The organism is Nonomuraea phyllanthi (assembly GCF_006334985.2).
Taxonomy (GTDB): Bacteria; Actinomycetota; Actinomycetes; order Streptosporangiales; family Streptosporangiaceae; genus Nonomuraea; species Nonomuraea phyllanthi.
On sequence record NZ_VDLX02000017.1, the window covers coordinates 1 to 57,208 of the forward strand.

The 57,208-nt window shown below is 71.0% G+C and carries 52 protein-coding genes and 1 tRNA gene (1 of these 53 cut by a window edge); 26 read left to right on the top strand and 27 right to left on the bottom strand.

Annotated elements, in window-relative coordinates; translation table 11 throughout:
• Positions 1 to 119: 119 nt before the first annotated feature.
• Together FH608_RS36325 and FH608_RS36330 are read right to left on the bottom strand one after the other, a co-directional pair.
• Positions 120 to 542, bottom strand: a complete 423-nt coding sequence (locus FH608_RS36325) for a pyridoxamine 5'-phosphate oxidase family protein (protein WP_139634926.1) — start codon at positions 540 to 542, stop codon at positions 120 to 122.
• A gap of 286 nt (positions 543 to 828) precedes the next feature.
• A tRNA-Leu gene (locus tag FH608_RS36330) sits at positions 829 to 911 on the bottom strand.
• A gap of 109 nt (positions 912 to 1,020) precedes the next feature.
• Between FH608_RS36330 and FH608_RS36335 the strand changes: the two genes are divergently transcribed.
• Together FH608_RS36335 and FH608_RS36340 are read left to right on the top strand one after the other, a co-directional pair.
• The gene (locus FH608_RS36335; RefSeq protein WP_226900216.1) at positions 1,021 to 1,611 is read left to right on the top strand and encodes an ANTAR domain-containing response regulator; all 591 of its coding nucleotides are present in this window, start codon (positions 1,021 to 1,023) and stop codon (positions 1,609 to 1,611) included.
• 142 nt (positions 1,612 to 1,753) lie between these two features.
• A complete protein-coding gene (locus FH608_RS36340; protein ID WP_139634927.1) occupies positions 1,754 to 3,049 on the top strand; it encodes an ABC transporter substrate-binding protein in 1,296 nt (431 codons plus the stop codon).
• Between the two features lie 61 nt (positions 3,050 to 3,110).
• Here the strand turns inward: FH608_RS36340 and FH608_RS36345 are convergent, their stop codons facing one another.
• Complete coding sequence (locus FH608_RS36345; RefSeq protein WP_139634928.1) at positions 3,111 to 3,968, bottom strand: hypothetical protein; 858 nt, start codon at positions 3,966 to 3,968, stop codon at positions 3,111 to 3,113.
• 189 nt (positions 3,969 to 4,157) lie between these two features.
• On the opposite strand from FH608_RS36345, the gene FH608_RS36350 reads away from it, so the two are divergent.
• On the top strand, positions 4,158 to 5,456 hold the full coding sequence (locus FH608_RS36350) for an ABC transporter substrate-binding protein (protein ID WP_139634929.1): 1,299 nt from the start codon (positions 4,158 to 4,160) through the stop codon (positions 5,454 to 5,456).
• 84 nt (positions 5,457 to 5,540) lie between these two features.
• Here the strand turns inward: FH608_RS36350 and FH608_RS36355 are convergent, their stop codons facing one another.
• The 6 genes from FH608_RS36355 to FH608_RS36380 all read right to left on the bottom strand — a co-directional run bounded on the left by FH608_RS36355 (position 5,541) and on the right by FH608_RS36380 (position 10,821).
• Positions 5,541 to 5,915 carry a hypothetical protein gene (locus FH608_RS36355; protein ID WP_139634930.1) on the bottom strand — a complete coding sequence of 125 codons (375 nt, stop codon included), beginning with the start codon at positions 5,913 to 5,915 and terminating at the stop codon, positions 5,541 to 5,543.
• 89 nt (positions 5,916 to 6,004) lie between these two features.
• Positions 6,005 to 6,787 (bottom strand): ABC transporter ATP-binding protein, encoded by a 783-nt coding sequence (locus tag FH608_RS36360; RefSeq protein ID WP_139634931.1) that lies wholly within the window; start codon positions 6,785 to 6,787, stop codon positions 6,005 to 6,007.
• Positions 6,784 to 7,734 (bottom strand): ABC transporter ATP-binding protein, encoded by a 951-nt coding sequence (locus tag FH608_RS36365; RefSeq protein WP_139634932.1) that lies wholly within the window; start codon positions 7,732 to 7,734, stop codon positions 6,784 to 6,786. Before FH608_RS36365 ends, FH608_RS36360 begins: the two co-directional genes overlap by 4 nt.
• On the bottom strand, positions 7,724 to 8,734 hold the full coding sequence (locus FH608_RS36370; protein ID WP_139634933.1) for a branched-chain amino acid ABC transporter permease: 1,011 nt from the start codon (positions 8,732 to 8,734) through the stop codon (positions 7,724 to 7,726). The genes FH608_RS36365 and FH608_RS36370 overlap by 11 nt, the downstream gene beginning before the upstream one ends.
• Positions 8,735 to 8,750: 16 nt before the next feature.
• Complete coding sequence (locus tag FH608_RS36375; protein ID WP_226900217.1) at positions 8,751 to 9,761, bottom strand: branched-chain amino acid ABC transporter permease; 1,011 nt, start codon at positions 9,759 to 9,761, stop codon at positions 8,751 to 8,753.
• Between the two features lie 664 nt (positions 9,762 to 10,425).
• Complete coding sequence (locus FH608_RS36380; protein ID WP_139635124.1) at positions 10,426 to 10,821, bottom strand: PaaI family thioesterase; 396 nt, start codon at positions 10,819 to 10,821, stop codon at positions 10,426 to 10,428.
• Positions 10,822 to 10,901: 80 nt separating this feature from the next.
• On the opposite strand from FH608_RS36380, the gene polA reads away from it, so the two are divergent.
• The 7 genes from polA to coaE all read left to right on the top strand — a co-directional run bounded on the left by polA (position 10,902) and on the right by coaE (position 20,571).
• A complete protein-coding gene (polA, locus tag FH608_RS36385; RefSeq protein WP_139634934.1) occupies positions 10,902 to 13,592 on the top strand; it encodes a DNA polymerase I in 2,691 nt (896 codons plus the stop codon).
• A 66-nt stretch (positions 13,593 to 13,658) separates the two neighbouring features.
• Entirely contained in the window at positions 13,659 to 14,807 is a 1,149-nt protein-coding gene (locus FH608_RS36390; RefSeq protein WP_193318827.1) for a polysaccharide deacetylase family protein, read from the top strand.
• A gap of 192 nt (positions 14,808 to 14,999) precedes the next feature.
• Positions 15,000 to 16,481, top strand: a complete 1,482-nt coding sequence (gene rpsA, locus FH608_RS36395; RefSeq protein ID WP_139634935.1) for a 30S ribosomal protein S1 — start codon at positions 15,000 to 15,002, stop codon at positions 16,479 to 16,481.
• A 131-nt stretch (positions 16,482 to 16,612) separates the two neighbouring features.
• Positions 16,613 to 17,746, top strand: a complete 1,134-nt coding sequence (locus FH608_RS36400) for an epoxide hydrolase family protein (RefSeq protein WP_139634936.1) — start codon at positions 16,613 to 16,615, stop codon at positions 17,744 to 17,746.
• Positions 17,747 to 17,854: 108 nt separating this feature from the next.
• Complete coding sequence (locus FH608_RS36405) at positions 17,855 to 19,471, top strand: alpha/beta fold hydrolase (RefSeq protein ID WP_139634937.1); 1,617 nt, start codon at positions 17,855 to 17,857, stop codon at positions 19,469 to 19,471.
• A gap of 14 nt (positions 19,472 to 19,485) precedes the next feature.
• Entirely contained in the window at positions 19,486 to 19,959 is a 474-nt protein-coding gene (locus FH608_RS36410) for a GNAT family N-acetyltransferase (RefSeq protein WP_394367723.1), read from the top strand.
• A 9-nt stretch (positions 19,960 to 19,968) separates the two neighbouring features.
• Positions 19,969 to 20,571: a dephospho-CoA kinase gene (gene coaE / locus FH608_RS36415; protein WP_139634938.1), complete on the top strand. Its 603-nt coding sequence runs from the start codon at positions 19,969 to 19,971 to the stop codon at positions 20,569 to 20,571.
• 355 nt (positions 20,572 to 20,926) lie between these two features.
• Here coaE and FH608_RS36420 read toward each other — a convergent pair whose 3' ends face one another.
• The gene (locus tag FH608_RS36420; RefSeq protein WP_139634939.1) at positions 20,927 to 21,757 is read right to left on the bottom strand and encodes an SDR family NAD(P)-dependent oxidoreductase; all 831 of its coding nucleotides are present in this window, start codon (positions 21,755 to 21,757) and stop codon (positions 20,927 to 20,929) included.
• 98 nt (positions 21,758 to 21,855) lie between these two features.
• Here FH608_RS36420 and FH608_RS36425 point away from each other — a divergent pair, with 98 nt between their 5' ends.
• Positions 21,856 to 22,476, top strand: coding sequence for a TetR/AcrR family transcriptional regulator (locus FH608_RS36425; RefSeq protein WP_139634940.1), 621 nt, complete (start codon positions 21,856 to 21,858; stop codon positions 22,474 to 22,476).
• Here the strand turns inward: FH608_RS36425 and FH608_RS36430 are convergent.
• Positions 22,465 to 28,143 carry a WD40 domain-containing protein gene (locus FH608_RS36430; RefSeq protein WP_139634941.1) on the bottom strand — a complete coding sequence of 1,893 codons (5,679 nt, stop codon included), beginning with the start codon at positions 28,141 to 28,143 and terminating at the stop codon, positions 22,465 to 22,467. The two genes, FH608_RS36425 and FH608_RS36430, sit on opposite strands and share 12 nt — an antisense overlap.
• A 55-nt stretch (positions 28,144 to 28,198) precedes the next feature.
• Here FH608_RS36430 and FH608_RS36435 point away from each other — a divergent pair, with 55 nt between their 5' ends.
• Positions 28,199 to 29,371, top strand: a complete 1,173-nt coding sequence (locus FH608_RS36435) for an ArsB/NhaD family transporter (RefSeq protein ID WP_139634942.1) — start codon at positions 28,199 to 28,201, stop codon at positions 29,369 to 29,371.
• Between the two features lie 6 nt (positions 29,372 to 29,377).
• Here the strand turns inward: FH608_RS36435 and FH608_RS36440 are convergent, their stop codons facing one another.
• From FH608_RS36440 to FH608_RS36465, 6 genes are all read right to left on the bottom strand, one after another.
• On the bottom strand, positions 29,378 to 30,193 hold the full coding sequence (locus tag FH608_RS36440) for an inositol monophosphatase family protein (RefSeq protein ID WP_139634943.1): 816 nt from the start codon (positions 30,191 to 30,193) through the stop codon (positions 29,378 to 29,380).
• 10 nt (positions 30,194 to 30,203) lie between these two features.
• The gene (locus tag FH608_RS36445; protein ID WP_226900218.1) at positions 30,204 to 30,806 is read right to left on the bottom strand and encodes a hypothetical protein; all 603 of its coding nucleotides are present in this window, start codon (positions 30,804 to 30,806) and stop codon (positions 30,204 to 30,206) included.
• 11 nt (positions 30,807 to 30,817) lie between these two features.
• Entirely contained in the window at positions 30,818 to 31,846 is a 1,029-nt protein-coding gene (locus FH608_RS36450; protein WP_226900219.1) for a hypothetical protein, read from the bottom strand.
• 133 nt (positions 31,847 to 31,979) lie between these two features.
• Positions 31,980 to 32,753 (bottom strand): sporulation protein, encoded by a 774-nt coding sequence (locus tag FH608_RS36455; protein ID WP_139634945.1) that lies wholly within the window; start codon positions 32,751 to 32,753, stop codon positions 31,980 to 31,982.
• A 9-nt stretch (positions 32,754 to 32,762) separates the two neighbouring features.
• A complete protein-coding gene (locus FH608_RS36460) occupies positions 32,763 to 34,004 on the bottom strand; it encodes an SPFH domain-containing protein (protein ID WP_139634946.1) in 1,242 nt (413 codons plus the stop codon).
• Positions 34,004 to 35,575: an SPFH domain-containing protein gene (locus tag FH608_RS36465; protein ID WP_139634947.1), complete on the bottom strand. Its 1,572-nt coding sequence runs from the start codon at positions 35,573 to 35,575 to the stop codon at positions 34,004 to 34,006. The genes FH608_RS36460 and FH608_RS36465 overlap by 1 nt, the downstream gene beginning before the upstream one ends.
• A 201-nt stretch (positions 35,576 to 35,776) precedes the next feature.
• Here FH608_RS36465 and FH608_RS36470 point away from each other — a divergent pair, with 201 nt between their 5' ends.
• From FH608_RS36470 to FH608_RS36480, 3 genes are all read left to right on the top strand, one after another.
• Complete coding sequence (locus FH608_RS36470) at positions 35,777 to 36,010, top strand: helix-turn-helix transcriptional regulator (protein ID WP_139634948.1); 234 nt, start codon at positions 35,777 to 35,779, stop codon at positions 36,008 to 36,010.
• Positions 36,011 to 36,086: 76 nt separating this feature from the next.
• On the top strand, positions 36,087 to 38,195 hold the full coding sequence (uvrB, locus tag FH608_RS36475; RefSeq protein WP_139634949.1) for an excinuclease ABC subunit UvrB: 2,109 nt from the start codon (positions 36,087 to 36,089) through the stop codon (positions 38,193 to 38,195).
• A 53-nt stretch (positions 38,196 to 38,248) separates the two neighbouring features.
• A complete protein-coding gene (locus FH608_RS36480; RefSeq protein ID WP_139634950.1) occupies positions 38,249 to 38,857 on the top strand; it encodes a PepSY domain-containing protein in 609 nt (202 codons plus the stop codon).
• A 2-nt stretch (positions 38,858 to 38,859) separates the two neighbouring features.
• Here the strand turns inward: FH608_RS36480 and FH608_RS36485 are convergent, their stop codons facing one another.
• Entirely contained in the window at positions 38,860 to 39,735 is an 876-nt protein-coding gene (locus tag FH608_RS36485) for a serine protein kinase RIO (RefSeq protein WP_139634951.1), read from the bottom strand.
• Between the two features lie 248 nt (positions 39,736 to 39,983).
• Here FH608_RS36485 and FH608_RS36490 point away from each other — a divergent pair, with 248 nt between their 5' ends.
• Positions 39,984 to 40,547 carry a hypothetical protein gene (locus FH608_RS36490; protein ID WP_226900220.1) on the top strand — a complete coding sequence of 188 codons (564 nt, stop codon included), beginning with the start codon at positions 39,984 to 39,986 and terminating at the stop codon, positions 40,545 to 40,547.
• On the opposite strand, the gene FH608_RS36495 is transcribed toward FH608_RS36490, so the two are convergent.
• The 6 genes from FH608_RS36495 to FH608_RS36520 form a co-directional block, all read right to left on the bottom strand.
• Entirely contained in the window at positions 40,541 to 41,119 is a 579-nt protein-coding gene (locus FH608_RS36495; RefSeq protein WP_317135600.1) for a Uma2 family endonuclease, read from the bottom strand. The two genes, FH608_RS36490 and FH608_RS36495, sit on opposite strands and share 7 nt — an antisense overlap.
• Before the next feature lie 64 nt (positions 41,120 to 41,183).
• Positions 41,184 to 41,789: a hypothetical protein gene (locus tag FH608_RS36500; RefSeq protein WP_139634953.1), complete on the bottom strand. Its 606-nt coding sequence runs from the start codon at positions 41,787 to 41,789 to the stop codon at positions 41,184 to 41,186.
• A 91-nt stretch (positions 41,790 to 41,880) separates the two neighbouring features.
• A complete protein-coding gene (locus tag FH608_RS36505; protein ID WP_139634954.1) occupies positions 41,881 to 42,480 on the bottom strand; it encodes a DUF4126 domain-containing protein in 600 nt (199 codons plus the stop codon).
• Between the two features lie 4 nt (positions 42,481 to 42,484).
• A complete protein-coding gene (locus tag FH608_RS36510) occupies positions 42,485 to 43,390 on the bottom strand; it encodes a choline/ethanolamine kinase family protein (protein ID WP_139634955.1) in 906 nt (301 codons plus the stop codon).
• An 81-nt stretch (positions 43,391 to 43,471) separates the two neighbouring features.
• Positions 43,472 to 44,602 carry an NAD(P)H-dependent flavin oxidoreductase gene (locus tag FH608_RS36515; protein WP_139634956.1) on the bottom strand — a complete coding sequence of 377 codons (1,131 nt, stop codon included), beginning with the start codon at positions 44,600 to 44,602 and terminating at the stop codon, positions 43,472 to 43,474.
• Positions 44,603 to 44,736: 134 nt separating this feature from the next.
• Positions 44,737 to 45,378 (bottom strand): acyltransferase, encoded by a 642-nt coding sequence (locus FH608_RS36520; RefSeq protein WP_317135601.1) that lies wholly within the window; start codon positions 45,376 to 45,378, stop codon positions 44,737 to 44,739.
• Between the two features lie 131 nt (positions 45,379 to 45,509).
• Between FH608_RS36520 and FH608_RS36525 the strand changes: the two genes are divergently transcribed.
• From FH608_RS36525 to scpB, 6 genes are all read left to right on the top strand, one after another.
• Positions 45,510 to 47,174, top strand: a complete 1,665-nt coding sequence (locus FH608_RS36525; RefSeq protein ID WP_139634958.1) for a CTP synthase — start codon at positions 45,510 to 45,512, stop codon at positions 47,172 to 47,174.
• Positions 47,171 to 47,773 (top strand): NUDIX domain-containing protein, encoded by a 603-nt coding sequence (locus FH608_RS36530; RefSeq protein WP_139634959.1) that lies wholly within the window; start codon positions 47,171 to 47,173, stop codon positions 47,771 to 47,773. The genes FH608_RS36525 and FH608_RS36530 overlap by 4 nt, the downstream gene beginning before the upstream one ends.
• Before the next feature lie 16 nt (positions 47,774 to 47,789).
• Positions 47,790 to 48,695 carry a site-specific tyrosine recombinase XerD gene (locus tag FH608_RS36535; protein WP_139634960.1) on the top strand — a complete coding sequence of 302 codons (906 nt, stop codon included), beginning with the start codon at positions 47,790 to 47,792 and terminating at the stop codon, positions 48,693 to 48,695.
• A 122-nt stretch (positions 48,696 to 48,817) separates the two neighbouring features.
• On the top strand, positions 48,818 to 49,753 hold the full coding sequence (locus FH608_RS36540) for a ParA family protein (protein ID WP_394367724.1): 936 nt from the start codon (positions 48,818 to 48,820) through the stop codon (positions 49,751 to 49,753).
• Entirely contained in the window at positions 49,750 to 50,577 is an 828-nt protein-coding gene (locus FH608_RS36545) for a segregation and condensation protein A (protein WP_139634962.1), read from the top strand. Before FH608_RS36540 ends, FH608_RS36545 begins: the two co-directional genes overlap by 4 nt.
• A 433-nt stretch (positions 50,578 to 51,010) precedes the next feature.
• Positions 51,011 to 51,544 (top strand): SMC-Scp complex subunit ScpB, encoded by a 534-nt coding sequence (gene scpB / locus FH608_RS36550; protein ID WP_139635129.1) that lies wholly within the window; start codon positions 51,011 to 51,013, stop codon positions 51,542 to 51,544.
• A 125-nt stretch (positions 51,545 to 51,669) separates the two neighbouring features.
• On the opposite strand, the gene FH608_RS53190 is transcribed toward scpB, so the two are convergent.
• On the bottom strand, positions 51,670 to 52,371 hold the full coding sequence (locus FH608_RS53190) for a hypothetical protein (protein WP_226900221.1): 702 nt from the start codon (positions 52,369 to 52,371) through the stop codon (positions 51,670 to 51,672).
• A gap of 165 nt (positions 52,372 to 52,536) precedes the next feature.
• Between FH608_RS53190 and FH608_RS53195 the strand changes: the two genes are divergently transcribed.
• The 4 genes from FH608_RS53195 to FH608_RS36575 all read left to right on the top strand — a co-directional run bounded on the left by FH608_RS53195 (position 52,537) and on the right by FH608_RS36575 (position 56,417).
• Entirely contained in the window at positions 52,537 to 53,382 is an 846-nt protein-coding gene (locus tag FH608_RS53195) for a pseudouridine synthase (RefSeq protein WP_226900222.1), read from the top strand.
• Between the two features lie 68 nt (positions 53,383 to 53,450).
• Complete coding sequence (gene aroH, locus FH608_RS36560) at positions 53,451 to 53,810, top strand: chorismate mutase (RefSeq protein ID WP_139634963.1); 360 nt, start codon at positions 53,451 to 53,453, stop codon at positions 53,808 to 53,810.
• 74 nt (positions 53,811 to 53,884) lie between these two features.
• Complete coding sequence (locus FH608_RS36570) at positions 53,885 to 55,141, top strand: prephenate dehydrogenase (protein ID WP_226900223.1); 1,257 nt, start codon at positions 53,885 to 53,887, stop codon at positions 55,139 to 55,141.
• A gap of 64 nt (positions 55,142 to 55,205) precedes the next feature.
• On the top strand, positions 55,206 to 56,417 hold the full coding sequence (locus FH608_RS36575) for an NAD(P)/FAD-dependent oxidoreductase (RefSeq protein WP_139634964.1): 1,212 nt from the start codon (positions 55,206 to 55,208) through the stop codon (positions 56,415 to 56,417).
• A gap of 78 nt (positions 56,418 to 56,495) precedes the next feature.
• On the opposite strand, the gene FH608_RS36580 is transcribed toward FH608_RS36575, so the two are convergent.
• Together FH608_RS36580 and FH608_RS36585 are read right to left on the bottom strand one after the other, a co-directional pair.
• Positions 56,496 to 56,702 (bottom strand): DUF2795 domain-containing protein, encoded by a 207-nt coding sequence (locus FH608_RS36580; protein ID WP_139634965.1) that lies wholly within the window; start codon positions 56,700 to 56,702, stop codon positions 56,496 to 56,498.
• Between the two features lie 20 nt (positions 56,703 to 56,722).
• On the bottom strand, positions 56,723 to 57,208 hold the 3' portion of the coding sequence (locus FH608_RS36585) for a glycosyltransferase family 2 protein (RefSeq protein WP_139634966.1). 411 nt of this gene lie beyond the right edge of the window; only the last 486 of its 897 coding nucleotides appear in the window; its start codon lies off the right edge, out of view — the gene reads right to left on this strand; it ends in the stop codon at positions 56,723 to 56,725.

Sequence of the window (57,208 nt, forward strand, 5' to 3'; positions counted from 1 at the left end):
GTCCGGTGAGTGCACATGAGCGCTTCCCGGCCAGGGCCGACAGATCCCGTTGAGGACCACAAGGTCAGTCAGCCGATGGGTCAGACCCTGCCGGGAAGCGCTCATCTACATCATCACTGTCAGCCGAGGGCGCCGAGGTCGGCCGAGAGCCAGTGCTGCGGGCGCATCCTGAACGTCATGAGCGCGTGGAGGTCGGAGCCCTGCACGTAGCCCTCCACCGCGTCGGGCGGCAGGTAGCGGGAGGAGATGAGGGTCAGGTCCTCGAGCGTCGTGGGCTCGGAGCGTACGACGGGGCCTTCCACCGACACGTATCGGTAGGTCGGGCTGACCCGCTGCACCAGCATCGAGAACCGGCCCGACTTCGCGATCAGCTGGGCCTTGCGCGAGTCGCCGTCCGTCAGGAAGCGGACCTCGCCGCCGGGGACGTAGTCGTACCAGACCGGCACGGCCAGCGGCGCGCGCCCGTCGCCCGCCTCCACGGCCAGGCTCCCGATGTGCGGCTCCGCCAGGAAGGCCTCCCGCGCCGCCACGCTCAACGGCATCCCACCCACCCCCGTCCTCATCGATCTTGAACAGGTCATTCCCGTTGGGAGCGATCCCGAAAAGCCCTCACCTGGGCCTTTGCGACCTTGTGAAGCCCGGGAGGCGCCGCCCGCGCCGGGCCCCGTGCGCCATTTCGGACCGCCTCAATCGGGACGCCGCACAACGCGGCACCTTCTCGGTGGGACATGCCTTGAGCTGAAAGCCGAAGTGCGCGATCCGCGGTCTTACGGGGGTGCATACGGCCAGTGTCGGGGGGTGTCACCGACACTTTCGCCGGGCTGCGAGTGCCGGAAGCGGGATTCGAACCCGCACGCTCTGTCGAGCAGACGCTTTTGAGGCGTCCATGTCTGCCATTCCATCATTCCGGCGGATATATCCGGATTTGTCCGGACGTACGCCATACCCTACCGCCGAAGTTGATCAGCTCTAGGGCGCCAGCGTGGCTCTAATGTACCGGACATCGGTACTCTTCTGCTCGTGAGTACGCAGCGGCGAGTAGTGATCGCGGAAGACGAGGCCCTGATCCGCCTCGACCTCAAGGAGATGCTCCAGGAGGACGGCTACGTCGTCGTGGGCGAGGCCGGTGACGGCGAGCAGGCGATCCGGTTGGCTGCCGAGCTGAAACCCGACCTCGTCATCCTCGACGTGAAGATGCCCGTGCTCGACGGCATCTCGGCGGCCGAGCGGATCGTGGCCGAGCGGATCGCCCCGTGCCTGATCCTGACCGCGTTCTCCCAGCGCGACCTGGTCGAGCGGGCCAGGGACGCGGGGGCGATGGCCTACCTGGTCAAGCCGTTCACGAAGGCGGATCTGGTGCCGGCGATCGAGATGGCGGTCAGCAGGCACGAGGAGATGGTCGCGCTGGCGGCCGAGGTGTCGAGCCTGTCGGAGCGGCTGGAGACGAGGAAGCTGGTCGAGCGGGCCAAGGGCCTGCTGATGACGCAGCACGGCTGGAGCGAGCCGCAGGCGTTCCGGTGGATCCAGAAGGCGTCGATGGACCGGCGGCTGAGCATGCGTGAGGTCGCTCAGATCGTCATCGACGACGCGACCGAGCGGGGCGGCAGCTAGGTTTCGGCCGGGGTTCCGGACATTACGAAACCGTATAAAAGCCGCTTAACAACTCCCGGCCTCTCCTCTGAGCAGGCATGCTGAGCTCGGAAAACAGTGAAGGTAGATCGTTCCTTCGCTGGAGATAGGGAGAGTCTCTTTTATGATCCGCATTGCTCCAACGGGGCGCGTGCTGGCCGTCGCGGCCGCGGCGAGCCTGGCTCTGACGGCCTGTGGTGGCGGTGGTGACACGGCCGCGAAGCAGACCGAATCGGCGGCCCCGGCCTCGTCGGCGCCCGCCGCGGCGAAGGGCGATGGCGTGCTGACCCTGGGCACGGTGCTGCCGCAGACCGGTTCGCTGGCCTTCCTCGGCCCGCCCGAGTTCGCCGGCGTGGACCAGGCCGTCAAGGAGATCAACGAGGCCGGCGGCGTGCTCGGCAAGCCGATCAACAAGGTCCACACAGACTCGGGCGACACGACCACGAACATCGCCTCGCAGTCGGTGGACAAGCTGATCGCGCAGAAGGCCGACGCGATCATCGGTGCCGCGTCGTCGTCGGTGTCGGAGTCGATCATCGACAAGGTGACGGGCGCGGGCGTGGTGCAGTTCTCCCCGGCGAACACCTCCGACGCGTTCACCACCATGAACGACCAGGGGCTGTACTTCCGCACCGCCCCGCCGGACAAGCTGCAGGGCCGCGTGCTGGGTGACCTGGTCGTGGCCGACGGCAACGACACGGTCGGCATCCTGGCGATGCAGGACTCGTACGGCTCGGGCCTGGCCGACCAGGTGACCAAGACGGCCGAGGCGGCCGGGGCGACCGTCGTGGAGCGGGTGGACTACGACCCGAAGGCGGCCGACTTCTCGGCGGACGTGGCCAAGATCAAGGCCAAGAACCCGAAGGGCATCGTGCTGATCGGGTTCGAGGAGGGCGCCAAGGTCGTGGCGGAGCTGGTCAAGCAGGGGCTCACGGCCGACAAGTACAAGTGGTACATGGTGGACGGCAACATGTCGAACACCAACTACCTGAAGATGCCCAAGGGCACGCTCACCGGCGTCAAGGGCACCATTCCCGGCGCCGAGGCTCCGGACGCGTTCAGGAAGAAGCTGAAGGAACTCGACCCCAAGCTGGAGGACTTCACCTACGCCGCCGAGTCGTACGACGCCGCGAACCTGATCGCGCTGGCCGCCGAGGCGGCCAAGGACGACACGGGCAAGGCCATCGCGGGCAAGCTGGCCGAGGTCAGCAAGGGCGGCGAGAAGTGCAAGAGCTTCAAGGAGTGCGCCGACCTGCTGAAGGCCGGCAAGGACATCGACTACGACGGCGTCAGTGGCCCGGTCGAGTTCGACGCCAACGGTGACCCGGCGGTGGCGACGATCGGCGTCTACCAGTACGGCGAGGACAACAAGTACGACACCACGGCGGTGGAGTACCGCACCGGCAACATCGCGGGCTGACGCGAGAGGCCGCCGGCGGGGCGCCGGTAGCAGCGCCCCGCCTCCCGGTGGTGGTGCGCGGTCAGCCGCCGTCCAGGCCGCACGTCTTCAGCGCGTACGCGGTGAGGCGATCCTGCAGCGGCTTGGGCGGCACCACGATGACCACGCGTTCCTGCCCCCCGTCGACGGCGGCCCGTACGGGGAACTGGAAGGCCTTCTTGGCCTCGGCGAAGGCGTGCGGGTCGCAGCGGCCGGGGGTCAGCGTGATCGGCACCTCCAGCCGCTGCCGCCCGGCCGCCAGCACGCCGAGCGGCCGGTGCCCGGGCGTGACGATGTAGTGGGTGGTCCCGCCCATGTCGTTCAGCGTGACCTCCCCGTCGCCGCGGCGGGTGATCACCAGGTTGCCGTGCATGGCCTTGCCCGACTCGGTCCAGCCGGGGCCGAAGGCTATGTCGGCCGCCTCCTTGATGAGGAACTCGGAGCACTCGTCCCGCAGCAGCCTGGCCAGCAGCGGGTCGGGGTGCGGCACGTCGAAGACGACCCGGCGCGGCGCCTGGCCACCGGTGCTCACGTGCGCCACGACGGTCGCGGGCCGCACCTCGGGCAGGCGCTCGGGGGTGCAGGCGGCGGGGCCGTACGGGATCTGCAGGTCGGTGCGCTCGGTCGTGGAGATGGTGGCGTCGACCCGCCGGGGCGGGAGCGTCCGGAAGGACGGCGTGACGAGTTGCACGTCGACGAAATGGACCGGCGTGCGAGTGGTGTTTCGGACGGCCACTTCGAGGGCGTGCGCGGTCTCGTCGGAACGCCATTGCGCCAATGAGACGGATACGCCGGCGGGCGGCCGGGAGGACGGTTCCGCGGACGGCTGGGCCGGCGGCCCGGAGGGGCCGCAGCCGGCCGCGAGCACCGCCGCGACGAGGGCGAGCGTAAAGCGCTTCACCCGCCGCACATTAAGCGTTCCTGCGCAGGTCTCGTAAGTTGAGGACTGATTACGACTCCGCATCCAAGTGCCGACAGTTCCTCAGTGCATCTGGTTGGAGCGCGCGACGGTTTTGTACGTTTCCTGCATTCGTACGGGAACGCTCGGCGGTGCTGACGGATCCCGGCCTGGAAATGAAGGAGACACTTCATGATCCGCATTGCTCCCGTGGGACGGGCGCTGGCTGTCGTGGCCGCCACGAGCCTGACCCTGACAGCCTGCGGCGGTGGCGGCGACACCGCCACGCAGACGTCGCAGTCTGCCGCCCCGTCCTCGTCGGCGCCCGCCGCGGCGTCGAAGGGCGATGGCGTGCTGACCCTGGGCACGCTGCTGCCGCAGACCGGTTCGCTGGCGTTCCTCGGCCCGCCGGAGATCGCGGGAGTCAGCCTCGCCGTGAAGGAGATCAACGAGGCCGGTGGCGTGCTCAGCAAGCCGGTTACGAAGATCGACACGGACTCGGGCGACACGACGACCAACATCGCCTCGCAGTCGGTGGACAAGCTGATCGCGCAGAAGGCCGACGCGATCATCGGTGCCGCCTCGTCGTCGGTGTCGGAGTCGGTGATCGACAAGATCACGGGTGCGGGCGTGATCCAGTTCTCCCCGGCCAACACCTCGGACAAGTTCTCCACCATCAACGACCGGGGTCTCTACTTCCGCACCTCGCCGCCCGACAAGCTGCAGGGCCGCGTGCTGGGTGACCTGATCGTGTCCGACGGCAACGACACGGTCGGCATCCTGGCGATGCAGGACTCGTACGGCACGGGCCTGGCCGACCAGGTGACCAAGACCGTCACCGACGGCGGCGCCCAGGTCGTCGAGCGGGTCGACTACGACCCCAAGGCGCCCGACTTCTCGGCTGACGTGGCCAAGATCAAGGCCAAGAACCCCAAGGGCATCGTGCTGATCGGGTTCGAGGAGACGGCGAAGGTCATCGCGGAGCTGGTCAAGCAGGGTCTGCCCGCCGACGAGCACAAGTGGTACATGGTGGACGGCAACACGTCCAACACCAACTACGTGAAGATGCCCAAGGGCACGCTCACCGGCGTCAAGGGCACGATTCCCGGCGCCGCGGCCCCGGACGACTTCCAGAAGAAGCTGAAGGAGATCGACCCCAAGCTGGCGGACTTCAGCTACGCCCCCGAGTCGTACGACGCGGCCAACCTGCTGGCGCTGGCCGCCGAGTCGGCCAAGAGCGACGCCTCCGCGGACATCGCGGCCAAGCTGGCCGAGGTCAGCAAGGGCGGCGAGAAGTGCAAGAGCTTCAAGGAGTGCGCCGACCTGCTGAAGGCCGGCAAGGACATCGACTACGACGGCGTCAGCGGCCCGGTCGAGTTCAACGAGGTCGGTGACCCGGCGGTCGCCACCATCGGCATCTACCAGTACGGCGACAGCAACAAGTACGCCACCAAGGCGCTGGAGTACCGCACCGGCAACATCGCCGGCTAGCAGCCCCCCACGAAGGGCCCGGCCACGCACGTGGCCGGGCCCTTTCGTGTCCTCAGCGGCCGGGGACCCGCCGGGGTCCGTGGCTCACCGGCAGCCGGCGACGATCTCGTCGGCGGCCACGCGGTAGCGCTTGAGCAGCGCGACCTGACGCTCGCGCGGCACGTCGTTCCTGGACAGCCCCGCGGTCGTGGTCTTGACCGTCTCGACGGCCTCCTGCAGGGAGCCGGGCAGCCGGTCGCCGAACTCCAGCGTGATGCCGCGCGCCTCGGCCAGGCGGCCGATCACGGCGTCCTCGAAGTTCTGCCGGTCCTCCTGGCCCTTGGGCTCCAGCATGAGGCCGGCGTACCCGATGGCGGAGACGACGCGGGCGCACGGGCTGTCGGTGGGATCGCCGCCGGTGCTGTATTTGGCCTCGGAGGAGGCGTTGCCCTGACAGCCGACGAGAAAGACGGGAAGCATGAGCGCAACTGTTGCTAAACGTTTCACAACGCCCATTAAAGAACGGCGAAGGGGCCCCAGGGGAGCCCCTTCGCCGTGTTCGCCGCGATTTACGCCTTGGCCAGCGTGCCCAGGTAGAGCTCGATGACCTTGGGGTCGCGGGCCAGCTGCTTGCCGGTGCCGGTGTAGGCGTTGCGGCCCTGGTCGAGGACGTAGCCGCGGTGGCAGATCTGCAGGCAGCGCCGCGCGTTCTGCTCCACCATGATCACGGTGACGCCCGCCTTGTTGATCTGCTGGGCCTGGATGAACACCAGGTCCTGCAGCTTGGGCGACAGCCCGGCCGACGGCTCGTCGAGCAGCAGCACGGACGGCTCGGTCATGAGGGCCCTGGCCATCGCGACCATCTGCCGCTCGCCGCCGGACAGGGACCCCGCGCGCTGCTTGCGCCGCTCCTTGAGCGCGGGGAACAGCTCCGAGACGAACTCGAAGCGCTCCTTGAACTTCCCCGGCACCTGGAAGGCGCCCATCTCGAGGTTCTCCTCGATGGTGAGGCTGGGGAAGACGTTGTTGGTCTGCGGCACGTAGCCGACGCCGCGGGAGACCAGTGAGTGGGCCTTCATGTTCGTGATGTCCTCACCCTTGAGCAGCACGGTGCCGCTGCGGATGGTGACCAGCCCGAACATGGCCTTGAGCAGCGTCGACTTGCCGGCGCCGTTGGGGCCGATGATGCCGATCAGCTCGCCCTCTTTGACGTACAGGTCGGAGCCGTTGAGGATGTTGACGCCGGGCAGGTAGCCGGCGATCAGCTCGTCGCACCTCAGCACGGCGTCCTTGGCGCCCTCGAGGTGGGCGCCGCGGTCGGTGACGGCCGCCTTGGACTCGGGGACGGTCACTTCTGCGTCTCCTCTTCGATCTCGGCCTCCAGCGCCTCTTCCGCCTCGTGGAGCTGGCTCTCCAGATCGCTCTCGGACAGCGGCGCGTCGTGGTGGGCGCCGAGGTAGGCGTCGACCACGCGCTCGTCGGACATGATCGTCCCGGGCGGCCCCTCCGCGATGACCGCGCCCTGCGCCATGACGATCACCCAGTCGCTGATGTCACGGACCATGTCCATGTCGTGCTCCACGAACAGCACCGTCATGCCCTGCTCGCGCAGGTCCTTGACGTGGCCGAGCAGCGACTGCGTCAGCGCCGGGTTGACCCCGGCCATGGGCTCGTCGAGCATGACCAGCTCGGGCCTGACCATGAGCGCGCGGGCCATCTCCAGCAGCTTGCGCTGGCCGCCGGACAGCGATCCGGCGAAGTCGTCGAGCTTGGCGTCGAGCTTGAACCGGGTGAGCAGGTCGTAGGCCTGCATGGTGATCTGGACCTCCTGCCGGCTCCAGAGGAACGGCAGCAGCGCGCGCCAGAAGCTCTCGCCCAGCTGCCGTTGGGCGCCCAGGCGCATGTTCTCCAGCACCGTCAGGCGGGACAGCGCCTTGGTGAGCTGGAAGGTGCGCACCATGCCGGCGCGGGCCACCTTGTGGGCGGGCACGCCGTTCATGGCCCGCCCGTTGAACGTCCACGAGCCGGAGTCGGCCGTGTCGAACCCGGTGAGCTGGTTGAAGAACGTGGTCTTGCCGGCGCCGTTGGGGCCGATCAGCGCGGTGATGGAGCCGCGCTGGATCTCGAGGTGGCCGACCTCGACGGCGGTGAGGCCGCCGAAGCGGCGCACGACGTTGTCGACCACGAGGATGGGGTCGGGTTTGGGCACGCCCGGCTCGTGCGCCAGGTCCTTGAAGGCCGCCAGGGCCGCGGTCTTGCGCTCGGTAGTCGTCGCTTCTGCGGGTGTTTCAGCGTGCATCGATTGCTATCTCCCTCTTGTCACCGAAGATGCCCTGTGGCCGGAAGATGAGCAACAGGATCAAGCCGAGGCCGACCAGGATCCAGCGCAGGGCGCCGACCTGGTTGACGTCCATGAAGGTGATGTAGCCGGCGCCGACCGCCTCGGCGAGCACGCCGTAGACCAGGACGAGCAGCACCCAGAAGAGCATCGAGCCGATGACGGGGCCGAACACCCGCGCGGCGCCGCCGAGGATGACCATCGTGTACATGTAGAACGTGGTCTCGGTGCCGAAGACGTCGGGCTGCACGGAGGCGTAGGCCAGGCCGTAGATGAAGCCGCCGAGCGAGCCGATGACGCCGCCGAGCACCAGCGACTGCATCTTGTACGAGAAGACGCTCTTGCCGAGGCTGCGCACGGCGTCCTCGTCCTCGCGGATGGCCTTCAGCACGCGACCCCACGGGCTCCTCATGAGCAGGAAGACCACGCCGCAGGCCAGGGCGATCAGCACCCAGCCGACGAAGATGACCCACGTCTGCCGCGGGCTGAAGAACAGCGGCACCGGGCCGAGGTTGAAGCCGTACTGCCGCGCGGTGAAGAAGTGCTCGAAAGGGTTGATCGCGTAGAAGCCGTTGGAGAAGCCGCGCTGCCCGTCGGAGCCGCCGAAGACGTCCTTGAACGCCACCGAGCGGAAGATGAGACGCACGATCTCGGCGCCCGCGATGGTGACGATGGCCAGGTAGTCGGCGCGCAGGTGCAGGGTCGGTATGCCCATCAGGAGCGCGAGGAGCACGGCGGCGACCAGCCCCACGCCGATGCCGACCCAGAACGGCAGGCCCATGACGGTGACGGTGACCGCCAGGCCGTAGCCGGCCACGCCCATGAAGGCGGCCTGGCCGAAGTTGAGCAGGCCCGTGTAGCCGAAGTGCACGTTGAGGCCGATGGCGGCGACGCCGTACAAGACCGTCTCCACGCCCACCGCGGACTTGAGCGTGGTGCTGATGATCGTGATCCAGTCCATTCTGATCCTCCCCCGATCAGCCGATCCGCTCGCGGCGGCCCAGGATGCCCTGTGGCCGGACGAGGAGCACGATGATGAGCACGGCCAGCGCGCCGACGTTCTTGAGCTCCGGCGGCACCCAGAGGGTGGAGACCTGGATGAACAGGCCGACCACGAGCGAGCCCACCAGCGCGCCGAACGCGGTGCCGAGGCCGCCGAGCGTCACGCCGGCGAAGATGAGCAGCAGGATGTCCTGGCCCATGGTGTATTTCAGGGTCTGCGACAGACCGAGCATGACGCCGGCCAGCGCGGCGATGGCGCCGCCCATGGTCCACACGATCCGGATGACGCGGTCGACGTTGATGCCGGACGAGGCCGCGAGCGCGGGGTTGTCGGCCACGGCGCGGGCCGCCTTGCCCGTGCGGGTGCGCAGCAGCGCGATGCCGACGACGATCAGGACGGCGAGCTCGATTCCCATGGCGACGAGGTTCTTGGGGGCCGCCGAGATGGGGCCGAGCTGGATGCCGGGCTGCGCGACGTACTGCGCGTAGGCCTCGGTCTGGCCGCCGAAGAAGATCAGGAAGGCGTAGCGGAGGACGAGCGCCAGGCCGATCGAGATGATCATCATGGCGATGATGCCGGTGCCGCGCTTGCGCAGCCAGCCCCAGAACAGGCGGTCCTGCAGGTATCCGAGGACGCCGGCGACGATGACCGCGATGATGCCGGCGGGGATGAGATGCAGCCCTATGCCCACGTTGAACGCGTAGGCGAGGATCGCTCCCAAGGTGACCAGCTCCCCGTGGGAGAAGTTGGTCAGGCCGGTCGTGCCGTAGATGAGGGAGAGTCCGAGGGCCGCCAGGGCGATGATGAGGCCGAGGTTGAGCCCCTCGAAGGCGAGTTGGGCGGCCTGCTCCCACATCGAGGTCTGGCCGCCGGAGTCCTGCTGCTGCTCCTGGCCGGGGGCGCCTTTCGGCTGGAGCGCGAAGAGGACGGACGAGCAGTTGCCCTTGTAGACGGTCGGCGTGCGGACATTGTTGCCGCCACGCACTTCGGCATTCTGCGGAAGTGTGCTGACATCCAGGGTGACCTTGTACTTACCTGGTTTGTCGACGGGAACGTCCCACGTGCCCTGCGCGTTGGTTGTGACCTCCTTAACGGGTTGTCCGCTCTCGGTGGTCACGGCGATTTTGGCGCCGTTCACTGGCTGGCCTTGAAGTTTGAGTGTCCCCCTCAGTCCCTGGCAGTCGGCGGGATCCGCGTGCGCGGGTCCGGCCAGCAGGAAGATGAGTCCACCCAGGAAGGCCGTGAACGCGATCACGGCTCTGCGCAATGGTGCTCCCTCAGGTAGGTCAAGGCGGGGTTGTGCCCCTCCATCTCGACACGCGGCATCGCAGGCACACTGGGATGCTTCGGCGGGAGCTTATTCTGGTGTCGCCCGTTTCAGTATCGTTCGTCACCAATTAGTGACATGTGTGTGTCACTCATGTGAGGAAACAACAAGGCAGGTCAGGGGCTAAATCGACGGATACGCCTGGCATGTGGTGGGAACGAATGCGTAACGATCTCAGGAAAGGCTGGACGAGCCCGCGGGTCGGCCTTTGGGACCGTGCAGGGCTTCCCCGGCCGTACACGTTTTCTACTGAGCCTCCCGCGGGCCCGCATTCGGACCACCGTAGCGACCCGCGGGTGTCACGCGCAAAGGGACGGGAGTTTCACCTGTCACGGAGCATGCAGGTGAGGCGGGAGGTGCAGATCAGCTTTCCGGCCTCGTCGGTGATCTCGATCGCGTACGTCGCCAGCGTCCGTCCCCCGTGCAGCCTGGTCGCGACGCCCGTCACGTAACCGGAGGTGGCCGGGCGGTGATGGGTGGCGTTGATCTCGATCCCCACCGCGATCCGATCGGGGCCCGCGTGGATGGCGGCCGCCACCGAGCCGAGCGTCTCGGCCAGAGCCGCCGAGGCGCCGCCGTGCAGCAGTCCGTACGGCTGGGTGTTGCCCTCCACCGGCATCCGGCCCACGACCCGCTCCGGGCCCGCCTCGACGAACTCGATGCCCATGCGGTCGGCCAGCGTGCCCTCGTACGCGGCGCCGTACAGCGAGAAGTCCATGGGGTTGGTCTGCGTCAAAGGGACGTCTCCACTCTTCCGAGCTCAGGTTTTCTGTCGCAGACGCAGACTAGGCTGCGTATGTGCCGAAGAGTGAAGTGACCCCCAGCCGCCCGCGCCTGTTGCTGCTAGACGGGCATTCCCTGGCCTACCGCGCGTTCTTCGCGCTCAAGGACGCCAACCTGATGACCACCGACGGTCAGCACACCGAGGCGGTCTACGGGTTCACCTCCATGCTGACCAACGTCCTGCGCGACGAGCAGCCCACCCATGTCGCGGTGGCCTTCGACCGGTCCGAGCCGACCTTCCGCCACGAGGCGTACGCCGACTACAAGGCCAACAGGAGCGAGACGCCCGAAGACTTCCGCGGGCAGATGCAGCTCATCTTCGAGCTGCTCGACACCTTCCGGGTGCCGCGCCTGTCCAAGGCCGGCTTCGAGGCCGACGACCTCATCGCCACGCTCGCCACGCGGGCCCACGAGCAGGGCATGGACGTGCTGATCGTCACCGGCGACCGCGACGCCCTGCAACTGGTCAACGAGCACGTCACCGTCCTGATGACACGGCGCGGCATCAGCGACATGACCCGCTTCACGCCCGAGGCCGTCATGGAGAAATACGGCCTCACCCCGGTGCAATACCCCGACTTCGCCGCCCTGCGCGGCGACCCCAGCGACAACCTGCTGAGCATCCCGAGCGTGGGGGAGAAGACCGCCGCGAAGTGGGTGCGCGAATACGGCACGCTGACCGCGCTGGTCGACCGGGTCGACGAGGTCAAGGGCAAGGTAGGCGACAAGCTGCGCGAGCACGTCGCCCAGGTGCTGATGAACCGGCGGCTGACGGAGCTGATGCGCGACGTCCCGCTCGACGTCGAGCTCGGCGACCTCACGCAGGGCGTCTGGGAGCGCGAAGAGATCAACAAGCTGTTCGACAGCCTGCAGTTCCGCGGCGAGCTGCGCGAGCGGGTCTTCAAGGTGCTCGGCTCCGGCGAGAAGGAGCCCGAGCAGGGCTTCGAGGTCGAGACCGTGCTGCTCGGCCCCGACCGGGTGGCGGGCTGGCTGGCCGCGCTGCCTGAGGGCCGGGCCGGGCTCGCCTTCAAGGGCGTCTACGGCAGCGGCAGCGGCCGCATCGACGGCATCGCCGTCGCCTCGCCCGACGGCAGCGCCGCCCACATCGACCCCGTCAAGCTCACCGAGGCCGACGAGGCGGCCCTGCGGGCCTGGCTGGCCGACGACACCAAGCCCAAGGCCGTCCACGACGCCAAGGGGCCCATCCTGGCGCTCTGGGCGCAGGGCATGGAGCTGGGCGGCCTCAGCTGCGACACGGCGCTCGCCGCCTACCTGGCGATGCCCGGCCAGCGCACGTTCGCCCTCGAAGACCTCGCCAGGCGCTACCTCCACCGCGACCTGCGCGCCGAGGAGGAGGACACCGGCCAGGCCGCGCTGTTCGGCGACGACGAGGACGCCCCGGCCAAGGACCTCGCGCTGCGCGCCCACGCGGTGCGCGAGCTGGCCGAGGCGCTGGAGAGCTTCCTGGCCGGGCGCGGCGGCACCCAGCTCATGGCCGACGTCGAGCTGCCCCTGCTGGCCGTGCTGGCCGGCATGGAGCGCGCCGGCATTGCGGTCGACGGCGAATACTTCGCGGGCCTGGAGGCCGAGTTCGGCGCCGCGGTCAAGCACGCCGTGGAGGAGGCGCACCGCGTCGTCGGCGAGCAGTTCAACCTGGGCTCGCCCAAGCAGCTGCAGGAGATCCTGTTCGTCCGGCTCAACCTCCCCAAGACGAAGAAGATCAAGACCGGCTGGAGCACCGACGCCGACCAGCTCGCCTGGCTCGCCACGCAGACCGAGCACGAGCTGCCGACGATCATGCTGCGCCACCGCGACCAGCAGAAGCTGCGCACCACCGTCGAGGGCCTGATCAAGGAGATCGCCGACGACGGGCGCATCCACACCACGTTCAACCAGATCATCGCCGCCACCGGCCGGCTGTCGTCAGAGAAGCCCAACCTCCAGAACATCCCGATCCGCACCGCGGAGGGCCGCCGCATCCGGCAGGGCTTCGTGGTCGGCGAGGGCTACGAGACGCTGCTGACCGCCGACTACAGCCAGATCGAGCTGCGCATCATGGCCCACCTGTCGGGCGACGAGTCGCTGATCGAGGCCTTCGAGTCGGGCCACGACTTCCACCAGGCCACCGCCGCCAGGGTGTTCGACCTGCCGCCCGAGCAGATCGACGGCGAGCTGCGGGCGCGCATCAAGGCGATGAACTACGGCCTGGCCTACGGCCTGTCCGACTTCGGGCTCTCCGGCCAGCTCAACATCCCGGTGGCGGAGGCGCGGGCACTGAAGGAGGAGTACTTCCAGGAGTTCGGCGGCGTGCGCGACTTCCTGCAGGCCATCGTCCAGCAGGCCCGCTCCGACGGCTACACCGAGACCATCATGGGCCGCCGCCGCTACCTGCCCGACCTCACCAGCGACAACCGCCAGCGGCGCGAGATGGCCGAGCGCATGGCGCTCAACGCGCCCATCCAGGGCTCGGCCGCCGACATCATCAAGGTCGCCATGCTCAACGTGCACCAGGCGCTGCGCGAGGAGCGGCTGGCCTCGCGGATGCTGCTGCAGGTCCACGACGAGCTGGTGTTCGAGGTGGCGCCCGGCGAGCTGGAGCGGCTCACGCAGCTCGTGTGCGACCAGATGAACGCCGCCTACCGCCTCCGGGTCCCGCTGGAGGTCTCCGTGGGCGTCGGCCGCACCTGGGAGGACGCCGGCCACTGATCCTTTGGGAAAAATCTGGACTAACCTGGAGGTACCTTCACCCGAGCGGCCGGGAGTTCTGTGCGGATGTCAGCCCGCCCCACAGCGTCCCCCACGGCGTCCCCCAAGGTGTCCTCCAAGGCGTCCTCGACGGCGTTCCTCGCGCGGATCATCGGCCTCGCCAACGTCCTGGTGGTCACCGCCGCCGTCGTCGGCCTGCGCCTGTTACCGGACGAGGGGCGGCCGCACGCCAGGCCCGACGACTCGGCTGAGATCCAGGCCGGCGTGGCGCAGCCGACCCCGTCCCCGGTGGGCGAGCCGCCGGGCGTGGTCTCCACGCCCGAGTTCGCCCGCCAGGTGCGCGCCAACGAGGCCGGGCTGGTGCCGGTGCTGATGTACCACCGGATCGTCGCCAAGCGGCTGGCCTCGATCGACCGCACGCCGGACCAGCTCAGGAAGGAGCTGGAGAAGCTGGCCAGGCAGGGCTACGTGCCGATCACGGCCGCCGACTTCGTGGCCGGCGACATCCGGGTGCCGGCGGGCAAGTTCCCCGTGGTGCTGACGTTCGACGACGGCGACCCGAGCCACTTCGCGCTCGACGCCGCCGGCAACCCCGAGCCCGACACGGCCGTCGGCGTCATCCAGGCGGTGGCCAGGAAATATCCCTCGTTCCGCCCCGTCGCCACGTTCTGGGTGCACAAGCAGCCGTTCGGGCTGATCGACCGGGAGTCCCAGGAGGTCGCCGTGAAGTGGCTGGTCGGCCACGGCTACGAGGTGGCCAATCACACCTGGTCCCACCCTGATCTGCGCAGGCTGGGCAAGAAGAAGGTCAGCGAGCAGATCGTCAGGATCGAGCGGCTGATCAGGAAGCTCGGCGCGCCGCCCTCCACCACCATGGCGTTACCGTACGGGTCGCTGCCGCGGCCCAAGAAGCTCGCCAGGACCGGGTCCTGGGACGGAACCAGGTATGATTTCGCGGGCGTCTTCCTCGCGGGAGCCGAGCCGTCGCTTTCGCCCTACGCGAAAAAGTTCGACAGGGGAGCGATCCAGCGCATCCAGAGCAACGGCAAGAAGGGCGAGTGCCGCAAGTGGTGCTCGCAATACTGGCTGGAGTGGCTGGACAAGCATCCCCGCGAGCGCTACGTCTCCGACGGCGACCCCGCCCGGATCTCCATACCGGAGAAACTTCGGGGTAATATCGTCGCCAAGCGAGGGCTCCAGGTCATCGCCTACTGACGGCTCTCCGGATTGACCCCGTGGCGATGGTCTCATATGCTGATCGCTGCGCTGTGGGCTCGCGCGCGCCTCAGACGGAGCGGGCTCGCGCTCGGTCACGTCGATGTCGTAATTCCTCGGCTTGATGCGGAAGAGGGCCTGCCGCGCATCCGCCACATCGACATCCTGTCCGCGTTCGGAGCAATTCCACACATGACGTCCAGCACTGAGGCCACCTCGAGCACCCCGCAGGTAGCGGTCAACGACATCGGGTCCGAGGAAGCCTTCCTCGCGGCGATCGACGAGACCATCAAGTATTTCAACGACGGCGACATCGTCGAGGGCACCGTCGTCAAGGTCGATCGAGACGAGGTTCTTCTCGATATCGGCTACAAGACCGAGGGTGTCATCCCCTCGCGTGAGCTTTCGATCAAGCACGATGTCGACCCTGCTGACGTCGTGGAGGTCGGGGAGCACGTCGAAGCCCTGGTTCTCCAGAAGGAGGACAAAGAGGGCCGCCTGATCCTGTCCAAGAAGCGCGCCCAGTACGAGCGCGCCTGGGGCACGATCGAGAAGATCAAGGACGAGGACGGCATCGTCACCGGCACCGTCATCGAGGTCGTCAAGGGTGGTCTCATCCTCGACATCGGCCTCCGTGGCTTCCTCCCGGCGTCCCTGGTCGAGATGCGCCGTGTCCGCGACCTGCAGCCGTACGTCGGGCGCGAGCTCGAAGCCAAGATCATCGAGCTCGACAAGAACCGCAACAACGTGGTCCTGTCGCGCCGTGCCTGGCTCGAGCAGACGCAGTCCGAGGTCCGCCAGACCTTCCTCAACACCCTCCAGAAGGGCCAGGTCCGCAAGGGCGTCGTCTCCTCGATCGTCAACTTCGGCGCCTTCGTCGACCTCGGTGGGGTCGACGGTCTGGTCCACGTGTCCGAGCTGTCCTGGAAGCACATCGACCACCCGTCCGAGGTCGTCGAGGTCGGCCAGGAGGTCACGGTCGAGGTCCTCGACGTCGACATGGAGCGCGAGCGCGTCTCCCTGTCGCTCAAGGCCACCCAGGAAGACCCGTGGCAGCAGTTCGCCCGCACCCACCAGATCGGCCAGGTCGTGCCGGGCCGCGTCACCAAGCTGGTGCCGTTCGGCGCGTTCGTCCGGGTCGAGGAGGGCATCGAGGGCCTGGTCCACATCTCCGAGCTGGCCGAGCGCCACGTGGAGATCCCGGAGCAGGTCGTCCAGGTCGGCGACGAGATCTTCGTCAAGATCATCGACATCGATCTCGACCGTCGCCGCATCAGCCTCTCGCTGAAGCAGGCCAACGAGGGCGTCGGCGCCGAGGTCGAGTTCGACCCGACCCTCTACGGCATGGCGGCCACCTACGACGACCAGGGCAACTACATCTACCCCGAGGGCTTCGACCCGGAGACCGGGGAGTGGCTCGAGGGCTTCGACAAGCAGCGCGAGGAGTGGGAGCGGCAGTACGCCGAGGCCCAGCAGCGCTTCGAGGCCCACAAGAAGCAGATCGAGGAGGCCCGCAAGGCCGAGGCGGAGGCGGGCGAGGCCGCGCCGTCCTCCTACAGCGGCGAGTCGCAGGCCCAGTCGGGCGGCTCCTCGTCGTCCCCGGCCGGGGGCGCCCTCGCCTCCGACGAGGCTCTCGCCGCCCTGCGGGAGAAGCTCGCCGGCGGCCAGAGCTGACATCGTCCGGCTCTGACTGAGGCTTCACCTGGAAGGCCCCGCACCATGCCCGGTGCGGGGCCTTCCGCATGTCCGGACCACCTGGCGAATGCGGAAAGAACCTTGCCGCATCGCCTCCTAGCGTGGTGCCCATGGACGAGATCAACCCCTTTCGCATCGACGTCCCGCAGGCGGACCTCGACGACCTCCGGGAGCGGCTGCGGCGTACCAGGTGGGCGCGGCAGCTGCCCGGCGGGTGGAGCCGCGGCGTGCCCGTCGCCTACCTGAAAGAGCTGGCCGACTACTGGGCCGGCGCGTACGACTGGCGGGCGCAGGAGGCCAGGCTCAACGCGTACCCGCAGTTCACCACCGCCATCGACGGCCAGACCGTGCACTTCCTGCACGCGCGCTCGCCCGAGCCGCACGCCCTGCCGCTGATCGTCACGCACAGCTGGCCCAGCTCCGTCGCCGAGTACCTCGACGTCATCGGCCCTCTCACCGACCCCCGCGCGCACGGGCTCGACCCCGGCGTCGCCTTCCACGTCGTGGCGCCGTCGCTGCCCGGCTTCGGCTTCTCGCCGTTCCCCGAGCCGGCCGACGAGCGGCCCTGGAGCATCGAGCGGGTGGCCCGCACGTGGGCCGAGCTCATGCGCCGGCTCGGATACGAGCGGTACGGCGCGCACGGCAACGACGCGGGGGCCATGGTCACGCCCCAGCTGGCCGCGCTGGACGGCGAGCACGTGGCCGGCTCGCTCATCACCGCCGGGCTCGGCGTGCCCACCGGCGACCCCGCGCAGCTCGAAGGGGCCGGCGAGGAGGAGCTGGCCGAGCTGAAGGAGATGGCCGCGCGGATGGCCGGAGGCAGCGGGTACGGCCCCTACCTGGCCGCCAGGCCGCAGACGCTCGCGCACGGGTTCGCCGACTCGCCGGTGGCGCAGCTGGCGTACCTGGTGGAGCGGTTCAAGGAGTTCGACGGATGGGGGTCGGGCGCCGAGCCGATCGGGCGCGACCAGGTGCTCACCAACGCCACGATCTACTGGCTGACCGGCACCGGCGGGTCGTCGTCCTGGACGTACTACGAGGGCGCCGCCGGGCTGCCCGTGAACCAGCGCGCGGTGCCCTCCGGCGTGACCCACGGCGGGCCCCCGGTGATGCGGCGCATCGCCGAGCGCGACAACGACCTCGTCTACTGGGGAGACGCGCGGAGTCCCAGTCACATGGTGGCGATGGCGGCGCCCGATGGGCTGGTGGCCGGCATACGCGCATTTTTCCGGGCGATCCGCTGAGCGAGCCGGAGATTTTACCTTGGGGCCGTCGCGTGCCCCCCTCCCGCCGGGCCTGACGCTGCCAGACTGACCTGCGCCGTCGACACGTACGACTCTCGGGGAGACGCGGTGGGCAAGGCTCAGCGGGTGACCATCCTGGCGACGGCCGCGCTGGCGGCCGCGGCGGCCGTCTCACCGGCGGCCGGCGGAGCCTCCCTCAAGGCGGCGGGCGCCGGAGCCCACGCGGAGAGCGGCAGGGCCCATGCGGAGAGCGGCAGGGCTCCTGTGGCGAGTGGGCGGGCTCCTGGGGCGAGCGGCGGCCGAGCGGTGCGGACGGCGGCGCGCGGATCTACGGCGCGCGCGTTCGGTGGCGGGGGCGCCGCGGCCCTGTCCCTTCCCCCGTGGCTGGACTGCGGCGACGGGTTGCAGTGCGCCAAGCTGCCGGTGCCCGTCGACTGGTCGGCCCCCGACGGTCCCCGTACCGAGATCGACCTGGCCCGGATGCCCGCGCGGGACCCGGGCCGCACCCTCGGCGCCCTCATGGTCAACCTCGGCGACGGCTCCACCATCCAGGCGGTACGCGCCCGGCCCGACACCGTGAGCGAGCTGACCCGGTGGTTCGACGTGGTGCTGGTCGAGGCGCGCGGCTTCGGCGACCGGGGGAGCGCGGCCATGCTGGCCTGCCCCGTGGCCCAGCCCGACCCCCGGCGGCTGCTCCTGGCGCCCGGAGAGCGCGCGTGGCGCCGCTACGCCCGCGACAACGCCGCCTACGACGACAGCTGCCGGGCCGCCGCCGGACCCGCCTACGACGGGCTCGCGTCCTGGCAGGTCGCCCACGACCTCGACGCCGTACGCGCCGCGCTTGGCGAGCCCCGGCTGCGCTACCTCGGTTCCTCCTACGGCGCCGTGTACGGGAAGGCGTACCTGGAGCTGTTCCCGGACACGGCCGGGCGCATGTACCTCGAAGGCGGCCCCGACCACACCGAGGCCGGCCTGGAGCGGAGGGTGACGGCGCAGGCGCGGGCGGCCGAGCGGCGGCTGTTCGCCTTCCGCGACTGGTGCCGGGCGCGGCGGGGCTGCCCGCTCGGCCACGACGACGCCGTCGCGGTCCTCGCCGACCTGCGCCGCCGCACGCCGCTGAACGCCGGCCCCGGGCACCTGGTGAAGACCAGGCGGCTGCTGGCCGCCGTCTATGCCGGGCTCGTCCCGGAGCGCTGGCCGCAGCTCGCCCAGGCCATGTCCGCGGCCAGGGAGGGCGACGCGGCCGCACTGGCCGCGATGGCGGACGTGGCCGCGCCGGCGCCGCCCGGGACGGTCACCGGCATCCTGTACTGCCACGACTTCGTGCCCGACGTGCCGAGCGACCCGCTGGTCCACGCCATGGAGGCGCGGCTGCGGAAGGTCGCGCCCCGGATCGGGTGGCTGGCCGCCCGGCAGGAGCTCGCACGCTGCCTGGGCCTGCCGCGCGGAGTCGCGCCGAGTTGGCCCCCGCACGCGCCCGGCCCGCGCAACGGCCCCCGGGCGCTGGTCGGGATCGGCCGCCTGGACGTCGCCGCCCACCCGGCCCCGCGGATCCCCGGCACGCGGGTGCTGTGGCACGGCGACGGATCCGGCGCGTACCTGCTCCAGGGCGTGAGCAGGCTCCGCGCGACCTGCCTGCGCACGCGCGTGCACAACTACCTGGTCAACGGCGTGCTGCCGGAGCGCGGCGCCTCCTGCCCCGCCGAGCTGACCGCGACCCTCTGATCGGCGGTAAGGTGCTGCTCGTGCAGATCGAAAGGGCACGCGCGGCCGACGCGGGCGAGATCCTCACCGTCCAGCGGGCGGCCTACGTGAGCGAGGCCCAGCTGTACGGCGATCCGTACATCCCGCCGCTCGTCGAGTCGCTCGAACAGGTCCGCAAGATCATCGAGAGCGCCGTCATGCTCAAGGCGCTCGACGCGGGCCGGGTCGTCGGGGCCGTGCGCGGGCAGGTGTCCGGCACCACCTGCCTGGTCGGCCGCCTCGTCGTCGCGCCCGACCACCAGGGCCGGGGCATCGGCACGGCGCTGCTTGCGGCGCTGCACGAGGCGGTGCCGGAGGCGCGGGCGTTCGACCTGTTCACCGGGCACCTGTCGGAGGCCAACCTCAGGCTCTACCGCCGCCTCGGCTACCGCGAGACGCGCCGGGAGCGGATGGACGACCACCTCACGCTGATCCACCTGCGCAGGCAGCAGGACCCGGCGACCCCGTAGGCTTTGCCCGTGTTGAAAATAGGGCTCACGGGCGGCATCGGATCCGGCAAGAGCGAGGTGGCCAGGCGGCTCGCGGCCAAGGGCGCCGTCGTCATCGACGCCGACCGCATCGCGCGCGAGGTGGTCGAGCCGGGCACGCCGGGGCTGGCCAGGGTGGTGGCCGCGTTCGGTGACGGCGTGCTGCGTCCCGACGGCTCGCTCGACAGGGAACGGCTCGGCTCCATCGTCTTCGCCGACTCCGAGCGGCTGGCGGCGCTCAACGCGATCGTGCACCCGCTGGTGGGGGAGCGGGTGGCCGAGCTGCAGAGCCAGGCGGCCGACGACGCGATCAGCGTCTACGACGTGCCGCTGCTGGCGGAGAACAACCTGGCCCCCCTGTACGACGTGGTGATCGTGGTCGACGCGGCCGACGAGGTGCGCCTCAGGCGGCTGGCCGAGCACCGGGGCATGCCGGAGGCCGACGCCAAGGCCCGCATCGCCGCCCAGGCGAGCCGCGAGGAACGGCTGGCCGTGGCCGACGTCGTGATCCCGAACGAGGGCACGCTGGAGGAGCTGGACGCCCGCGTGGACGAGGTCTGGGAAGACCTGACCAGACGCGCCGCCCGCGGCTGACTGGCGCGGCCGCCCGCGGCTGACTGGCGCGGCCGCTTGCGCTCGACCGGACGCGTAGCCCGGAGCCGACGGCCCTCCCGGGGCTGGCTGGAGCGGCCGCCCGCGTTTGAACCTGAGGCGCAGCCTGCGGCTGACCAGAGCGGCCGCTTGCGCGTCGACCGGACGCGTCGCCATGAGCCGATGGTCGACCCACCGGGGCTGGCTGGCGCGACTGCCTGCGGCTGATGGGTCGTGCTGTCTGGGTTGACGATTGGGCCCCGCGCTGGACCGGGCGCGCCTCCTGGAACTGGCTGGTCGGGTCGCCGGGGTGAGCGGGCGCCGCACGCGCCGATGGGGCGGTCAGGGATGAGCGGGGTCATCGAGGGTCGCCGAGCAGGTGGCGGGTGCGCTCGTAGAGGCGGCGGGCGTTGCCCGGGTCGAGGGTCGGCAGGGACGGGTCCACCGGGGTGCGCCGGTCGTAGGCCAGCAGTCCCTTGCCCGGCGGGTCGTCCATGAGCTCGATGATCGGCTGGATGCTGACGTCCACCGGCTGGGCCATGAGCTTGGCGAGCAGCTTGACGATTGTCTTGGCGGGCTGCGCCAGGGTGGCCGTGCCGCTGTCGGTGAAACCGGGGTGGTGCAGCAGGTATCGGGTGCGCCCGCCCGGATGGTTGGCGGCGTACGCGACGCCCAGCAGGTCGGTGGCGCGCCCGCCCTGCAGCATGGCCTTGACCGGGCCGTAGCCGCGCTTCAGCGACAGGTCGTCCCAGTGGATCGCGCCCTTGGTGACGCCGACGCCGCAGACGTTCACGATCATCGGTAGCTCGGCCGTCTCCAGCAGGTCCGTCAGGCCGTAGCCGAGCAGGAAGCGGCTGACGTAGTAGAGCGCGAAGGTGGCCTCGAAGCCGTCCGGGGTCTCGACCCGGCGGGGGAAGTGGCGGAGCGCGGTCAGGACGAGCCCGTCCAGGACATCGTGCCGCTCCTTGATCTCCTCGATGACCCGTACGTTCGCCGCCACCGACGTGAGGTCGGCCTGGACGAACGCGGCCCGATCCCCGGCGCCCGAGCGTGCGGCCTCGTCGAGGAGCAGCCGCCCCTTCACGGGGTCGCTGCCCACGACCGTCACCTGGTCGCCCCGGCGCAGGAAGTGCAGGGCCAGCCCACGCCCCATTCCCGTCGTGCCGCCCGCCACAACATATGTCCGCATATGTCGTCTCCTATGAGTCATCGAACGCTGACTTGGCAGAAGCTAGCACAGCGACGCCGTACAATGTCAACGGTCGATGACTATGGAGAGGGGGCCGCGTGCCGAAGAGAGACCGGGAGGCGACCCGGGCGCGGCTGCTGGAGGCCGCCAGACTGCGTTTCGCCCGCGAGGGCTACGACGCCACCAGCGTCCGCGACATCGCCGGGGACGTCGGCGTGGACGCCACCCTGATCTTCCGGTACTTCGGCTCGAAGAAGGGCCTGTTCGACGAGGTGACCGCCGACATCCCGCGCGACCTGCTGGACGGCCCCCCGGAGGAACTGGTCGCCCGCATGCTGGAGTCGGTGGTGTTCGCCGACTGGACCACGTACGGCGGCGAGCACCCGTTGGTGGCCATGCTGCGCTCGTCGGCCCACGAGGAGGCCAGGCAGCGCATCCGCAAGGAGGTCTGCGACACGTACGTGCGGGCCCTGGAGGACCTGGCGCGCGGCGAGGACGCGCAGTTGCGGGCGGAGCTGCTCAGCGCCTGGCTGGTCGGCATCGGCATCCTGCGCTCGGTGGTCGCCACCCCCGCGCTGGCCCAGGCGGGGGCGGGCGATCTGGCGCCGCACGTGCAGAGCGTCGCCTCCGCGCTGCTCGGCCGTCCGATGTCCGGCAATTCTGGCATGTCGGGGCAGGATCTCGCGGAGGACGACCCGCGCTCCGGGTCAGAAGGGTGAGTCGAGGGGCACCTGCCGCACCCCCGGCAGGTGAGCGTCCAGCTCGCCCAGCTCGAACCGGGCCATCCCGATCACGTGCCAGAACTGCCCCGCCGTCGCCCCCTGCACCTTGTAGCGCCCGTCCGGCGCCAGCGCCGCCCACCCCTCGGCCAGCCCCAGCAGGGTCGCGCGCCGCTCCCCGCCCTCCCAGAGGATCACCACGCCGTCGTCGCCCGCGCTGGCCAGCAGGTCGGAGACGGGGCTGAAGGCGACCGACCACACCCGCCGGGCGTGCCCGGCCAGGGAGTGGCGCGCCTGCCCCGTCGCGGTGTCCCAGACCCGGACCAGCAGGTCGTCGCCGCCCGTGGCCAGGCGCTCGCCCGAGGCGTCGAACGCCACGCTCCACAGCCGCCCCTCGTGCCGCAGCTCGTGCCGCAGCCGGGGCCGCCACGCCTGATCAGCCCGCGACGGCTGACCGGGCCACCCCTGATCGGGCCGCGCCTGATCGGGCCGCACCTGGTCGGGCCGTGCCTGGTCGGGCCGCGGCAGATCCGGCCGTAGCTCCCACACCATGGCCCGCCCGTCGTTGCCGGCGCTGGCCAGCAGCCGGCCGTCGGGGGAGAAGGTCACCGAGTAGACCCGGTCGGCGTGCCCTTCCAGCGTGGCCACCAGGTCGCCGGAGGCCACGTGCCAGAGCCGCACCAGCTTGTCGTCGCAGCCCGTGGCGACATGGGCGCCGTCGGGACTGAACGCGATCGAGCGCACCCGCCCCCGGTGGTCGGCCAGGGTGCCCGCGAGCCGCCCGGTCGGGCGGTACCAGACGCGGACGCTGTCGTCGTCGTTGGCGGTGGCCAGCAGGGCGCCGTCGGGGCTGAACGCCTCGGCCCAGACGTGGTCGGTCTCGGCGTTGAGCTCGCGCTCGTAGTCGCCGGTGGCGGCGTTCCAGAAGTGCACCCCGCCGTCGTTGCTGGCGGTGGCCAGCACCGGCCCGGAGGGGGACGGCGCGGGGGAGAAGAGGGCGGAGATGAGCCGGTCGGCGGTGCCGGTGAACTCCCGCAGCCGCCGCCCGGTGCGCGGCTCCCACACGCGGACGACGCCGTCGTTGCCGCTGGTCGCCAGCATCGACCCGTCGGCGCTGAATCTGACGGACGAGATGCGCCGCCCGTGGCCGCGCAGCACCCGCTGGCACTTGCCCGACTCGGGGTCCCACAGCCGCACGGTGCCGTCGTTGCTGCTGGTGGCCAGCTGCCGGCCGTCGGGCCGGTACGCGAACGGCCACACCGAGCTGCGATGGCCGGTCAGCTCGACCCGCGGCCCGCCCTCGACGGGCTGCAGCCGGACCACGCCGCCGGAGTCGCCGCTGGCCAGCGTCCGCCCGTCGGGGCTGAACGTCACCTGGTAGACGGAGGCCGCGTGCGTGGTGTGCACGCCCAGCGAACCGCCCGACGTCTCCCACAGGCGCACCGCGCCCGCCGTGTCGCCGGTGGCCAGCAGCGAGCCGTCGGGGGAGAACTCCACGCAGTAGACGCTGCCCGCGTGCCCGGTCAGCACGTGGAGCGGCGTCCACGTGGCGGTGTCCCACAGGTGCACGGTGCCCGCCTCGTCGCCGGTGGCCAGCAGGCGGCCGTCCGGGCTGTGCACGACGCGGTAGACGCTGCCGCGATGGCCGTCGAGGGTCTCCTTCACCTGGCCGGTCGACAGGTCCCAGATGCGCACCACGCCCGCCGCGTCGCCCGTCACCAGCGTCGAGCGGCCGAACGACGCGGTGTAGATCGGCGCGCGGTGGCCGCCCAGCTCGTGCGCGAGCCGCCCGGACCCGGTCTCCCACACGCGGACCAGGCCGTCGCCGCCCCCGGCCGCCACCAGGTCGCCCGAGGGACTGAGGCGTACCGGCCAGACGCCGTCGGCGTGGCCCGCCAGCCGGTGCAGGAGCTCGCCGGTGAGGGCGTCCCGCAGCAGCACGGCGCCGTCGCTCGCGCCGGTCGCGAGCAGGCCGCCCCCGAACGTGACCGCGTAGACCCGCCCGCGGTGCCCGTGCAGCGTGCGCACGGGCGCGCCGCCGGCGCACAGCAGCACGCCGCCGTCCTCGTTGCCGATGGCGATGGTGGCGCCGTCGGGGCTGTAGGCGATGGGCTCGGGCAGGCGGCTGGTCTCGAAGTGGTAGCCGTACGGTACGCCGATGCCGGCCGGCGCGAACTCCACCTCCACCGGCCGGCCCGGCACCACAGCCGCGCCGTGCAGGCGGGGCAGGGTGCCGGTCACGTTGATCAGCGAGGCCCGGTGCCAGCGGGCGCCCTCGACCGTCGCGTCGCTCAGGTCCACCTGGGCCAGCCGCGCCCCCGACAGGTCGGCGCCGGTCAGGTCGGCGCCCGTCAGCACCGCGCCGTCGAGCCGCGCCCCCACCAGCTTCGCCTCGCGCAGCGTGGCCCTGGCCAGGTTGGTGCCCGCCAGGGTGGCCTCCGACAGGTCGGCGCCGGTGAGGTCCACCTCGCGCAGGTCTCTCGCGGACAGGTCCTCGCCCTTGAGGTTGGCGCCGCGAAGGTCGGCCCGTGCGGGCGTGCGCAGCCTGGCCGCGATCTTGACCGCGTTCGCCGTGGACACGTCGTCGCCCGGCGGGTCGGCCACCCACGCGCGCAGCGCCCGCACGTCGGCCAGGTCGCACAGGAACTCCACGGTCAGCGCCGACAGCGGCCGGCGCGACAGCAGCGCCAGGTCGTCCAGCGCGATGTGGCGGGCGATCAGCCACTCCATCACCGAGGTGTGGATGAATCCGAACATGCCCTCCTCGGTCCGCACCAGCAGGCTGCCCGAGCCCATCCGGTACGCCGCGTGCGCCGGTGACAGCTGCCCGTCGGCCAGGTCGGTCAGCGTCTCGCCGATCTCGGTCAGTTCGTCGACGCCCAGCAGCGACTCGCCGGTGTCCCACAGCCGCACCGCGAGGGCGGTCACCACCCGCCACAGCTCGTCGGCGGTGAGCGCGGTGGCCGAGCCGGGGACCTTGGCCCGCCGCTCCTCGAAGGCCAGCCAGGAGCCGAGGATCTCCTGGTAGAGCAGGGCGGGGCTGATCGTGTGGCGGGCCCCGGCCACCGTGCGCAGGCGGTCGGCGTCGAGATCGGAGATGAAGCTCAGCATGCGCGGGTTCTGCGCCAGCGCGAGCAGGTCCTTGATCTCGCCCAGCATCGACATGCGGGCCGTGGCCTCGTCGCCGTCGGCGAAGCGGTTGGCGAGGTAGGAGCGGATCTGGTCGTGGGTGAAGTTCTCGACGCCGAGCACCCGGCGCTGCGGCAGCACGCCGACCATCTCGCCGAGCGAGGTCAGCACCTGGCTGTGCGACTTAAAGTGCTGGGTGCGGCTGGCCACCACGATCTTCGCCTTGTCCTCGGCCGCCGCCAGCAGCGTGGCCAGGTGGTCGGCCGCCCGGTCGAACGTCAACCGGGTCACCAGCTCGTCGAACCCGTCGAACAGCAGCACGATGCGCCCCTGCCGCAGCAGGTAGCGGAACGCCTTGAGGTCGATGACCTCCTCGCCGTGCGCGGCCAGGTGCGCCGCCACCATCGCGTCCACCGAGTGCGCCTTGTCCAGGGCGCGCAGCTCGATGAGGATCGGCGTCAGGTGCGGCAGCTCGGCCGGGATGCGCCGGGCCAGCTCGCGCAGCGCGAACGTCTTGCCGTGGCCGAAGTCGCCCAGCAGCAGCAGGAACCGGCCGTGGTCGGTGGCCAGCAGCCGCATGAGCTCGTCGGTCAGGCCGTGCCTGATCTGGTTGCCGGGGCGGTCGAGCTCGCGGTAGCGCTGCGGCACGTACAGGCCGGGCGGGTAGCGGCGGTCGGCCGTCACCCTGGCCGTCTGCTCGGTGACGTAGCCCGTCAGGTCGAGCAGGCCCTGGAACTCGGTGAAGCTGCGCAGCCGCACCCCCTTGCGCATGAGGTCGTCGCGGATCGCGCGGGAGGCGGGCGGCCCCTGGTGGACCAGCTCGGCGGCCAGGCCGGTGGCGTGCGCCTGGCGGGCGAAGGCGTCGGCGGCGGCCTCGGTCACCTCTCCCACGTGCGCGCCGATCATCGTCTGGCGGACGAACCCGTCATCCGGGTGGGTGACCACCAGGTGCGCGTCGAACCGGCGGATCCTGGCCCGCTCGTGCCGGGCCTCGCAGACCTCGGCGATCCGGTCGAGCAGCAGCTCGACGGGGCTGGGCGCGCGCTCGTCCGGCTTGGGCTCCGGCGGTGCCGCGGATGTGCCGGAGGGCGGGCTCTGGCCGGTGAACGTGGCTCCCACGGCACGCCAGCGCCGCGGCGCCGCCTCGGGCTCGCCCGCGTCGGGCAGCCACGTGCGCAGCCCGTCGGGGGTGATCTCGACCACCTGGTGCCGGCCCGAGCGCGGCGCGGCGATCCGGCCCTCCGCGCCGTCGCCGCCCCCGCCGTGGAAGACCACGTTGAGGCGGTGGGCCAGCAGCCGCTCGAACGTCGGCGCGTCGCGCAGCTCGCCCGGCGGGTGCCCGACGGCGCCCAGCCGCAGCCACGCGCTCTCCTCGTACGGCCGCAGCCGCTCGGCGAACCAGGCCGCCTGCGCCTCGCCGAGCAGCGCGTACGCGTCGCGCTCCAGATGGCTCATCGCCATCGTCGAGTTGAGCCCCGCCACGACCACCTTCAGGTCGGGCACCTCGAAGAGCGTCCACGGCTGCCCGCCGTCGAACACCCGGTCGTCCAGCCCCTGGTACACCTCGGAGAACAGGCCGGCGAAGTGCCGCCACTTGGGCCAGTAGGGGGGCTGCGGGCTCACGTCGTCGGCCTCGCAGGTCATGAAGTACGCGCTGGCCGCCGCCTTGGTCACGTCGCGCGGGCCGGGCAGCAGGATCAGCCGGTGCGGCTCCAGCCCGAGCAGCAGCCGCAGGTCGGTGACGAACCGCGTCGCCTGCCCGAACTGCCGCAGGCTGCCCGACTCGGTCAGGTCGCCGCTGACCACCATGAGGTCGGGGCGCGGCATGCCCCGGTCGTACATGGCGGTCAGGTCGGCCCAGATGCGCGCCTGCATGTCCTCGGGCGTGAACGGCTCGCCGGGGTCGGGCAGCGCCCGGCCGAACCTCGGGCCGCCGACGTGCAGCACGCTGACGGACTCGCGGCCCCCGGCCGCGTTCGCCGCCGGCGGGAACTTCGGCGCCGTCACCGGCGCGCGCCGCGCCCTGGCCCGCTCAGCCGGCTCGGGCAGCGTGGGCGCGGGCGCCGGCACGACGGACCCGTCAGGGAACGCGGGCGCCGACTCGGGCTTGGCCCGGCCCGCCAGCGCCTCGCGCACCCGGCCCAGCAGCAGCGCCCTGGCCTGGCCCGCGTCGGTCACGCCCAGCAGGTCGACCCAGGTGATCGTGGACAGCAGCCCGTCGAGCCGGACGTCCTCCAGCCGGATCGTGACGAGCTTGTTGGAGGGGTCGTCGGGGTCGGCCCGCATGGCCGCCTGCCACTCCATCCGGCCGTAGCGGGAGGTCAGGTAGTTGCTCGAGAGCACCGCCACGACCAGCTGCGCCTCGCTGACGCCGCGGTCCATGAAGTCGATGAAGTTGGTGCCGGGCACGAAGTCCCACGCCTGGATCATGGTCCGGTAGCCCGCCGCCTCCAGCTCCCAGGCGATCCAGGTGGCCCAGGCCGTGTCGGCCGGGGAGTAGCTGACGAAGATCTCGGTCGGCCTGCCGTCACGCGCCATCTGGCCAGTATCCCTTGCGGATACGGGATTGTGCAGCCTGTGCGATCATCGACACGTGTGGCGGCGTCTTGCGGTGCTGGACCTGATCAGGATCGGGCTGCTCGTTCTCGGGCTGGCCTTCGTGGCGACCGGGCTGCTGCCGTGGGCCGACGCGGTCGCGAGCCTCGACGAGATCTGGCCGTTGCTGATCTTCCTGGTGTCGATCATCGTGCTGGCCGAGCTCACCAAGGAGGCGCAGGTCTTCGACGCGATCGCGGCGAGGATGGCGGTGCTGGGGCGCGGCAACTACGCCGCCCTCTTCTTCATGTGCACCGCCTTTGCGTCATTTATCACGATATTTCTGAATTTGGATACGACGGCGGTGCTGCTCACCCCCGTCATGCTCGCCCTCGCCCCCAAGGCCCGCATCGCCGCCCTCCCGCTGGCCATGACCACGATCTGGCTGGCCAACACCGCGAGCCTGCTGCTGCCCGTCTCCAACCTCACCAACCTCCTCGGCATGCGGAAGATCGGCCTGGACTCCCAGGAGTTCGCCGCCCGCATGTGGGCGCCGCAGCTCGCCTCGATCGCGGTGACGATGGCGTTCCTGTGGGTGTTCTACTGGCGCCGCGGCGAGCGGCGCGACCTGCGCTACACCCCGCCGCTGCTGGAGCCGGTGGCCGACCGCGCGCTGTTCGCCGCGGCCTCGGCCGGCTGCCTGCTGTTCATCGTGCTCCTGCTGATGAAGGCGCACGTCGCGGTCGCCGCCACGGCCTCGGCCGTGATCGTGGTGGCGGCGTTCCTGCTGCGCGCCCGCGAGCGGCTGACCTGGAGCCTGATCCCGTGGCAGCTGGTCGTCTTCGTCACGGGGCTGTTCCTGGTGGTGCCCACGCTCAGCAGGCACGGCCTGTCCGACCTGATGACGTGGATGGTCGGCACAGAGGGCGACCCCTACCGCACGGCCGCCGTCGGGGCCGGGCTCTCCAACGCGATCAACAACCTGCCCGCCTACAAGGCCGTCGAGACCGTCATCCCGCCCGACGAGCAGGGCCGGCTGCTCGCCCTGCTGGCCGGCACCAACGTGGGGCCGGTCATCACGCCGTGGGCCTCGCTCGCGACGCTGCTGTGGTTCGAGTCGTGCCGCCGCCACGCGGTCAAGGTGCCGATGCGCCGCTTCGTGCTCACCGGCGCCGGCCTGGCCGTCGTGGGGCTGCTCGCCACCGTGTGGGCGCTGGTCCGGTTCGGCTGAGGCCCCTCAGCGGAGCAGGTCGAGGAGCCCCGGCAGGGCCCGGGGGTGGGCGGCCACGAAGCTGCGGTCGTCGGGCGTGCCGTCGAAGCACTCCTCGAACGGCCCGCCGTCCAGCGCCCTGATCTCGATGCCCGCCTCCATGGCCAGCAGCGCGCCGGCCGGCAGGTCGACCGCCTCGGCGCGGTAGCCCACGATCCCGTCGATGTCGCCGCGCGCCAGCATCGCCCACGACAGCAGCGGCGCCCACAGCCGCAGCACCCGCCGCGCGCGCAGCTCCATGGCGGAGGTGAGCGCCCGCGCGGTCGCGTCGTCCCGACTGACGCCGTAGCCCTGGGTCCAGGCCAGCAGCGGACCGTGCGGTCTCGGCGCGTACGGGGACGCGAGGCGTACCGCCGTAGGAGAGCCAGGGGCGGACGACCGGGCGCCGCGCCCGCGCACCGCCGACCACGTCCGCGCCGAGACCGGGTCGTGCACCACCCCGACCACGGGACGCCGCCCCCGGCACAGCGCCACGCCCACGACGTAGGCGGGCAGGCCGATCGCCACGTTGTTGGTGCCGTCGAGCGGGTCGACCAGCCACGTCCACTCGCCGCCCGCGGCCCCCACCAGCCCCGACTCCTCGGCGATCACCGTGTGCGACGGGAACGCCGTCAGGATGCGCTCCAGCAGCAGCTTCTCGGAGGCCAGGTCGAGGTCGGTCACCACGTCGCCGGAGCCGCCCTTGGCGCGCACGCCGAGCGCGCCCCGCGTGCCCGCCAGCACCAGCGCTCCCGCCGCCTCGGCGGCTTCGACGGCGACCGTACGGGCGTGATCGAGGTCCATCGGCTGCCTCTCAGGTCAGGTGCGCGATGATCAGGCGCACGGCCAGCTCGCTCTCGCGGGCGTCCAGCGGCTGCCTGGCCACGTGGTGCGCCGCGCCGTCCAGCGGGCCGAGCGACAGGTCGCGGCCCCCGGGCCGGCCCCGCCCGAGCGCGATCGTGGCCGCCTCGCCGCCCTCCGGCACGACGCTGCTGTGGAAGCGGTCGGCGGCCAGCGTGTACGTCTGCCCGGCCCCGAACACCTCCACCAGCCCCGTCGCGTGCCGCACCGTGCGGCCGGTCGGCGAGATGCGGTCGCCGTTGGCCCCGCTGACCACCTCGAACACCCGGTGGGTGGCGTCCGCCCCGGCGTCGCTGACCACCGCGTGCACGTTGCGCACCTGGCCGTAGAGCACGTGGCTCACCAGGTCCCAGCTGTGGCAGTGGATCTGCGAGGTGGTGCTCTCGGCGTGCGCCAGCAAGCCCGACCACAGGTGCACGCACACGCCTTCGCCGCCGTCGCGCTCCAGTGGCAGGCAGACGAAGCCGAGCGGGTGGCGCACCGCCGCCACTCCGCCGGCCGAGAGCGCCTCCAGCGCCCATGTCCTGGCCTCGCCCGCCAGGACCCTCTCGTGCACGGCGCGCAGGCTCACGTCGCCGGCTCGGCGTACGGATCGACGGCGCGCAGCGCCTTGCGGGCGATGTCGACCACGTCATGGCCGTTGTAGGACTTGGGCAGGGGCACCCCGACGCGGTCGAACAGCTCCTGCACCTCCTCGATGGTGGGCTCGTCGCTGAGCGGCACCTTCTTGTACATCTCCAGCGGCACCCGCCGCGCCTGCTCGAAGCTCAGCCGCAGCTCGGTGTCGCAGTTCTCGTAGTAGAACGTGCCGGCCAGCGCGGTCATCGCCCGGTTGGGGTCCTCGACCGTCATGATGAGCCGGGTGGCCGACACGTCCCAGCGGAACGTGGTCATGGTCGACGACAGGCCCACCGCGATGTCGAGCAGGCCGTAGCGCTGGCGGTGCCAGAAGGCGGCCAGGATCGTCGCGTACGACTCCTTCCTGGCCCGGTCGGTCGTCCACGTCTCGCCGGTGCCGTCGGGGGCGTCCGACAGCGAGCGGCGGTAGTGGGCGTACGTCTCGCACACCTCCAGGTTGGACGGGTCGATCACCTCGACCCTGACCGTGAGGTGGCGCTTGTCCCGGCGGGCGGCCGCGACGCACAGGGGCAGGGTGACGGCGCGCAGGTAGGTGCCGGTGCCGCCCTTGAAGCTCCACCGGTGGGTGTCCTTGCGCGCCTCGGCGTGGGACTGGGCGATCTCCTGCTTGCTGCCCAGCACCCGGACGAGCTGGAGCGAGTCGAGGGCCTTGCGGGTGCTGCCGACCAGCGTCTCGATCTCCTCCAGGCGCGCCAGGCGCACGGGCAGCTCGGCCAGCGCGCCGGAGGTTATCGTCTCCTCGACGGGGGCCTGGCGGGCGCGGTCGCGCAGCAGCGCGGTGGCCACCAGCGCCAGGATGACGAGCGTGGCGGCGTTGAGCATCTCGTCGGGCACGATCTCGTTGGGCAGCACGCCGAGAACGCCGACCACGATCGCGAGCAGCAGGGCGATGGCGCCGTCGGCGTTCTGCGCCGCCCATGACGCGGCCTGCCTCAGCGCCGCCGCGAACCGTGCCATCGCTCGCCCCACCGTCCGACGATCAACCAGGTCCCGAGATCATGGTAACGACCGCGCCATCCGGCCGCCAGGGAGCGATCACGTAGCGCCGGGTGCCCCCTGACCTTGCCCGGCGTACGTGTGCGCCCGCGCGTCAGAACCAGCCGCGGTGGCGGGCCATCTGCTCCAGCCCGTGCTGCAACGCCGCGTCCGCCGAGCCGGGCGCGTCGTCGTAGCGCACGGTGAAGCGGTTGTAGGCGTCGTGGCTGGAGGTCAGGAAGCCGCCCCGCTTGTCGGCCTCCAGGATGACGTCCATCTGCCGCGGCCCGGCGATGAACGTCAGCTCCAGCTCGTTGAAGTGGCGCCGCCACTGCCCGCCCGCGTAGTACTCGATCTCCTGGAAGAACGGCATCGTCGAGCCGTACAGCGTGCCACGCTCCAGGTCGGCCTTCTTGAAGCGGAAGCCGAGCCGGTCGAGCGCGCCGATCACGTGCTCCTGCGCCGGCAGCGGGCTGACGAACAGCGGGTCGAGGTCGCCCTTGTCGAGCGCGCCCGCCAGCGCCAGCTCCGTCTGGACGCCCAGCCGCATGCCGTGCAGCGGGTGCCCGGCGATGGCGCTGATCGGCGTCTCCCACGGGATCGCGATCTCGAACGAGTGCTGGTGCTGCGCGCCCGCGGCCAGCTGGAACGTGCCCGCCACCTGCTGGCGCAGGAAGCTGTAGCTCGTCTTGTACTCGTTGTCGCCCGACTCGACCTCGACCACGGCGGTCAGGTCGATGTGGATGCCCTCGACCTTGTAGTCGGAGTTGCCGCCGCGGAAGTGCACCACGCCGCGCAGGACCTCGCCGGGACGCACGCCCGTGTTGGTCAGGACCGTGTCGACTTCGACACCCGCGCCGAACGCGGCCATCAACTTGCGGAACACCATGGGGTTCTCCTAAGAGGAAGGTGTGTGGCCGTTCACCTGGTTGGTCCCCGTTCCCGAGATGCGGGGGAGCAGCTGGGCGAGGAGAAGGGTGGAGAGCGCGGAGTCCGACTGGCCCTGCTGGGTCCGCACGACCAGCGGCTGCGGAGCGCTCTCCGCGAGTTTGGCGCCCACGTCGAGGCGCCGGCGGGCCAGCTCGTACTGCAGCACGGCCCGGTTGTCCCGGTACGACTCGGCCAGCCGGCGCAGCGCCTTGGCCTCGTTCTCGGCGGAGGTCAGCTCGGCCCTGCCACGCGCCTCGATCTCCCACGTCACCCGCTGCGCCTCGGTCTCCTGCTCCTCCAGCATGCGCGCGACGTCCTTGCGCGCCTTGTTGTGGGCGGCCTTGACCTCGACGACGCGGGCGTCACGGGTCTTCTTGGAGCGCTCGATCTCCATCAGCAGGGTGTCGATGCGGCGCTTGCGGGTCAGCTCCCACTCACGCTCGTAGGCCGACAGCTCCTTGGCCACCTTCTCGCGGGTGGACAGGTGCTGCTGGTACTGGTCGGGCAGCTGCACCTCGGGGATGTTGGCCCCGGTGATGCGCACGCCGTACCTGCCGAGCTGGCGGTTGAGCGCGTCCTGCATGTCGCCGACGTCCGAGCCGCGCAGGTCGTACGCGCGCTCGGTGTTGACCCTGCGGCTGCGCTGCCTGATCGCGTCCTGGACGGCGCTGGAGAGCACCAGGTCGAAGTTGCCCGCGCCGATCGTGCGGACGAACGCGACCGGGTCGACGATCCGGAACTTCAGGAAGAACTCGATCGACTTCAGCGGCACGTTCTCGGCCGTGGGGCAGGCCGAGATCGGCGCGGAGTACGGGATCTCGGTCGAGGTGTCGACGACCGCGTCCACCCGGTCCCACGGCAGCCAGAGGTAGTGGCGGCCGGGCGGCAGGGTGCCGGTGATGGCGCCCCAGCGGCTGCGCACGCCGGTGGTGCCCTCCTCGATCTCGATGATGGCCTTGCGCCACATCGTGACCAGCGCCACGAGCAGGAAGAACAGCGCCGCCAGCGCGGCGATCAGGGTGAGGTCGGTCAGCGCCGCCATCCCGGCGAAGTACAGCGCCAGGAACACCAGCGCCATCCACGCGAAGCCGCGGCGGTCCTTGGGGATCACGACGGGCACGAGCTGGCCCTGCTCGCCGCCGCGCAGCAGCTGGCGGATGTCGCCCCAGGAGGCCAGCGACTCCTTGATCTTGGAGAACTCGCGGCTCATCAGATCTCACCCTCACCCTGTACGTGGTGCCTGCCGGCCGGCAGCAGGCGTTCGACCGTGCGCTCCAGATCGTGGTCGGGCTCCGGCGGGTCCTGGGGCTCGCTCACGTCGGCGGCGGCCTTTTCGAGCAGCGCGGCGATCTCGTCCTCGCGGCCGCGCACGCGCGCGCCGATCTCGTCGAGCCTGGCGCGGATCGCGGCCATGTCCTCGGGGGAGAACAGCACCGCGTCCCGGCCGCCCACCAGCTGCTGGGCCAGCACCAGGAAGTCGATGTCGGTCTCCTCGCCGACCTGCACCACCTGCGGCAGCCGGGCGGCGACCGACTCCAGCTTCTTCAGCAGGTCCTGCTGGAAGCGGTAGTCGAGGATCTCGGGCGCCTCCGCGGCCGACAGCGCCCTGATGTCCAGCGCCTGCGCCTCCAGGAGCGCGGCGTTGGCGTTGGCCGTGGACTCGGCCTCGACCAGGCGCTGCCTGGCCTGCGCGGTGGCCTGGTTGGTGGCGCGTTCGAGCGCGGTGTCCATGCGGGCCTGGTAGCCGGCGATCTCCGCCTGGATGGCGCTCAGCGTCTCCTGCAGCCCCGCCAGCTCCTTGATCAGGTCGCCCTCGTTCTGCTCCTTGCGCAGCTGCAGCTCGTACTCGTAGGTGTAGGCCTCCTTGGCGACGCGGACCATCTCGGGCGCGGCCAGGTCCATGCGGTACTCCTGGCTGGACGGCTCGGCGTGCGTGATGTTCACGTCGGTGAGGCGTACGGCCGGCAGGAACTGCTGGTTGAGGCTCTCCAGCATGCCCAGCGTGCTCTCGCCCACCAGGTCGTAGATCTCCTCCGCCCGCTGGGCGTAGATGAGGGAGCGCGTGACCTCGCTGATGGCGTTCTGGAGCTTGGACTGGAAGCCGCTGACCGAGCCGAGCACGAAGATGAACTCCGCCGGGTTCTCGATCCTGAACTGCAGGAACAGGTCGACGCTGGCCTTGACGCCCTGCTGGGTCGGCGCCTCGCGGATGGGCGCGTTGAACGGGTACTCGCGGGTGGTGTTGACGATGTAGCTGACCCGCTTCCACGGGTTGAACAGCGTCACCCGGCCCGGGTCCGCGATGTGCACCAGCTTGCCGAACTTGGTGATCAGGGCCTTGCAGCCCTCGGGCACCATCACCACGCTGCGCCGCCACCACAGGAACCCGGCCGCCAGCACCAGCACCACCCAGTAGTGGGCGCCGAAGAACAGGTCGGTGTTGGGGATGACGTTGCCGAGCGCGCCGATCAGCCCCAGCACCACCAGGATGCCCAGGGGCACGATCACCTTCGCCGTGCTGCCCTTGGGGATCACCACAGGGGAGATGACGTGCATGCCGTTCTCGGCGAAGCTGCGGTTGACGATCTCGCCGGCCTCGCTCAGCGACGCCGTCCGCGCCTCGATGAGGGTGCCGATGGACGCGCCGCCGTCACGGGCGGCGGCGAAGTCGCCCGGGTTCAGCGCGAAGCCCGGGGCCTGGCCCCCCGCCTGCCCCGCCTGGCCGGCGACCTGGCCCACGGCCTGGCCGACCGCCTGGCGCACGTCGCCCCCCTGGACCATCGCTTGCGCTACGCCCCTCCCTGCCTGGATCAGTGCCTCTCTGGGTCGTGACATCGAACCTTCCTCTTCCGCTATGGGGGAATCCGACCGTATCGGGTATGACTTACTGTTCGCTTGCAATGGTCGTCACACATCTATTGCCGTTCGTAGTAGGTGTGCTACTGAGGTAGTAGTCCTGCTATCTGGAGATGTTGATCGGCGATGAGCGAGACCGTCCACAACCGCATCGCGCTGCTGCGCGCCGAGCGGAACGTCACCCGCAGGCAGCTCGCCGACGCGCTGGGAGTGCACTACCAGACCGTCGGCTACCTGGAGCGGGGCGAATTCAGCCCGAGCCTTTACCTGGCGCTGCGGATCGCCGACTACTTCGAGGTGCCGGTGGAGGTGGTCTTCTCCACCAGCCCCTTCCCGCGCATCGGGGAGCGGCCGGCCTGACCCGGCCTTTCCCGTGGTCCGCGGGCAGGTGGGCGGGGGTGGCGTTTCTGTCGGTGGCGCCGCCTACAGTGACAACATGCGACCGGTCACAGATTTGCAGCGGAAGGTGGCGCCGTTCGAGGTCGTCACCGAGATGACTCCCTCCGGCGACCAGCCGACGGCCATCGCCGAGCTGGAGCGCCGCGTCAAGGCCGGGGAGAAGGACAACGTGCTGCTGGGCGCCACCGGCACCGGCAAGACGGCCACCATCGCCTGGCTGATCGAGCGGCTGCAGCGGCCCGCGCTCGTCATGCAGCCCAACAAGACGCTCGCCGCGCAGTTCGCCAACGAGCTGCGGGAGATGCTGCCCAACAACGCGGTCGAATATTTCGTCTCCTATTACGACTACTACCAGCCTGAGGCGTACGTCCCGCAGAGCGACACGTACATCGAGAAGGACTCCTCGATCAACGACGAGGTCGAGCGGCTGCGCCACTCGGCCACCAACTCGTTGCTCACGCGCCGCGACACCATCGTGGTGGCCTCCGTGTCCTGCATCTACGGCCTGGGCACGCCGCAGGAATACGTCGACCGCATGACCCGGCTGCGCGTCGGCATGGACGTCGAGCGCGACCAGCTGCTGCGCCGCCTGGTCGACATGCAGTACACCCGCAACGACCTGGCCTTCACGCGCGGCACGTTCCGGGTGCGCGGTGACACCATCGAGATCATCCCGAAATACGAAGAGCTCGCCGTGCGCATCGAGATGTTCGGCGACGAGATCGAGAAGCTCTCGACCATGCACCCGCTCACCGGCGAGGTCATCACCGAGGACGAGGAGCTCTACATCTTCCCCGCCTCCCACTACGTCGCCGGCGAGGAGCGCATGACCGCCGCCGTGGCGGGCATCGAGGCGGAGCTGGCCGCGCGGCTGGAGGAGCTGGAGCGGCAGGGCAAGCTGCTGGAGGCGCAGCGGCTGCGGATGCGCACGACGTACGACATCGAGATGATGCGGCAGATCGGCACCTGCTCCGGCATCGAAAACTACTCGCGCCACATGGACGGCCGCGAGGCCGGCAGCGCGCCCAACACCCTGCTCGACTACTTCCCCGAGGACTTCGTGCTGGTCCTCGACGAGTCCCACCAGACCGTGCCGCAGATCGGCGCCATGTACGAAGGCGACGCCTCGCGCAAGCGCACGCTGGTCGAGCACGGGTTCCGGCTGCCGTCGGCGCTCGACAACCGGCCGCTGAAGTGGGAGGAGTTCCTGGAGCGCATCGGCCAGACCGTCTACCTGTCGGCCACGCCCGGCCCCTACGAGCTGGGGCGGGTCAAGGGCGAGGTCGTCGAGCAGGTCATCCGCCCGACCGGCCTGGTCGACCCCGAGATCGTCGTCAAGCCGACCAAGGGCCAGATCGACGACCTGGTCCACGAGATCCGCGACCGGGCCGAGCGCGACGAACGCGTGCTGGTCACGACGCTGACCAAGAAGATGGCCGAAGACCTGACCGACTACCTCCTGGAGCTCGGCATCCGGGTGCGCTACCTCCACAGCGAGGTCGACACGCTGCGCCGCATCGAGCTGCTGCGCGAGCTGCGCACCGGCGAGTTCGACGTGCTCGTCGGCATCAACCTCCTGCGCGAGGGCCTCGACCTGCCCGAGGTGTCGCTGGTCGCCATCCTCGACGCCGACAAGGAGGGCTTCCTGCGCTCGGAGACGTCGCTGATCCAGACCATCGGCCGCGCCGCCCGAAACGTGTCCGGCCAGGTCCACATGTACGCCGACAAGGTCACGCCGTCGATGGAGCGGGCGATCGACGAGACCAACCGGCGGCGGGCCAAGCAGATCGCCTACAACGAGGCCAACGGCATCGACCCGCAGCCGCTCCGCAAGAAGATCGCCGACATCCTCGACTCCCTGCAGCGCGAGGACGCCGACACAGACCGGCTGCTCGGAGGGGGCCGCTCGGTGTCGCGGGGCAAGGCGCCCGTGCCCGGCTTCGCGCAGCGGCAGGCCGGTCAGCACGCCAAGGCCATCGCCGGCGAGATGCCGCGGGCGCAGATGGAGTCGCTGATCGACTCGCTGACCGAGCAGATGCACCAGTCGGCGGCCGATCTGCAGTTCGAGGTGGCGGCGCGGCTGCGCGACGAGATCAAGGAGCTCAAGCGGGAGCTGCGTGATATGCGTGAGGCTGGAGTAAAGTGACCTGACCTGCGCGAATGCTTTCCGCCTGGGCGGGCACCGGGCTTGGTATGAACATGATGATCCTTCGCGCGCTCGGGGCGGCGGCGGGCGCGACCATGCTCGCGGGCGGCTGCGGCGCCGTCCCCGGTGAGGCCGGGCGGATGGCGGCGCACACGCCCCCGCCGCTCTCGCCCGCCCCTCCCGCCACGACCCCGCCCCCGGGCGGCACCGCGTCGCCGTCTCCGGGCGGCACCGCGGCCGGGGCGAGCGACCTGCGCCAGGCGGCCAGGGCGGCGCTGAACGCGGTGCCCGGGGCCACGCTCACCTCCATCGAGACGGAGGAGAACGGCCGGGTGTGGGAGGTGCAGGTCGTCGACCGCGACGGCACCGAGCACCAGATGGACGTGGAGTCGGGCAAGGTGGTCCGGGGGCCCACGACCGAGCAGGAGGACGCCGCCGACAAGGCCAAGCACCGCGACCGGGTGGCCGCGGCCAAGCTCGACTACTCCGCCGCGGCCGACAAGATCCTCGCCGCCGTGCCGCAGGGGCGCATCACGGAGCTGAACCTGGACACGGAGCGGGGCAAGACGGTCTGGGAGTCCGACGTGCTGACGCCCGACGGGATCAAGCACGAGGTCGCCGTGGACGCCGCGACGGGCGCCGTGGTCCGCAAATCCGGCTGACCCTACGTCGTCAGCCCGGCCTCCCGGCGGAGGAGGGTGGCGAGGGAGTCGGGGTCGGCGGAGGTGACGCCCTTGGCGGCGAACCAGGTGGCGACGTTGTGGGCGTCCCGGTCGAGGAACGAGGGCCCGGTCGGGTGCGCGATCACGTCCACGATCTGCGGCAGGTCGATGATCACGAGCCTGCCGTCATGGACCAGCAGGTTGTACGGAGACAGGTCCCCGTGCGCCAGGCCGTCCCTGGCCAGGGTGACCATCGCGGAGACGAGCTGCTCCCACAGGTCGTCCAGCCCGTCGGACACCTGCGCCAGCCGCGGCGCCGCGTACCCGTCCGGCGTCCCGATGAACTGCTGCAGGATCTCCGTCCCCACGATCTGCACCGGGTACGGCACGGGCACTCCGAGCGACCACAGCCGGCACAGGGCCGTGAACTCGGCGGCCGCCCACTGACCGGCGATCACCTGCCGGCCGAACGCGGTGCGGTTGGCCATGGCCCGGTTCATCCGGCTCTCGCGCGTCCTGCGGCCCTCCATGTAGCCGGCGTCGCGGTGGAAGAGCCGGTGCTCGGAGGCGCGGTAGCGCTTGGCGGCCAGCAGGCACACCCGGTCGGTGCCGGGCACGCCCCGGGAGATCAGGTGGACGTCGGCTTCCTTGCCGGTCTTGAGCACGCCGTGCTCGTGGTCGACGGCGGCCAGCTCGGTGACCAGCCAGCCGGGGTAGGGCTTGGGCCCCTTCTCCGTGGGAGTGCTCTGGTCCCAGGTGGACCAGCGATCACCCTCGGGCGGCCCGTCGTCGGTCTCGGGGTTGCTCTCCAGCCACTCGAGGTCGTCGGCGTCGAGGGCGTACTTGCCACGGGTGCGGTGCTGCGAGTGCTTCGGCACGGTGGAACGGCTCCAGGTGTGAGGCCCACCGGTGCGCCGATCAGATCAGCGGCGGATGCCCGGCGGGAGAGTCAGGGGACGCGGAAAACGGCACGCGAACAGTCGTCGTCACGGTCTCACTCTCCCTTCGCATCGCGGCGATCAGGTCGTCCCCGGGAGTATGCCGGGGAGGGTCGCCCGCCCGCAACTCCTTTAGGGGGGCCGATAATGCGGTGCGCCCCGCCGGGCGCGGCCGGTAGCGTGCGGGCATGCGACGCCGATGCCCGGAATGCGACCACTGGGAGCCTGCCGGAGCACCGGGCTGCCCCCGGTGCGCGCGCACGGTGGACGCGATCGTCGAGGAGGGGTGGCGGGCGTTCCTGGAGCGCGAGTTCGGCACCTCCGACCCGCCCGACGAGCGGCTCATCGCCGAGATGGTCGTCGACGAGCCCGACAAGCACCCGTGGCGCGTGGTCGACGCCGCCTACGACCGGCTGACCTGCCCCGAGTGCGGCGGCCGGCTCAGCAGGGGCCCGGCCGGCTGCGGCCCCTGCGACCTCGCCAACGGCTTCCGCTACACCGCCATCGAGATCGACCGTCCGGACGTGCCGCCGGGGAACGAGCACGCGCTGCGCGTGAACGTGGCCGTGACGCGCCGGCCGTCGGGGGTGTCGGCGTCGGAGGTGCTGCTGCGGCGGCTGTCGCTGCCGGTCCTGATCGAGGGCGGGCTGCCCACCCGCGCCCAGGCCCAGGCCACCAAGGCCCTGGCCAACGGGGGCGCCACGGAGGCGGAGCTGGCCGCCGTCATCTATCGTGAGTGGGGAGATCACTGATCGCTGCGGGGCGGCCATTCCATCTGAAGGTCGATGTCCACCGCGAATCCGATGTCCGTCTGCAGCCGTTTCCGATGGATGCCGGTGGGGACGTAAGCCTTGACGGTCGGCTCCAGTTCGAATGTGTAGACCACGGGCAGGCCGTGTTCCTTTTCTACGCGCCAGAAGTGCTTGATGCCCGCATTTGAGTATTTGATCGGCTTGGTGGTCCGATCCCTTTCCAGGGACTCGGCTGATGCGACTTCGACGACCAGATGGACGTCCTCGGGTTTGTAGGAGGTCGTTTCATCACCGATCGCCGACCTTCTCACGAGGAGGACATCTGGTTCGGGCCGCTGGCGCAATCCCAGGGTCACCGTCATCTCGCGAACGACGGCAAGATCGCCAGGTGGATTGAGGTGCTTCTCGAACAGGCGAACCGCATACATGTGAAAGGCGGTTTGCGGTGACATCATGATGAGTGACCCATCGATCAGTTCGACGTGCCGGGGCGCGTCGGCGGGGAGATGATCGAGCATGTCGGCGGTCCAGCCGCCGGCAGGGCCGGGATAGAACCACTCGGGAAGGGTCATAACCATCAGTCTGCCTCCTCAGGGTCATCACGCGGCGCACTCATTTTGCCACTGTGAGTAGTCGCTAGGGGAGGTCTTTGCGCTCCTCCATCGAGCGGCGGTAGAGCTCGTCGATCTGGTCCAGCGGGTCGGGCGCGTGGCGGCGCGCCTCGATCTCCAGGTCGGTGCGGGAGGTGAGGTCGGCGATGCCCGTGGCCGTGTGGCGCACCTGGTCGCCCAGGAGGTCGGCGCGGATGCGGGCGCACATGGCCGTCAGCTTGGCCTGGTGCTCCCTGAGCCGGTCGAGGGTGGCGTGGTCGACGTACGGCGAGACGCGGCGCTGCTGGGCGTACATGCCGAGCTGCCTGTCGTGGACGTCCGCCTGCGCAGACAGGTCGGCCAGGAGGCGGGGCAGGTCGCCGAGGCCCCAGCCCTCGCGCTGGGCGTGCTCGACGGCCTGGCGGGTGAGGGTCACCTCGCGGCGCAGGTCGAGCCGGAGCCGCTCCACCTCGGCGGCGTCGCCCGTGCCCATGGCGTTGACGTGGCTGGTCAGCCGCGTGGTGGCCTGCCGGGCCTTGGACGCCGCCTTCTTGCCCAGCTTGACCAGGAGGTAGACGGTGACGCCGCCCAGCAGCAGGAGGAACGCCAGGATCACCAGTAGGACGACTAGCAACTCGCTGATCTCCGCCACCTCCTGTCGGTGCTGCTGCGGTGAAGGGCCGCAGCTTTGCACGGTTGCTGCTTTGCAGGATAGTGCGCCGGACGGGGGAGTGGCCGCCCGCTCAGAGCCGGGCGCGGGCGGCCTTCCTGCGGGCGCGGAAGCGGCGTACCCGCCTGATCAGCCACCACGCCAGTACGGCCAGCACCAGCAGCGCCACGATCACCAGCACGGGGGCGAAGACGGCGACCAGGCTCATGCCGAGCGCGCCGGCGTCCTCCGCCGTGCTCACCACCGGCCCGCCCACGCCGACCGTCCCGGCGTTGATCACCGGGCGGGCCGTCGCCTTGACCACGTGGACCGCCAGCGCCACCACGATGCCCAGCAGCCAGCCGGCCCAGGGATTCTCGGCCATCCAGGCGGAGTGGTCGAGCTCGGCCGCCGCGCTGGTGGCCGAGAAGACGACGCCGCCCGACGCCGGGCGCACCACGGTCTGGATGGCGTCGTTGACGCTGTCGACGGCGGGCACCTTGTCGAGCAGGAACTCGGCGGCCAGCAGGACCGCGATCACCGCGAGCACGCCCCAGTTGGACAGCCACGAGTAGCCGTCGGGCAGCTTGACGGAGTCGGTGAGGTTGGCCAGGACGCCCACGACCAGGAGCGGGATGTACGCGTTCAGCCCGGCGGCCGTGGACAGGCCGAGCCCGGTCAGTGCGGCTAACATGCCCCTAGTCTGCCCGGACGGCCTCCTCCATGAGGCTTTCGAGGCCCGATCCGGCGAATTCCGCCACGGCCTGCTCGTACCTCGCCGTGCCCCATGACCAGAAGTCGAAGTCGATGCTGTCGTTGGCGCCGTCCTGGATGGAGGCCCACAGCGTCCAGACGTACCTGGCGATGAGGCCGAGCAGGCGGGTGCGAGCGATCTTGTGGCGCAGCCGGCGGCCGTAGTACGCGGTGACGAGCCGCTCCAGGCCGTCAGGGGGCAGGCCGCACTCGTTCGCGAGGCTGCCGAGCTCGAAGCAGGGGTCGTTGTTGCCGGCGTACTCGTAGTCGATCAGCCGGAGGTCGCGGCCGTCGTCGAGGATGTTGCCCGGGAGGAGATCGTTGTGGCAAGGAACGGTACCTTCCGCCCGTAACTCCAGACATTTCTGGATTTGAGCGGCGATGGGCATGAAATCGAGATATTTCGGGGGGAGGCGGTAGCCGCGCTCCCGCACGATCCCCAGGTAGTGCCGCTGGAGGCCGAAGATGTCGAAGTCCCGTACGAACCGGGGCCCGGCATGCAGGCGGCGGCACGCCCGCACCACCCGCGGCAGGTTCGCCGGGTCGCGGAGATCGGCCCGCGTGAACGTCCGCCCCGGCAGGAACCCCACCACCAGCGCCCCCAGCTCGGGCAGGTACGCGTGCACCGGCGCCCCCACCCCGGCCGCGGCCGCGGCCAGCGAGGCGGCGTGCTCGGCGTCCCTGTCGATGCCCAGCAGCCAGTCGTCGCCGGTCCACACGCGCACGACGTACGCGCCACCGGGCGTGGTGACCTTGTAGGTGTGGTTCGTCATCCCACCGGGCAGCGCCTCGACGGTACGCGGCGCGCCGGACAGCAGGGGGATGCGATCGAGCACCTCGGGCACGGCCATGGTCGATGCTAGGACGCCCGCCGCCGGACGATCCAGATCTCCGTGGCCGGCCGCACCGCACCTGCCCGCACGCCGTCGCGGCTAGCCGGAGGCCGACAGGCGCTCCAGCCGCTCCACCGCGTCCCCGAACTCGCTGATCATCTCGAAGACGACCTCGCGGGCCGGCCTGACCTGGTCGAGCTGGCCCACCACCTGGCCCACGAAGTAGTTGACCAGCTCCAGCGCCCCCGGCTGGCCCTTCTCGGCCGCCGCCCCGATGCGCGCCATCGCGCCCTCGGCCACCAGCAGCTGCAGCGGCATCCCCAGCGGGCCCGGGCTCTCCTGGCCGTGGTCCCACTCCTCCGTCCAGGCCGACTTCAGCTGCCGGGCCGGCTTGCCCGTACGGGAGCTGGACCTGACCGTGTCGAGCGACGACGCGGCCAGCAGCTTGCGCTTGACCGCGGCGGGCGTCTCCGCCTCCTCCGTGGTCAGCCAGACCGAGCCGCACCACACGCCCTCGGCGCCGAGCGCCATGGCCGCCGCCATCTGCCGGCCGGACGCGATGCCGCCCGCGGCCAGCACCGGCACGGGGGCGACCGCGTCCACGACCTGCGGCACCAGCACCATCGTGGAGACCTCGCCGGTGTGGCCGCCCGCCTCGGTGCCCTGCGCCACGATGAGGTCGGCGCCCGCGGCCGCCTGCCTGCGGGCGTGCTCCACCGTGCCGGCCAGCGCCGCCACCGGGACGTCCGCGTCCCTGGCCCTGGCCAGCATCTCGGGCGGCGGCGTCCCGAGGGCGCCGGCGATCAGCCCGATGGGGTGCTTGAGCGCCACGTCGATCAGCCCGGTCGCCCCGGCCGCCGTCACCCGCCGGCCGAACTCGTCCGCCCTCGCCGTGAGCGGCTGCACGGGGGCGGTCACGCCGTACTTGGACAGCAGGTGGATGACGAAGTCGCGGTGCCGGTCGGGGATGAAGTCCATGAGGTGCGCCCGCCGGTCGGACGCCGAGGAGTCGAGCCGCTCCGGCACGAGCACGTCCACCCCGTACGGCCGGCCGCCCACCTCGCGGTCGATCCAGGTCAGCTCGGCGTCGAGCTGCTCGGGCGAGTACGCGATCGCGCCCAGGACCCCGAGGCCGCCCGCGTTCGTGACGGCGGCCACGACGTCGCGGCAGTGGCTGAAGGCGAACAGCGGGAACTCGATGCCCAGGCGCTCACAGATGGCGGTCCGCATCTTCCGACGCTATCCGGCGGACGCTCAGCCGGTCCATCCCCTGGCCCGCGCATCCCTCAGGGCCGGCGTATCTCTCCGGGACGTCTCATCCCTCCGGGCGGCTCCCGCATCCGGCCGGTGCGTCCCTCCAGGGGTCAGGAGGCGTTGGCGCGGCGGTTCAGCGGGATCGGGCCGGCGGGGTTGTGCCAGCCCAGCTCGGGCGTGTAGCCGCGGACCAGCTTGGCCGGGACGCCGGCGACCACGCTGTGGTCGGGGAACGTGCCCCGTACCACGGCGCCCGCCGCCACCACGCACTGGCGGCCCAGCGTCGTGCCCGGCAGGATGATCGCCCCGGCGCCCAGCCACGAGCCGGAGCCGATCGAGACCGGGCTGTTGCGCGGCCACTGCCGCCCGATCGGGATGTCCGGGTCGTCGTAGACGTGGTTCTGGTCGGTGATGTACACGTACGGGCCGGTGAAGACGTCCTCGCCGATGTCGATCGACTGGTGGGCCACGATGTGGGAGCCGCGGCCGATCGAGCAGCCGCGGCCGATGCGCAGGATCGAGCCGGGGCCGAGGTCCAGCCCCGGGTTCATGCCGCACGAAAGCGACACGCGCTCGCCGACCAGCGTGTGGTCGCCGATCTCGATCCACGGCTCGCCGAAGATCGCGCCCGGGGGGAAGGCGATGGTGGCGCCCTCGCCGAGCCGGCCGAACCGATGGCCCGCGGGGTTCGCGGGAGTGATGGCGCCGGCGCGGCGGATCGCCGCGTAGCCACGGTGCACCAAAGTGCCCACTGCCCGCCGTACTAATGACATAAGGCCCAAAGTTACCCTCAGGTCAGGCCGTTCGGGCATGTCGGGGGCGTTGTTTGATATCCTGAGAGCCCGTGGACACTTCGACCACACCTCGAGCCACGGGAGCCCCTTTGCGCAGCGCATCGCAAACCAAGCATCTGTTCGTCACCGGCGGTGTCGCCTCCAGTCTCGGCAAGGGGCTCACGGCCTCCAGCCTCGGTCGCCTGCTCAAAGGCCGCGGTCTCAGGGTCACCATGCAGAAGCTCGACCCCTACCTGAACGTCGACCCCGGCACGATGAACCCGTTCCAGCACGGTGAGGTGTTCGTCACCGATGACGGCGCGGAGACCGACCTCGACGTCGGCCACTACGAGCGGTTCCTCGACACCGACCTGCACGGGTCGGCCAACGTGACCACCGGGCAGGTCTACTCCAACGTCATCGCCAAGGAGCGGCGGGGCGAATACCTGGGCGACACCGTCCAGGTCATCCCGCACATCACCAACGAGATCAAGGACCGGATCAGGGGCATGGCCGGTCCCGAGGTGGACGTGGTCATCACCGAGGTCGGCGGCACCGTCGGCGACATCGAGTCGCTGCCGTTCCTGGAGGCCGTGCGGCAGATCAGGCACGAGGTCGGGCGCGACAACGTGTTCTTCCTGCACGTGTCGCTGCTGCCGTACATCGGGCCGTCCGGCGAGCTCAAGACCAAGCCGACCCAGCACAGCGTGGCGGCGCTGCGCAGCATCGGCATCCAGCCCGACGCGATCGTGCTGCGCTCCGACCGGTCCGTGCACACGGCGATCAAGCGCAAGATCAGCCTGATGTGCGACGTCGACGAGGACGCCGTCGTCTCCTGCGTGGACGCGGCCTCGATCTACGACATCCCGAAGGTGCTGCACTCCGAGGGGCTCGACGCCTACGTGGTGCGCCGGCTCGGCCTGCCGTTCAGGGACGTCGACTGGAAGGAGTGGGAGCAACTCCTGCGCCGGGTGCACCGCCCGGCGAAGGAAGTCACGATCGCTCTGGTGGGGAAATATATTGATTTGCCGGACGCGTACCTCTCGGTCACGGAGGCGCTGCGCGCCGGCGGGTTCGCCAACGACGCGCGCGTCAACATCCGGTGGGTCAAGAGCGACGACTGCGAGACCCCCGGGGGCGCCGAGCGCGAGCTCGACGGCGTCGACGGCGTGCTGATCCCCGGCGGGTTCGGCGTGCGCGGCATCGAGGGCAAGATCGGCGCCATCCGCCACGCCCGCGAGGGCAAGATCCCGCTGCTCGGCATCTGCCTCGGCATGCAGGGCATGGTCATCGAGGCCGCCCGCAACATGGCCGGCATCGAGGACGCCAACTCCGCCGAGTTCGACCCCGACACCAAGCACCCGGTCATCTCCACCATGGCCGACCAGGAGGACGTCGTCGCCGGCGAGCGCGACATGGGCGGCACCATGCGGCTGGGCAGCTACACCGCCAAGCTCCTCGAGGGCACCCTGGTCAGGCAGCTGTACGGCGGCAAGGCCAAGGCCGACGAGCGCCACCGCCACCGCTACGAGGTCAACAACGCCTACCGCGAGCAGCTGGAGCGGGTCGGCCTGGTCTTCTCCGGGCTCTCGCCCGACGGCCGCCTGGTGGAGTACACCGAGCTGCCCACCGACGTGCACCCGTTCTTCGTCGGCACGCAGGCGCACCCCGAGTTCCGCTCCCGCCCGACGCGCTCCAACCCGATGTTCCGGGGCCTGATCACCGCCGCCCTGGAATACGCCGACGCCCGGGTGAGCGCGAAGGTGGGCCAGTGAGGATCGAGGACACGCCCGAGGCGTGGGACGTCGTCGAATCCAGGGAACGGTTCCGCGGCCACGTCATCACCGTGGTCACCGACACCGTGAAGATGCCCCGCGACGAGGTCGCCGACCGCGACTACGTCGTGCACCCCGGCGCGGTCGCCGTCCTCGCGCTCGACGACCAGGACCGCGTCCTGATGATCCGGCAGTACCGCCACCCGGCGCGGCAGCTGATGTGGGAGCTGCCGGCCGGGATCCGCGACGTCGAGGGCGAGTCGCTGGTCGCGGGGGCGGCCCGCGAGCTCGCCGAGGAGGCCGGCTACCGCGCCGAGACCTGGCACACGCTGATCGACCTGCGCAGCTCGCCCGGCATGAGCGACGAGCGGATCCGGGTGTTCCTCGCCCGCGACCTGACCAAGGTCGAGACCGGCTTCGTGCACCGGCACGAGGAGATCGACATGCCGGTCGAATGGGTGCCGCTGCCCGACGCGGTCGAGAGGGCTCTCATGGGGATGATCCACAATTCCCCGGCCGTGGCCGGTATCCTCGCCGCGTACGCGGCTTCGGTTGAGGGATTCGCCCTGTTGCGCCCCGCCGACGCTCCTGAGGCGTGACGGAAGGACCCAGCTCGTGGAGGCGGTGCTCTCCAGCTACCTCGCCCATCTCGTGGTGGAAAGGGACCTGGCTGCCAACACGCTCGCGTCCTACCGTCGTGACCTGCGCCGCTACCTCGACCACCTGCGCTCGCGCGGCCGCAACGAGCTCGACGAGGTGGGGGAGGCCGACGTGCTGGCCTTCCTCACCGCGCTGCGCGAGGGCGACGGCGAGCACCCCGCGCTCGTGGCCAGCTCGGCGGCGCGCGCCCTGTCCGCCGTGCGCGGGCTGCACCGGTTCGCCCTGTGCGAAGGCGTCACGGCCCATGACCCCGCCCATGAGGTACGCCCGCCGCGCCCGCCCCGCAGGCTGCCCAAGGCGATCGCCGTCGACCAGGTCGAGCGGCTGATCGCCGCCTCCGGCCCCGACGGCGCGCCGCTCACCCTGCGCAACCGGGCGCTGCTCGAGGTCCTGTACGGCACCGGCGCCCGCATCTCCGAGGCCGTCGGGCTGGCCGTGGACGACCTCGAGGACGACCAGGTACGCCTGCGCGGCAAGGGCGGCCGCACCCGCGTCGTCCCCCTGGGCCGCTACGCCCGTTCCGCGCTGGACGCGTACCTCGTACGGGCTCGTCCGGGCCTGCTGTCGCACGGGCGCGGCACCCCCGCGCTGTTCCTGAACGCCCGGGGAGGCCGCCTGACCAGGCAGGGAGCCTGGGAGGTGCTCCAGGCCGCCGCCGAACGAGCCAGACTCGCCGGGATAAGTCCCCACGTTCTCCGCCATTCCTTCGCAACCCACCTCTTGGACGGCGGCGCTGACGTTAGGGTGGTGCAGGAGCTGCTCGGCCACGCCTCCGTGACGACCACGCAGGTCTACACGCTGGTCACGGTCGACAAGCTCCGCGAGGTCTACGCCGCCGCGCATCCCCGTGCGCGTCAGTGATCTATAGTCTTTGCGGTGTGCGGCGCCCCCGGCGTGCCGCCTTGCCGCCTTAAGTGGCGACGCCATAGTGTCCGTCCGGACGGTCCGGTTCGGGATCGTCAGGGAGGTTCGAGCTGGTGACTGTGACGACCAAGGGTTCGACCCCGGGGACCCCCGACAACCCCTGGGGCGACACGAAGACCAACGCGCCTTCCAACGGCGTCAACCTGGGGCCCACGCAGCGGCCCAGACCCATGTTCCCCGAACCCGTGCCGCCTCTGGAGCACGGCCCGGCGCGCGTGGTCGCGATGGTCAACCAGAAGGGTGGCGTCGGCAAGACCACGACCACCATCAACCTGGGGGCCGCGCTGGTCGAATACGGCCTCAAGGTGCTGCTGGTCGACTTCGACCCGCAGGGCGCGCTCTCGGTCGGCCTGGGCATCAACCCGCTCCAGCTCGACCTGACCGTCTACAACCTGCTGATGGAGCGCGGCGTCACCGCCGAGGACGTCCTGCTGGAGACCGGCGTCGAGGGCCTCGACCTGCTGCCCAGCAACATCGACCTGTCCGCCGCCGAGGTGCAGCTCGTCACCGAGGTCGCCCGCGAGCAGGTGCTCGGGCGCGTCATCAAGCCGCTGCTGCCGCACTACGACGTGTGCCTCATCGACTGCCAGCCGTCGCTCGGCCTGCTCACGATCAACGCGCTGACCTGCGCCCACGGCGTGATGGTGCCGCTGGAGTGCGAGTTCTTCGCGCTGCGCGGCGTGGCGCTGCTCATGGACACCATCTCCAAGGTCCAGGAGCGGCTCAACGAGGACCTCGAGATCGAGGGCCTGCTGGCCACCATGTACGACGCCCGCACCCTGCACGGGCGCGAGGTGCTCGCCCGCGTGGTCGAGGCGTTCGGCGACAAGGTGTTCCACACCGTGATCAACCGCACGGTCCGCTTCCCCGACGCGACGGTCGCCGGCGAGCCCATCACCACCTTCGACCCCTCCTCGCTGGGCGCCAACGCCTACCGCGAGCTGGCCCGCGAAGTGCTCTCGCGCTGGCCGGCGCCTGCCACAATGGCCAGGTGACCGACTCCGAGCAGATCGAGGGGCGACCTCAGGGCTTCCAGGTCCACCTGGACGTCTTCGAGGGCCCCTTCGACCTGCTCCTCGGCCTCATCGCCAAGCACAAGCTGGACATCACCGAGGTCTCCCTCTCCAAGGTCACCGACGAGTTCATCGCCTACATCCGCTCCCGGGGCCCCGAGTGGGACCTCGACCAGACCAGCCACTTCCTGCTGGTCGCGGCCACCCTGCTCGATCTCAAGGCGGCCCGGCTGCTGCCCACGGGCGAGGTGGAGGACGAGGAGGACCTGGCGCTGCTGGAGGCCAGGGACCTGCTGTTCGCGCGGCTGCTGCAGTACAAGGCGTACAAGGAGGTGGCGAAGCTCTTCGCGGGGCGGATGGCGGAGGAGGCGCTGCGCTTCCCCCGTACGGTGGCGATGGAGCCGCAGTTCGCCAACCTGCTGCCCGAGCTCGTCCTGGGCATCGGCCCCGAGCAGCTCGCCAGGATCGCCGCGAGGGCCTTCACTCCCAAGCTGCCGCCCACCGTCAGCGTCGGCCACATCTACCAGCCCCTGGCCAGCGTCAAGGAGCAGGCGGCCATCCTCGTCATGCACCTGCGCCGGCTCCGGCGCGCCACCTTCCGCGCGCTCGTGGCCGACTGCGGGGGGACCTTCGAGGTCATCGCCCGCTTCCTGGCGGTGCTGGAGCTCTTCCGGGAGTCGGCGGTGACGTTCGAGCAGGTGGAGGCGCTGGGGGATCTGCACATCACCTGGACGGGCTCCGACGACGGGGACGTCGCGGTGGGCGACGATTACGAGGAATCCGCGGAGAAACCACGCAATGACTGACAACCCACTGCCCACCCCTCGCCGCTCCCCCGACTCCGAACCGCCGCTGCCCGCCTGGATGAGCCTCCCGGGCTCCCTCGCCCAGCCCTCGGCACCGTCGGTCGAGGACGAGCCGCCTCTGGCGGACGGCGCCCCACCGGCTGAGCACACGGACGTCCCAGCCGCCGCCGACTCCGGCCAATCGGACGAGTTCGCTCACGACGAGCCGGGGGACGACGAGTCTGATCCTGGTGAGCCGCGGGACGACGCGTCCCGTTCCGAGGAGGAGAAGGCGGACGCATCCGGCTCCGACTCTGGTGTGCCCGGTGCCGACGCGGACGACGGCGACGCCACGGATGCGGTATTTCCGGGTGCCGGCGCGACGCCCGCGTCCGAAGGGTCCTCAGAGACCGGTGAAGGGCAGGAAGCGGACGGCCAGGGCCAGGGGCCGACGCTGGAGGCGGCGTTGGAGGCCATCCTCCTCGTCGTCGATGAGCCCGTCGCCGAGGTGACCCTGGCCCAGGTGCTGGAGCGCCCCACCCATGAGGTCGCCACGGCGTTGCGGGGACTCGCGGCGGAATACACTGCTGCCGGGCGGGGTTTTGACTTGCGGGAAGTCGCAGGCGGCTGGCGGTTCTACACGCGGGCCGACTGCGCGGCGCTGGTCGAGCGGTTCGTACGCGACGGCCAGCAGACGCGGCTCACCCAGGCCGCGCTGGAGACACTCGCGGTCGTGGCCTACCGTCAGCCGGTGAGCCGGGCCCGCGTGGCCGCGGTGCGCGGCGTCAACAGCGACGGCGTCATGCGGACGCTCGTCGCACGAGGGCTGGTCGAGGAGGCCGGCACCGACCCGGAGAGCCAGGCAGTGCTCTACCGGACAAGCTCATACTTCCTTGAACGTCTGGGACTACGGGACCTGAGCGAGCTCCCCGAACTCGCGCCCTTCCTCCCCGACGACGTGGAAAACCTCGAGGAGACAACAAAGTGATCAACAGGCGAAGCACCCCGTCCGGTGATGGACGCGGTCGTGGACGCACCGGCGGCTCGGGTCAGAGCCGGGGCGGGCGTCCCGCCTTCCGTTCCGATTCCGGTTCGGGCTTCCGCTCCAACGACTCACGCGGGGGTTCCCGCCGCGACGACTCCCGTGGTGGGGGCAGGCGCGACGACTTCCGAGGCGGGTCCCGCGACTCGCTTCGCGCCGACCGGAGCGGATCTCGCGCCGGGTACGGCGCGGGCGGCCGAGACAGCCGCCCCGGACGCGACGACCGCCGCTCGCGGGACGACCGCGACCAGTACGGCAGGGGCGATCGTTACGGTCGCGACGAGCGCGGCGGCGGCGGTGGTTACGGCGCCGGGCGTCGTGACGAGCGCGGCGGCTATGGCGCCGGACGTCGCGAGGACCGCGGCGGTTACGCCACCGGCGGGCGCGACGATCGCCGCAGCCGCTCCGGCGACGAGCGTGGCGGCGGTTATGGTGCCGGACGTCGCGATGAGCGCGGCGGTGGCTATGGTTCCGGGCGTCGTGACGAGCGCGGCGGTTATGGCGCCGGGCGTCGCGAGGACCGCGGTGGTCATGGCGCCGGGCGTCGCGACGAGCGCGGCGGCGGTTACGGCGCCGGGGGTCGTGACGAGCGTGGCGGCGGTTACGGTTCCGGGCGTCGTGACGAGCGCGGCGGTTATGGCGCCGGGCGTCGCGAGGAGCGCGGCGGTTACGGCGCTGGGCGGCGCGATCAGGACGGCGGCGGCTATGGGGCCGGGCGGCGTGACCAGTACGGTGACGATCGCGGCGGGTTCCGGGCCGATCGGACCGGACACAGGGAAGGCGCGCCCGCCACGCGCGCCCGCTACGGCCGGCGCGACGACGCTCCCCGCCAGGACCGCGCCCCGCGCGGGAACTGGCGCGACGAGCGTGCCCCGCGGGGATCCCGGCGCGACGAGCGGACGGAGCGTGACGCCCCGCGCAGGACTCGGCGGGACGACGTGCAGACGATCGGCAGCGGCAGCCCCCAGCGTGACCGGGTGAAGGCCGCGCGCCAGCCGCTCCGCGACCGCGACTTCTACCCCGACGACTACACCGACGAGCGCGACACCACCGAGGTGCCCGACGGCGTCCGGCTGCAGAAGGTGCTCGCCCAGGCGGGCGTGGCCAGCCGCAGGGCGTGCGAGGAGCTGATCGGCGAGGGCAGGGTCACCGTGAACGGCCAGGTCGTGCGCCGCTTCGGCGCCAAGGTCGACCCGGCGACGCAGGTCATCCACGTCGACGGCAAGCGCATCCCGACCGCCCCCGACCTCGTCTACTACGCCCTCAACAAGCCCATCGGCGTCGTGTCCACCATGAGCGACCCGCAGGGCCGCCCGTGCCTGGCCGACTACGTCGAGGAGCTGGCGCCGAGGCTGTTCCACGTGGGCAGGCTCGACACCGAGACCGAGGGCCTGCTGCTGCTCACCAACGACGGCGAGCTGGCCAACCGGCTGACGCATCCCAGTTACGGCGTGCAGAAGAAGTACTGGGCCAAGGTGCCGGGTCCGATCCCGCGTGACCTGGGTCGCCGGCTCAAGCAGGGCGTCGAGCTGGAGGACGGCCTCGCCAGGGCCGACTCCTTCTCCATCGTGCAGGAGCACGGCCAGCAGGCGCTCGTCGAGATCGTCCTGCACGAGGGCCGCAAGCACGTCGTACGCCGCATGCTGGAGGAGTCCGGACACCGGGTGATCGATCTGGCCAGGATCGAGTTCGGCCCGGTGAAGCTGGGCCGGACGAAGCCCGGGACGTTCAGGGCGCTGACGCTCCAGGAGGTCGGCGAGCTGTACGCGGCGGTGAAGCTGTAATCTGGCCGGACGCAGGAGCCCGTGCGAATCTCCGCACGGGCTCTCCCGCTATGGAAGGGATGAACCACATGGTGCGCGCGATCCGTGGGGCGATCCAGGTGGACGCCGACGACCGCGACTCGATCATCGCGGGCACGACCGAGCTCGTCAGTGCGATCATGGAGCGCAACCGGCTGACCACGGACGACGTGATCAGCGTGCTGTTCACGGCCACGCCGGACCTGACGTCCGAGTTCCCGGCGCTGGCGGCGCGCAAGCTGGGCTTCCACGACGTGCCGCTGATCTGCTGCACCGAGATCGACGTGCCGGGCGCGCTGCCCCGCGTGGTGCGGCTCATGGCCCACGTCGAGACCGACCGCCCGCGGGCGGAAATCCAGCACGTCTACCTGCGCGGCGCGGTGGCGTTGCGGCAGGATATCGCCCAGTAAGCGATCCGCTGAGCCGTACGGCACAGCAAGAACACGTATCACTCCCCAATAGCCCGATAAATCAGGACACCGAGATGGAACTTCGCACCGTGCTCGTCGTCGGCACCGGTCTCATCGGCACTTCCGCGGCCCTGGCGCTGCGCAAGCGCGGCGTACGCGTGCTGCTCGCCGACCGCGATCCGGGCGCCGTACGGCTGGCACGGGAGCTCGGCGCGGGCGAGGAGTGGCTCGCGGCCGACCAGCCCGCGCCCGGCCGGTACGCGGAGAAGGCGGCCGGGCCGGATGCGTCAGACGGGCTACGGGCGGCCGGGCCGGGCGCGACGGCCGGGCCGGATGCGTCAGAGGGGCTGCGGCCGGCCGGGCCGGGCGAGCCGGGTGATCAATACTCGGGCGAGCCGGGCGATCAGCTCCCGGGCGAGCCGGTGGACCTGGCGGTCATCGCCGTCCCGCCCGCCCACGTGGCGACCGAGCTGCTGGAGCTGCAGCGGATCGGCGCGGCCAGGTTCTACACCGACGTCGCGAGCGTCAAGGTCGAGCCGCTCCACCGGGCCGCGCAGCTCGGCTGTGACCTGGCCTCCTACGTCGCCTCCCACCCCCTCGCGGGCCGCGAGAAGTCGGGTCCTGGGGCGGCCAGGGCCGACCTGTTCCTGGGACGGCCGTGGGCGCTGTGCCCCACGGAGGAGTCCGACCCCGAGGCCAGGGCGGCGGTGCTGCGGCTGATCGAGCTGTGCGGCGCCAACGCCGTGGAGGTGGGGGCGAGCGACCACGACCGCGCGGTCGCCGTCGTCTCCCACGCGCCCCACGTCGCCGCCTCCGCCGTGGCCGCCCGCCTGGCCGACGCCACCGACGTCGCGCTCGGGCTGGCCGGCCAGGGCGTGCGTGACGTCACCAGGATCGCGGGCAGCGACCCCGGGCTCTGGCTCGGCATCCTGTCCGGCAACGCCGCCCCGGTCGCCGAGGTGCTCGAAGCCGTCGCCACCGACCTGGCCGACGCGGCCGGCGCCCTGCGCGCCCTGGCCGAGGGCGACGGCACCGCCACCGGCGAGCTCACCCAGCTGCTCAAGCGCGGCGTCGTGGGCCACGACCGCATCCCCGGCAAGCACGGCGGCCCGGCCTCCTCCTACGCGGTCGTCCAGGTCGTCATCGGCGACCGCCCCGGCCAGCTGGCCCGCCTCTTCCTGGTGTGCGACGAGGTCGGGGTCAACGTCGAGGACGTGCGCCTGGAGCACGCCCCCGGCCTGCCCCTGGGCATCGCCGAGCTGTCGGTGCAGCCCGACGCGGTCCCCACGCTCACCGACGCCCTGCGCGAACGCGGCTGGGAAGTTCCCTAGACCCGATGTCACGGCCGGGCCCGCTCGATCCGTCTGTAAGGCGGAATCGAGGAGGTAACGGCAAATGACCGACATTCTGGTACTGGGAGCGGGATACACAGGCGTGACGGCGGCCATCAGGGTCGCCGTCCGCACCCGCCGCGTGGGCGGACGGGTGCGGCTGGTGAACGCCTCACCCCGCTTCACCCAGCGGCTCAGGTTGCACCAGACGGCTGCCGGGCAGCGTCCGGCCACCCGCCCGCTGAGCGAGGTGGTCGCGGGCACCGGCATCGAGCTCGTCGAGGGACGGGTGACGGGCCTGGACGTGGAGCGGCGCGAGGCACGGCTGGCGGACGGGCGCGTGCTCGGCTACGACAAGCTGATCTACGCGCTGGGCGCCGTCACGGACGCCTCGGTGCCGGGCGTGGCCGAGCACGCCTACGTGTACGACGACCACGCGGCCGCCGTACGGCTCGCCGAGCGCCTGGACGAGCTCACGGCGGCCCCGATGCCCCGGACCGACGGGCTGACGGCGGGAACGCAGGCCACCCCGACGCCCGGAACCGGCACGGTGGTGGTGGCCGGGGGCGGGTTGACGGGGGTCGAGTCGGCCACGGAGATCGCTGAGGCCCACCCCGGCCTGCGCGTCATCCTGCTGACCAGGGGCCGGCCCGGCGCCATGATGGGCGAGCGGGCACGAGCGCATCTGGACGCGGCGCTGGAGCGGCTGGGCGTGGAGGTACGTACCGGCGTGGACATCACCAAGGTCCTGCCGGACGGCATCGAGCAGGCGGGCGGCGAGCTGATCCACGCCGACGCCACGCTCTGGACCGCCGGCACCAGGGGCCTGCCGCTGGCGGAGGAGTCGGGGCTGACCGTCGACGAGCGCGGCCGGATCGTGGTCGACTCGGCGCTGCGCTCGGTCTCCCACCCCGACGTGTACGCCGTCGGTGACGCCGCCGCGGTCACCCAGCCGTACGGCGTGCTGCACGGCACCTGCCAGGGCGGCATCCCCACCGGCCTGCACGCGGCCGACTCGCTGGCCGCCACGCTTCGGGGGAAGGCTCCGAGGGCCTTCAGGTTCGGATACGTCCATCAGCCCGTCTCCCTGGGGAGGAAGGACGCGGTCATCCAGTTCACCCGGCCAGACGACAGCCCGCGCCGCGGGCATCTGAAGGGCCGGCTGGCGGTCGCGTACAAGGAGACCGTGAGCAGCAGCCCGATGCCCACGTTCTGGCTGCTCAAGCACGGTCTGGTGCCGGTGCGGGCGTTCGCGCTGACCGCCGGCCGCGGGTGAAGGGCACCGCGCGGGACACGGCGTGGAACGACACGGCGGGCGGGGCCGTGAAGGCCCCGCCCGCCGCGCCTGCCACGATCAGAGCTTGGAGGCCGCCTTGGTGACGGCCGCGCTGACGGCGTTCGGGCCGTCGTACTCGCGGTCGGGCATGGCCTCCAGGGCCCTGATGATCTCGTTGCCCGCGTTGTGCTCGCGGGCAGCCTTGATCAGATCCTGCTTGCTGGCCGGGTACTCGACGCCGCCCAGGTGCTTCTGCAGGTCGATCGGATTCGGAATAGTATTCATGACTCTCTGTTGCCCACCGTTCACGAGACGTAACGCCTGGCGCGCGAGTTCGCCTGAGATGCCTCCAGGCACGCGAGTCTGGCCTCCACTCGCGGCGGGACGCGTCGCCGTTCGGCCAGCACCCACGGCAGGCCGCGCAGCGCGTCCAGGGCGGCGAGCGCCGAGACGCGGTCGTGCGGCACGGTCCTGGCCAGGTGCGCGGTGCGCCGCAGGGCCGCGCCCAGCGGGCGGCGCAGCCAGGTGAACCAGAGCGTGTTGCGCAGCCCCACCCGCCGCCTGGCGTGCGCGTCGCGCAGGCGCGAGGCCTGGTGGTGCACGGTCAGCCCGGCCAGATAGCACAGCTCCCATCCGGCCGTGGCGAGGTCCACGGCCAGCAGTTCCTCCTCGCCGCCGAGCCACAGCCGCCGGTTGAAGCCGCCGCACTCCAGGAACGCCTCGCGCCGCAACACAGACGCGCCCGCCAGGAAGCTGCCCAGCGCGGGTCCTGGAAGCCATGACGGGCCGCG

Excerpts from the sequence above, each read along its gene's own strand:
- FH608_RS36325 (WP_139634926.1), bottom strand. The coding sequence starts at position 542 with ATGCCGTTGAGCGTGGCGGCGCGGGAGGCCTTCCTGGCGGAGCCGCAC.
- FH608_RS36340 (WP_139634927.1), top strand. The coding sequence starts at position 1,754 with ATGATCCGCATTGCTCCAACGGGGCGCGTGCTGGCCGTCGCGGCCGCG.
- FH608_RS36350 (WP_139634929.1), top strand. The coding sequence starts at position 4,158 with ATGATCCGCATTGCTCCCGTGGGACGGGCGCTGGCTGTCGTGGCCGCC.
- FH608_RS36355 (WP_139634930.1), bottom strand. The coding sequence starts at position 5,915 with ATGCTTCCCGTCTTTCTCGTCGGCTGTCAGGGCAACGCCTCCTCCGAG.
- FH608_RS36365 (WP_139634932.1), bottom strand. The coding sequence starts at position 7,734 with ATGCACGCTGAAACACCCGCAGAAGCGACGACTACCGAGCGCAAGACC.
- FH608_RS36370 (WP_139634933.1), bottom strand. The coding sequence starts at position 8,734 with ATGGACTGGATCACGATCATCAGCACCACGCTCAAGTCCGCGGTGGGC.
- FH608_RS36380 (WP_139635124.1), bottom strand. The coding sequence starts at position 10,821 with ATGGACTTCTCGCTGTACGGCGCCGCGTACGAGGGCACGCTGGCCGAC.
- FH608_RS36390 (WP_193318827.1), top strand. The coding sequence starts at position 13,659 with ATGTCAGCCCGCCCCACAGCGTCCCCCACGGCGTCCCCCAAGGTGTCC.
- rpsA (WP_139634935.1), top strand. The coding sequence starts at position 15,000 with ATGACGTCCAGCACTGAGGCCACCTCGAGCACCCCGCAGGTAGCGGTC.
- FH608_RS36400 (WP_139634936.1), top strand. The coding sequence starts at position 16,613 with ATGGACGAGATCAACCCCTTTCGCATCGACGTCCCGCAGGCGGACCTC.
- FH608_RS36420 (WP_139634939.1), bottom strand. The coding sequence starts at position 21,757 with ATGCGGACATATGTTGTGGCGGGCGGCACGACGGGAATGGGGCGTGGG.
- FH608_RS36430 (WP_139634941.1), bottom strand. The coding sequence starts at position 28,143 with ATGGCGCGTGACGGCAGGCCGACCGAGATCTTCGTCAGCTACTCCCCG.
- FH608_RS36440 (WP_139634943.1), bottom strand. The coding sequence starts at position 30,193 with ATGGACCTCGATCACGCCCGTACGGTCGCCGTCGAAGCCGCCGAGGCG.
- FH608_RS36450 (WP_226900219.1), bottom strand. The coding sequence starts at position 31,846 with ATGGCACGGTTCGCGGCGGCGCTGAGGCAGGCCGCGTCATGGGCGGCG.
- FH608_RS36455 (WP_139634945.1), bottom strand. The coding sequence starts at position 32,753 with ATGGTGTTCCGCAAGTTGATGGCCGCGTTCGGCGCGGGTGTCGAAGTC.
- FH608_RS36460 (WP_139634946.1), bottom strand. The coding sequence starts at position 34,004 with ATGAGCCGCGAGTTCTCCAAGATCAAGGAGTCGCTGGCCTCCTGGGGC.
- FH608_RS36465 (WP_139634947.1), bottom strand. The coding sequence starts at position 35,575 with ATGGTCCAGGGGGGCGACGTGCGCCAGGCGGTCGGCCAGGCCGTGGGC.
- FH608_RS36470 (WP_139634948.1), top strand. The coding sequence starts at position 35,777 with ATGAGCGAGACCGTCCACAACCGCATCGCGCTGCTGCGCGCCGAGCGG.
- uvrB (WP_139634949.1), top strand. The coding sequence starts at position 36,087 with ATGCGACCGGTCACAGATTTGCAGCGGAAGGTGGCGCCGTTCGAGGTC.
- FH608_RS36480 (WP_139634950.1), top strand. The coding sequence starts at position 38,249 with ATGATGATCCTTCGCGCGCTCGGGGCGGCGGCGGGCGCGACCATGCTC.
- FH608_RS36490 (WP_226900220.1), top strand. The coding sequence starts at position 39,984 with ATGCGACGCCGATGCCCGGAATGCGACCACTGGGAGCCTGCCGGAGCA.
- FH608_RS36495 (WP_317135600.1), bottom strand. The coding sequence starts at position 41,119 with ATGACCCTTCCCGAGTGGTTCTATCCCGGCCCTGCCGGCGGCTGGACC.
- FH608_RS36505 (WP_139634954.1), bottom strand. The coding sequence starts at position 42,480 with ATGTTAGCCGCACTGACCGGGCTCGGCCTGTCCACGGCCGCCGGGCTG.
- FH608_RS36510 (WP_139634955.1), bottom strand. The coding sequence starts at position 43,390 with ATGGCCGTGCCCGAGGTGCTCGATCGCATCCCCCTGCTGTCCGGCGCG.
- FH608_RS36515 (WP_139634956.1), bottom strand. The coding sequence starts at position 44,602 with ATGCGGACCGCCATCTGTGAGCGCCTGGGCATCGAGTTCCCGCTGTTC.
- aroH (WP_139634963.1), top strand. The coding sequence starts at position 53,451 with ATGGTGCGCGCGATCCGTGGGGCGATCCAGGTGGACGCCGACGACCGC.
- FH608_RS36570 (WP_226900223.1), top strand. The coding sequence starts at position 53,885 with ATGGAACTTCGCACCGTGCTCGTCGTCGGCACCGGTCTCATCGGCACT.
- FH608_RS36575 (WP_139634964.1), top strand. The coding sequence starts at position 55,206 with ATGACCGACATTCTGGTACTGGGAGCGGGATACACAGGCGTGACGGCG.
- FH608_RS36580 (WP_139634965.1), bottom strand. The coding sequence starts at position 56,702 with ATGAATACTATTCCGAATCCGATCGACCTGCAGAAGCACCTGGGCGGC.